Genomic DNA, 56,747 nt, shown 5'->3' with positions numbered 1-56,747 from the left:
GCTCTCGCTGATCGCCGCCGCCTACTTCGGCGAGATCTTCCGCTCGGGCATCCAGAGCGTGGAGGCGGGCCAGCTGGAGGCCGCCCGCGCGCTCGGCTTCCGGTACAGCGCCGCGATGCGGCTGATCATCGTCCCGCTCGGGATCAGGCGGGTCCTGCCCGCCTGGGTCAACCAGCTCATCGCGCTCATCAAGGACTCCAGCCTGATCTACTTCCTCGGGCTCACCGCCGGGCAGCGGGACCTGTTCCGGATCGGCCAGGACGCCGCCGCCACCACGGGCAACGAGTCCGCGCTCGTCCTCGCCGGGCTGTTCTACCTCCTGCTCACCGTGCCGCTGACGCACCTGGTCAACGTGATCGACCGCCGTCTGCGGAACGGCCGCCGGGTCACCGAACCGGCGCCGGCCGAGACACCTGCCGGGGCACCCGCCCGGGAAGCGCTGCGGGAGCCACTGTCGACCACCGCGCCCGAGGGAGCGACCCGTGCCTGACGAGCGACCCACCCCCGCGTTCTCCCCGGTCAGCCTGGCCACCCGCGACCTCCACCTGTCCCTCGGCGGCAACCCCGTCCTGCGCGGCGTCGACCTGGACGTCCCCCGGGGGAACACCCTCTGCGTGATCGGGCCGTCCGGCTCCGGCAAGTCGACGCTGCTGCGCGCCGTCAACCGCCTGGTCGAGCCCGACCGCGGCGACGTCCTGCTGGACGGCGAGAGCGTGCTGCGCCGCGACCCCGACCGGCTGCGCCGCCAAGTCGGCATGGTGTTCCAGCAGTTCAACCTCTTCCCGCACATGACCGTCCTGCGCAACCTGACCCTCCCCCTGCGCAAGCTCAAGGGCCTCTCCCGCGACGCCGCCACCGAGGCCGCCCTCCGCCAGCTCGACCTGGTCGGGCTGCGCCACAAGGCGGACGCCCGCCCGGGCCGGCTCTCCGGCGGGCAGCAGCAGCGGGTCGCCATCGCCCGCGCCCTGGTGATGGATCCCCAGGTCATGCTCTTCGACGAGGCCACCTCCGCGCTGGATCCGGAACTGGTCAAGGGCGTCCTGTCGTTGATGGCGGACCTCGGCCGCGCGGGCATGACGATGGTGGTCGTCACGCACGAGATGGGCTTCGCCCGCGAGGCCGCCGACGGCGTCGCCTTCATGGACGGCGGCGTCGTGGTCGAGTCCGGCCCGCCCGAGGCGGTCTTCGGCGCGCCGCAGAGCCCGCGGCTGAGGACGTTCCTCTCGGACGTACTGTGACGTAACATCGTTGGCCTGCACTGGAGTTGTGTCACCCCGCCGACGTTCACCGGAGGACACGCCATGCGCCGCGCCGCCACCGCCCTCACCGCCGCCGTGTCCGTGCTCCTGCTCGCGGCACCCGGGGTCGCCCCGTCGGCCCACGCCGACCCGGCGACCCCGGTCGTCCTCGTCCACGGGCGCAACGCGGACCCGGGCGTGTGGCGGGCCACGATCGCCGGCCTGGAGGCGAAGGGCTTCCCGGCCGACCGGATCTTCGCCTGGTCGTACGACACCTCTCAGTCCACGAACGAGGTCCTGGCCGGCCGGCTCTCCGCCTACGTCGACCAGGTGCTCCAGAAGACCGGCGCGGCCAGGGTCGACATCGTCGCGCACAGTCTGGGCAGCCTGCCGAGCCGCTGGTACGTCGAGTTCGGCGACGGCGCACGCACGGTCGCGCACTGGATCTCCCTGGCCGGTCCCAACCACGGCACCGGCCTCGCCTGGCTCTGCGCCGCGTGGGACCAGGGCTGCCGCGACATGACGCCCGGCTCGTACGTCGTCACCAACCTGAACCGGGACGACGAGACACCCGGCCGCGTCCACTACTGGACCTTCTGGTCCCCCTGCGACGAGCAGATCCTCCCCAACGCGAGCACCCCGCTGAACGGCGCCACCAACACCGAGACGTCGTGCCTCAAGCACAACGACTTCCTCACCGACCCCGCCGTGATCGACGCCGTCGCCGGGATCCTGGCTGCCGGGTAGGGCCCCCTCCGTCCCGGCCGGGCTCACGGCAGCCAGTGCACCGGGGAGACCTCGCGGATGTGGATGAGGACGTCGAAGGCCCCGGCCAGGGAGGCGACGGCCAGGTGTTCGGCGGCGTCGCGCTCCGGGGTGTAGACACCGCTGACGACGCGGGCCTTCGCCGGTCCGTCCCACTGCCCGCGCACGTCCTCGTCGCGCAGATCCAGCCAGCGCGCGGGCAGGCCCGTCTCACCGAGCCTCGCGTCGACGAAGTCCGCGGCCGGGCCCGGCACGACGGCTACGCCGAGGTCCCCGTGGTGGAAGCCGATCGCCACGGAGACGTACCGCCGGCCGTAGCGCTCGCGCAGCAGGCTGCCGACGCCGGCCTGCGAGCCGCGCTCGGCCGCCAGGCCCACCACGGCCTCGCCCGCCGAGGTGTGCGCGATGCCGTCCCAGTAGACGGTGCGCGCACCGGTCCGGCCCTGGGCCTCGGCGACGGCCTCGGCCCACACCTCGGCCTCGCCCGCGTAGTTGCCGCGCCCGGCGACGCTGCGCTCGTGGTACTCCACGATCAGCCGCATCCTCGCGGCCGCGTCGTCGGCGCCGGGGGTGGAATCGACCAACTCGAGTGCGTCACGGGCGTGTTCGACGAACGGCCGGCCGGGGTGGACGCCGCGCGCCCGCTGCACGTGCTCCTCGATCTCGTGGACGGTGCGGATGGGATCCAGGTGAGCCGCCACCTGCGCGAGCCGCTCCGGCGCCACCAACCGCACGTGCTCCAGGACGGCGTCGTAGTCGGCGGGCCCCGCCTGGAGCGGCTTCACGCCGAAGATCCGGACCGGATCGTCCGCGCGGTCCCGGTTGAACGCCCGGATCCACTCCAGGGCGGCGACCATCTCGGCGGTGCGCCACGGGCGCCAGGCCCCGGCCAGCGCGGACGCGGCCGAGCCCTCTCCCCCGCTCACGTACGCGTCGAGGGCTGCGGCGGCGCCCGCGTCGTCCTGGACGGCCAGCGCGCGGAAGCCGTGGTCCCGGACGAGCCGACGGAACAGCTGGTCCCGCACCCCGAAGGTCTCGCGGGAGAAGCGCGTGGACTCCCCGATGCCGACCACTGTTGCCCCGCCGGCCAGTCGGCCGGCGATCTCGTCGAGCACGGTGTCGGCCAGCGGGAGGGAGTCGGTGTGCTGAGGGTCGGTCAGGTCGTTGATGACTGCGGTGTTCTTCGGCATGTCGTGCAGTCTCGTACCTGAAGTCGACTTGAAGTCAAGCGACTCAATCGGCGGGAACGGACACAGCGCGCGAGTCGCCTCGGACGACCAGGACCCGGCGCCCGCGCGTGTGCCCGGCCCGGCTGTCCGCGTGCGCGGCGGCGGCCTCGGCGAGGGTGTACGCCTTGTCGACCGGGATGTGGAGCAGCCCCCGTGAGATGAGGTCGACGGCCTCGGCGAGCGCGTCGGGCACGCTCCCGGCCACGCCGGAGAACCGGACGCCGAGCCCGGGTGCGGTGAGGTCGGCGATGGAGACCACCTTCCGCGTGTCCCCGGTCAGTTCGACGAGTTCGCGGATCACGCCGGAGCCGGACAGGTCGAGGGCCGCGTCGACCCGGCCGAGCCGCCGCACCCGCTCGACCCAGCCCGGGCCGTACGTCGTGGCGGCGGCGCCCAGGCCGCGCAGGTAGTCCTGGTTCGCGGCGCCGGCCGTGCCGATGACCGCGATGCCGCGGTCGCGGGCGATCTGCAGCACCGCCGATCCGACTCCGCCGGACGCGCCGCAGACCAGCAGCGTCTGCCCGGGCCGCACGCCGACCTCACGGATGATGCGCAGCGCGGTCTCGACCACGGAGGGGTAGCCCGCCGCCTCCTCGAACGTCAGCCCTTCGGGCATCCGGGCCCAGGCGGACAGGACCGCGAACTCGGCGTAGGTGTCGACCCCTTCGCCGAACACGTGGTCGCCGACCTCGACGTCGTCGACGCCCTCGCCGACCTCGTCCACCACCCCGGCGGCGTCCAGCCCGACGCCGGACGGCAGGCGGGTCGGATGGGCCCCCAGGACCTGACCTTCGCGGATCCTCCAGTCGACGGGGTTCACGCCCGCCGCCCGCACGGCGATGCGTATCCGGCCGGGGCCCGTGTGGGGCTCCTCGGCGTCCACCAGGTGCAGGACCTCCGGGCCGCCGAACTCGGCGAAGCTCACCTTCTTCATGTTCTTCATGCGGCCGACCGTAACACTAACGGTTAGGCTTTTGGAACTGTTTCATTTTCATGCCTGATAGCATCACGACATGACCGAGCCAGCCGAGCCGACTGCCCAGACCGGGCAGACCGGGCGCCGGGAGCGCAAGAAGGCCGCGACCCGTCAGAAGATCGCCGACACCGCCCTGCGGCTCTTCCTGGACCGCGGCTACGACGCGGTCGGCATCCGCGAGGTCGCCGCCGAGGCCGACGTCGCCGTCACCACGGTCTTCTCCCACTTCGCCTCGAAAGAGGCCCTGGTGTTCGAGCAGGACGAGGACTTCGAGCAGCGCCTCACCAAGGCGGTCACCGACCGCTCTCCCGACGAGGCGCTCGTCCCCGCGCTGCGTCGCGAGATCCACGCCATGGTGCGGCACTGCACGGCGGACGGCGCCGCCCCGATCTGGCGCATGATCGACGAGTCACCCGCCCTGCGGGCGTACGAGGAGTCGATGAGGCTGCGTCATGCGGATTCGCTGGCAACGGCCATCGCCGCCCAGTCCCGGTCCCGGCCGCAGCCCGGGCCGGCGCCGACCGCGACGGCCTGCCGGGCGATCGCGAGGTTCGTGATCGGCGCCTTTTCGCTGGCCCGCGAGGCCGCCGACCCGGAGGCCGTGGTGGACGAGATCTTCCGGATGATCGAGGCCGCTTGGGCGGTCACCGCCACCGGAGAACTGCCGGGAGACCTCGCCTGACCGTGGATGGCCGTGGCTCCGGTCAGTCGAGCAACAGGGACGGGAAAGCCCGCAGCGTCCGCACGTCCTCCGTCGCGATCAGGGGCAGGCAGGAGAGCAGGCCGATCCCGGCGATCGTCCACAGCGTCAGGCGCGTGCCGAGGACGGACCCGAGGTAGCCGCCCGCCAGCGCCCCGACCGGGCGGGTGCCCCAGATGGCGAACCGGACGGAGGCGTTCATCCGGCCCTGCAGGCCGGTGGGCGTGATGGCCTGGCGCAGGCTCACCTGGCTGATGTTGTAGACGGTGATGCCGCACGCCATGATGCCGGTCGCGACACTCAGCGTGAGCACCGCGCGGGCCGGCGCCGCCGTCGCGAGCACGAGCACGGCGATCCCCGACATCGACTTCGCCGCGACCAGGACCGGACCGAGCCCGACGAGCCTGATGAGCCGGCTGCTGAGCGCCGCCCCCAGCAGCGCACCGCAGTTGCCCACGCTCAGGGCCAGCCCCAGCTCCCCCGGCGACAGCCCGAGGTCGCGCAGGGCGTACGCGGTCAGGACCGCCCCCAGCGCGCCGCCCAGCCCGACGAGGTTGCTGATGCCCGTCGCCAGCGCCAGGGACCGCAGGATCCGGTGACGGAAGACGAACCGCAGTCCCTCGGCGATCTGGCTGCGCATCGAGGCCCTGACCGCGGGCTGCGGCGCCTGCGTCCGGGGAATCCGGATGAGGCAGAGCAGCAGCGCGGACACCAGGTAACTCACGGAGTTGACGACCAGGACCAGCGGCGCGGTGACCACCTGCAGCAGCAGACCACCGATGCTGGGCCCCGCCAACTCCGCCGTCGAGCGGGAGAATTCGAGCCTGCTGTTGCCGTCCGGGGTCTGCTCCCGCGCCACGACCGTCGGCAGGAAGGCCTGGTCGGCGATGTCGAAGAACACCGTGCACAGCCCGATGGCGAACCCCACCGCACAGAGCAGCGGCACACTCAGCACCCCCGCGAGGTGTCCGACCGGCAGCACGACGATCGCCACGGCCCGGCCGACGTCCGCCACGACCATCACGCGCCGGCGGTCCCACCGGTCGAGCAGCGCGCCCGCCGGCAGGCCGACCAGGAGGAACGGCAGGGTCTCCATCGCCGAGACGAGCCCGAGCTGGCCGGTCGACGCGGAGAGCGTCGTCAGCGCGAGCACCGGAATGACGAAGAACGTGATCCGCGTCCCGAACTCGCTCACGGTGTGCGCCGACCACAGGACCTGGAAGTCGCGCTGCCGCCACACACTGACCAGCCGCGCGGCAGGGGCCGCCAGAGCCGGATCGGAGCCGACGCTCGCCATGTCCACGTTCCCTCGCTTCTGGTCGGTGACCGGCTCCCCCGCGCGGCAGGTCTCCGGAGAGTAACAACGGCACCACGGCGAGCTCCGACACCGGACCGAAGGGGTCGGTCGGGTACGGCCGTACGGGCGACGGCGGCAGGGGTGTGCCGCCCACCGCTCGGCGAGTACGTACGGCCGGACCACCATGATCCGCAACAAGGGGAGGGGCGGACGTGGAACCGACGACACGCAAGCGCTGGCTGGCCGTGGTGGGGCTGATCGGGCTCGGGGCGGGGGGCTACTACACGTGGTGGGACCAGTTCTCCCACCACGAGCTTCCGTACACGAGACGCGACGCCTCGGTCCTCGGCCGGATCAATGCCGGCGGCGGGCTCAACGCGTGGAACCCGACCGTCCTGGCGGACGACCGCACGATCACCGTGGAGGTCGGCTGGGGCGGTTGCGACTACAAGCCCGACCTGGTGGCACGGGAGACCGCGGACCAGGTCACCCTGCTGTTGAGCCGCCGGGACGCCTCGGGCCCGGACGTCGGCTGCGAGGACGGCGGATACGCGCAGGTCAAGACCGTGCTTCATCAACCGCTCGGGACACGGCCATTGACCGACGCCGTCACCGGCCGGCCCGTCCCGATCGCCCACCCCCAGTCGCAGCCCCCGAAGACCTGACGTCTGCGCGGCCCGACCGGACTTTCCCATCCTTGATCGATTCTTGGCCCGACGTTCACCCGCACCCGCGTACGATTCACGCGCGTCGGCGGTGCGGACACCCGTCCGAACCGTAGGGGGAACGGAACACCGGTGTCGTACCGGGGCCGGGCCGACGCGGATCGGGGGCGCGTGCGCGTCCGCCCGCCTCCCCTGCTCCTGCTCCTCGTGCAAGGGACCGGTCCTTCTTGACCATCCGCAACGCCCTCCCCCGCGCCCGTACGGCCGCAGTCGCCGCCGGTGCCGCCCTCACGCTGGCCGCCGCCGTGCCGGCCACCCCCGCGTCCGCCGTCGGCGGCAGCTTCGGCAACCCGACGACCAGCACCCTGGTCAACGTCAACTCCGGCAAGTGCCTGGAGATCGCCGACTGGCGCACCGACAACGGCGCCCCCGCCCGCCAGTGGGACTGCACCGGCGGCGCCAACCAGATCTGGGACTACGTGCCCGACAGCGGTGGCTTCGAGCTGGTGAACCGGAACTCCGGCAAGTGCCTGGAGATCGCCGACTGGCGCACCGACGACGGCGCCCCGGCCCGCCAGTGGGACTGCTCCTGGGGCGGCAACCAGCACTGGAACTACGTCGGCACCCTCGGCGACCGGGGCGAGCTCGGCATCGCCAACTTCAACTCCGCCAAGCTGCTGGAGATCGCCGACTGGCGCACCGACGACGGCGCCCCCGCCCGCCAGTGGCAGGGCAGCTACGCCGGCGTCGCCCAGGGCAACCAGGCCTGGCTCACCGCCATCAAGCGGTACTGACCCGCACGGGTTCCCGGGGACGGACGTCCCCGGGAACCCGCGGGCGGCACCCGGCACCTGTGCACCGATCCTTCCCTTGCGAACCAGACGCCGCGCCAGCGAGGATGGGCGCCCGGGGCAGCATCCGACGCTGCGTCAGATTGTGGGGACCGCCCGTGCGGCCAGGTAGTGATCCGGATCGGCCGAGCTTCGCGCTGCTCGGCGACCTCCGCGTGCGGCGCGCCGGTGCGGACGTGGCGCTGGGCGGCCCGCGGCAGCGGTCCGTGCTGGCCGCCCTGCTGCTGCGGCCGAACACGGTCGTCCCGGTGGAGGAGCTGGTCGCCGGGCTGTGGGGCGAACGGCCGTCCGGTGCGCCGGACGTCACCCTGCGGACCTACGTGTGGCGGTTGCGGAACCTGCTGGAGCCCGTCCGCGACTCGCCGAGGGTGTTGCTGTCCCAGGCGCGCGGGTACCGCCTGGCGGTCGAACCGGACCGCGTGGACCTGTGGCGGGTCGGGCGCCTCAAGGAGCAGGCCGGGAAGTGTTCCGCCGAGCGGCCCGCGGATGCCCGGGACATGCTGACCGAGGCGCTGGCCCAGTGGCGCGGCGAGCCGCTCGCCGGCCTGCCCGGGCCGCTCATGCGCCGCGAGCGCGAACGGCTGTCGCAGTTGCGCCTCGCCCTGCGCGAGGAGCGGCTCGCCCTCGACGTGGCGCTCGACGGCCCCTCCGGCTGCCTGCCGGAGCTGGAGGCGCTGGCCGCCGACCACCCGTTCCGCGAGCGCCTGCACGGGCTGCTCATCCTCGCGCTGCAGCGGCAGGGCCGGATGCCCGAGGCGCGCGCGGTCTACGACGCGCTCCGATTACGGCTCGTGGAACACCTGGGCCTCGAACCGGGGCCCGAGCTCTCGGCCCTGTGCCACGAACTCGATGCGGACTCCCCCGCCGGGTCGAGGACCGCTCCCGCACCCAGCCGGCCCGTTCAGCTGGACCAACTACCTCCGCCCCCAGCCCAGTTCACCGGGCGGCAGGAGCACATCGCCCGGATCGGACGGGCACTGACCGAACGGACCGGCCCCGGCCTGCGGCTGGTGACCGTCACCGGCATGGGCGGCGTCGGAAAGACGGCCCTCGCCGTACGGGCCGCCCACACCGTACGCCCCGGCTTCCCGGACGGCCGGCTGTACGCGGACCTGCGCGGCGCCGACCTGGTGCCCGCGAGCGCGTCGGACATCCTCGCGGACTTCCTCACCGCGCTGGGCGTCCGGGAGGCCGCCGTCCCGAAGGACCTCGCGGGCAGGTCGGCCCTCTTCCGGACCGCCACCGCCGGACGACGGCTGCTCATCCTCCTCGACAACGCGCGCGACGACGCGCAGATCCAACCGCTCCTGCCCGGATCGCCGGACTGCGCGGTCGTCGTCACCAGCCGCGCGGTGCTCAACAGCGTGCCGTCGGTGCTGCACATCGCGCTGGACGTGTTCAGCGAGCGCGAGGCGCTCGGGCTGCTCGACGCGGTGATCGGCAGGGCGCGCCGGTCCGCGCAGAGCGTCCAGGCCGCGCTGCTCGTCGAGGCCTGCGGCCGGCTCCCTCTGGCCGTACGGATCGCGGCGGCCCGGCTCGCCGCCGAGCCCGACCAGCCGATCGCCGACCTCGTGCGGCACCTGGCCGATCACGGGATCGGTGCGCTCCGCACGGGAGACGTCGAGATCGAGCAGGTCTTCGCGGTCGGCTACCGGCTGCTTCCGCCGCCCCTGGCAACGGCGTTCAGGATGCTCGCCTGGGTGGAACCCGACATCGGCCTGGCCGCCGCGGCCGCCGTCCTCGGCCTGACGGAGGACCAGGCGGAGCGCCTCGCGGAGGCACTGGTCGACCAGGCCCTGCTGGAGTCGATCGGCGCCGGGCGCTACCGGTACCACGACCTCGTGCGCGCCTTCGCCCGCCGGACCTCGCTGCGGACCGGCGAGCACGAACGGGCCGCCGCCCACGAGCGGCTGCTGGCGCTCCTGCTCGGCTGCGCCCGTACGGCCTTCGCGCTAGCGGTGCCCGGAGACCCGGTCGCCGACGTCTTCGGCTCGCCGCGCCCGCCGTCGGCCGCCGTCCGGGGCTTCACCGACCCTGCGGACGCCCGCCGATGGGCGCGGGCCGAGATCCCCGGTGCGGTGGCGCTCGCGGCCGCCGTCGCGACGGTGCCCGTGCTCCCGGTGGCCGCCCTGCGCGCGGCCATCGACCTGCTGATCGCCCTCACCCCGCTCGGCCTCGGCGCCCTGGGCGGCCGGGCCGAGGAGGCGGCCCGCCTGCTCGTCGACGCGGCGGTCGCGTGCAGCGACCACGACCGCGACCACGCCCGCACGGCGGAGGGCCGGTCGCGCTTCCTCCTCTGCACGATCCTGCTGGCCCGCGCCCGGCTCGACGAGGCCGACGCCCAGGCCCGACTGGCCGCCCGGGCCTGCCGGGAGGCGGGCGACCGGGCCATCCTCCGGCAGGCCCTCAACGATCAGGGCCTCATCGCCCAGGCCGAGGGCCGCCACGAGGAGGCGATCACGGCCTTCGACGAGGCGGCCGCCCTCGCCCGACAACTCGGGCACCGCTCCGGCGAGGTGGCGAGCAGCGCGAACGCGGCCCTCTCCCGGATCCGCAGCGGTGACGCCGCCGGGGCGGCATCGGCCTGCCGCGGCATCCTCGCGACACCGGGCGCGGCGGCCGACCCCGCGATGACCGCCTACGTGCACTACGTCCTCGGCCTCGCCTACCAGGAGTCGGCGCGGCTCGACGACGCCGCGGCACACCTGCGCTCCTGCATCGACGGCGCGAGCCTCACCGGCGACCTCGACCGCGAGTCGGCCGCCCGGAGCCGCCTGGCCGACGTCCTGCGCCTGCTCGGGCGGGCCGACGAGGCCGTCCACCAGGCGCAGCGGGCCCTGGACCTCGCGGACGAAGGTGGGCGACAGCGCGAACGCGCCCTCGCCCACCTGGTCCTGGCCCACGCGCTGACCGCCCGCGGCGACCACGGCGCGGCCCGGGGTCACGAGGCGAGCGCGCGCCTGCTGCTCGGCCGGCTTGGCCCTCGGGCGACGGCCGACGCGAAACCGCTCCTCACCGCACTGGCGACCGCCACCGGAACCCTTACGGCTGCGGGTCGGGAGAAGGAAGGAGCCCCGTCCCGTTCCAGATGATGTGGCCCGCCGCGCAGTGCACGCCGGCGGACCCGTCGCAGGCCGGGGCCGGCGAGGTCGGCCGTACGGGATCCCCCGTGCCCACGGCGAGGGCTCCCAGCACCGAGAGTGAAACGGCCGCGCCGGTGACAGCCGTGCGGACCATGGTCGTTCGAAACACCGATGACGCTCCTTGCTCAGGTATGACAGGGCGTCCGAACGCTCGCAGGGGCGGATATACAACGCGTCAACACCCTGACGATTCACCGCACCGCACCGCGCCGGCCACCGGTTTACGGAGCGGTGGGGGCCGCTCGGTCGGCGGTGAGGCGGGTGCAGGTCTCCTGGAGCTTCTTGAGGCGCGGGTCCGCCGGGTCGTCCAGGTGGGCGATCACGGCCAGGTGGGCGCGCTCAAGGTCGCCGTCGAGCAACTCGGAGGCCACCATCAGGAGGCGTTCCGGCCGGGTGCGGCGTTCGCTCAGCTGCCGGAGGACCGCGTCGAGGCCCTCGCGGGCCATGAGCTCCCGCAGGCCGTCCACCACGGGAGCCATCCACAGCGCGCGCAGGGCGTACTCGCCGCGTCCGGCGAAGGTGGGGGCGAGGGAGGCGAGCAGTTCGGCCGGGTACGCCTCGACCGCTTCGGTGAAGGCGGGGTGGTCCTTCGCGAACTCGTCCCAGTCGACGTCGAGTTCGGCGATCGCGTCCGGGAGCACCGGCCACCACGCCCAGTTCTCCTCCGAGCGCAGGAAGACGTCGCGCAGCAGCTCGTACGGGACCCGGGCCGTGCGGGCGAGCAGGACCGCGTCGTGGAGGTCCTTGCCCTGCGGGTGGTTGTCCGAGATCAGCCAGAGGATCTTCCAGGCCAGCGAGAGCTCCGGCGTGGCGGCGACCAGCGGGCCGTCGACGCCGGGGAGTTCGACCTGCCGCGGCTCGGCCGGCAGGTGCTCGGTGAAGACGAAGTCCAGCTGGACGGTGCCCTCGGGCACGCCCGGCGCCGTCCACGGCAGGACCAGGCGCCGGCCCGGCACGCGGCTGTACGTCCAGATCTCGTCGGCGACCGCCCGGTCCGCGTGCAGGCGCACGCCGCACGCGCCCGCCCCGGACGACGACGACTCGTCGGCGGAGGCGGCGAGTTCGTCGAGCATGCGGCCCGTCCGCTCGTCCTCCAGCTGCCACTCCACGGGCCGCACCACGAAGTCCAGATCGCCCGGCTCGCGCGCCTCCTCGCCGTACCAGGCGCGCAGCAGCACGCTGCCCCGCAGCACCAGGTGCTCGGCCCAGGCGGAGCGGGCGACGGCGGACAGCACCGTGTTCAGCGCCTCGCGCCGGGCCGCCAGCCAGCGCGCGGCCACCGCGGGGTCGGCGAAGGCGGGCTCGCTGGGGCGCAGCGCGCGGGCGTAGCCGGCCAGGGCGGGGTCGAAGACCGGCTGCTGGGTGACGGTCTCGTCGTCGATCGGCCGGAGGCTCCTGGGCAGGTCCTGCTCGGCGCGGACCTCCTCGGACGGCGGCTGCTTGGGCAGCACCACGTCCTCCCAGGGCCCGTACGGCAGGTCCTCCCACGTCGCGGTGCGGTCCTCGGTCATCGTGCTGCTCCTTCCGCGCGCCGCGGGGCGACCCGGCCCCCGGCGGCCCTTCCACCAGTGCTCCGGCCCTCGGTGCACTGCTCTTGAGTGATCCAGCCGCTGTCCAGCGCCTCGTCGCTGTCCACGGCGACGAACTCCCGCTCCACCGAGACGACCTCGCGCCCGTCGACCGCCAGCTCGCCCAGCAGCGCGTCCAGCCGCCGCCCGGCCGTGGCCAGCCCCACCAGGCGGCAGCGCTGCGTGACGAACTGCTCCCGCAGCCCGTCCGCGCGCACCCGGCGGGCGTTGCGCGACAGGTGCGCGCCGTGCCGCACGGCGAGCGCGGCCAGCCGGACGGTGTCCTCGCCGGGGACGAGCAGCAGCTTGACGTGGTGCTCGAAGTACCGCCCGGGCCCGTGCTGCGCGGCCTCGCCGTCCGTCGCGGGGACGCCGTCGGCCCAGGGCGTGGCCTCGACCTTGGCCCGCAGGACGGCGAAGCCCGCGTCGGTCAGGCGCCGCGCCGTGCGGGCCGCCGCGGCGGCGACCTCGTCGAGCGTGCCGGAGGCGCGGAGGTTGAGCATAGGCTGCGACACGGCGGCGCCGCGGGCGAGCAGGATGTGCGTGTACGTCAGGCCGTTGGCCGCGGCCCACTCGGCGAGCGCGTCGACGGCGCCCGGCTCCACGGTGAGGTGCACCTCGAACTCCCCGCTCAGCGCGGGTGGAGGCAGGGGTCGGGCCAGGCCCAGGTCAGGATGGGTGACGAGCATGGGAGCATCCTGGCAGGCCTCTCTGACAACCCGTCCCCGGGGCCCTCGCAGCGACGCGCGGAAGCAGTTCGAACCCCAACGGGCCCGCCCCGCAAGCCAACCGGGGACGGCGGCGGGACGGGCCGTCCGCGCGAAACCGGTTACCGATCGGTAGAGCCGCGCCGCCCGGCGGCACTATCGTGGGCGACGTCGCAATGGTGCGGCAGGGGAAGAAGGACGACGATGGTGCGGTTGGTGGACGGCCCGACGGTCGAACTGGACGTGTACGTCGCGGCGCCGTCCGCGAGGGTCTGGGCCCTGGTCAGCGACATCACCGTGCCGACCAGGTTCGGCGGGGAGCTGTACGAGGCCGAATGGCTCGACGGCGCCACCGGGCCGGCCGTCGGCGCGACCTTCGTCGGCCGCAACCGCAACGAGCTCCTGGGGCAGTGGGAGACCGTCTCGCGGATCGCCGACCACCGGCCGGAGCGGGCGTTCGGCTGGGACGTCCGCGGCTTCAAGGGCGGCTTCGACCGGCCGGTGGCCCGCTGGCGGCTCGACCTCGAACCCGAGGGCGACGGCACCCGGCTCCGGCACTCCGTCACCCTCGGCGCGGGCAGCTCGTACCTGAGCCGGGCCATCGCCGCCGAGCCCGGGCGCGAGGAGGAGATCATGGCGCTCAGGCTGGGCATGCTGCGGCAGGGCATGCGGACGACCCTGGACGGGATCAGACGCCTCGCGGAGGCGTGAGCACCCGCCGGTGAGCACCGGCCGGAGCGGAGGCCCCGGCGCCCGGGTCACAGGTACACCGGGTGCGGCCGCCCGGAGCCCGCGACGTTGTGGCGCTCCCCGTGGCTGGCGCGGGCGAAGGCGGAGACGAGACGGCCGTCGACCGCGCCCAGGGCCACGTCGTGGCGGGGAGCCGGCCCGTCCACGACACCGTGGAGGTGGGGGCTGGTCACGTACTCCTGGACGAGCCACCCCTCGGCGCCCGCGAGGCCGACGGCCGCCTCCCAGGCCGACCTCTCGGCGGTCTCCCGGCCGATCACCACACCGTGGCCGCGGGTGTCCAACGGCCGCTTGAGGACGTAGCGTTCGCGGTCCCGAACGACGGCGCGGAGGGTCGCGGCGTCGCAGTGCGCGAGGTTGCGCGACCACGGGACGGCGGGGTGGACCCGCCGGTAGTCGGCTGGATCGAAGAGGTGCGCGAAGCGCGGGTCCGAGAGCACCGCGAGGCACAGCTTGTTGTCGCCGATCAGGCGTCCGCGCAGCCCGTTCTGCACGAACAGGCCGCCCTCGCGCACGGCCTCCAGGTACGGCGCCGCGCCGTCGCCCATCCGCAGCAGGTCCTGGATGCCGACCTTGGCGAACGCGTGCCGCACCGGTTCCCCGTGCAGGGTGACGCCGTGGCGCCCGTCGGCCACGAGTTCGCGCGGGTCCGCGTGGAGGACGCGGACCCCGAGCGCCGTCAGGGCGGTGTCGTAGTCGCGGGTGTCGGCGCGGTAACTGCCGTCCGGGCAGAGCAGGGCGACGGTCTCGGGGCGGGTGCCGGTGTGCTGCTCGGCGACGCGCACCAGCCAACTCCCCGGCCAGGCGGGGTCGTCGGCGGGCAGCGGGGGCGGCAGGCTGATGCCGTGCCGGTCCAGCAGCGGCCGCCAGGCCGTGCGGCCCCGGCCGGCGCCGGGCAGGCCGCCGGGGCAGTTGGCGTTGGTCTCCAGCACCCGGAGCGTGCCGTCGGGTTGGGGCAGCAGGTCGATCCGCAGCAGGTGCACTCGCGTGTCGCGGGCGGCGGCCACGTGATCGTGCAGGGCCTGCGGAACCGTCACGACCTCGCGCAGTCCGCGGTCGTGCTCCCAGGCGGCCACGACCGTCTCGATCACCCGGTGGTACGAGGCGACGAACGCGTCCAGCTCGCGACGCAGGTGCGAACGCAGGCGCAGCGGCAGCCCCTGCGCCTGCGGCTGCGCCCGCACGATCTCGAAGACCTGGGACTCGGCCAGCTCGCGCCCCTCGGACTTCCGCGCGATCGCGACGACCTCGCGGGTGAACTCCTCGTCCAGCCCGGGCCACGTGTACCCGTCGGCGCCGGCCTCCTCCGGATCGGGCACGAAGGCAGGGGGCGGCATGACGGTGGTCGCGGTGGTCGACCTGGCGGCGGCCTGCTCGACGTCGGGGCGGCCGGGGCCGGGGATCGGGTGCATGGACGGAGGTCCTTCCGGACGGGGGTGGAGGCGTGCGGCGGCCCCTCCGGCACGATGTGGTGGGCACGCACGTGATCCCGGAGTATCCAGCCCCCCGCGAACGACTCGGCGCACCGCACCGCCCGGTTCGCCGGATCGGGTGAGGCGGCCGAACACGCGCGGGATTCGCGGCGGCCGGAACGACCCGTCGTCAGCGGCCTCCGCTCCACCCGTCGTCGGCGGGTTCCCGAGCGCTGACGCGCCGGCCCGTCAGCGCCCCCGCCGCCTGCGACGGCCGGCGACGACGCGTGCGGACAGCAGGACGAGCACCGCCGCCCACACGAGGCCGACGGCCGTGAGGTCGACGGCCGAAGGGGCCTGCAGGCTCGCGCGCAGGACGATGAACGACAGCGCCACCAACACCATCAGCGCCGTCATGGGCACCCGCCCGGCCACCCGGGCCACCCCCGGGAACCACGGCGACATCCGGGGCCTCATCGTGCTGAGCCGACGGTGCAGCCGCCCGTCCGTCGCCCGCAGCCCCGCCTCGATCTCCGCGAGCACCTGCCGCTCCTGCGCCGAGAGCGCACGCCCGTGCATCGCCGCCTCCTTCCCGCCCCCTGGACAACGGGTGGCAACGAGCCGTTTTCCCACTGCGGCGGTCTCCGACACGCCCGGAGGAGAAGCCGCGGCCGGCGCGCCGCCGCCGGGGCCCCGACTCCCGGCCCCGGCCCCGGCGGCGCCCGCAGTGATCAGCCGCCGTAGACCTGGTCGGCGGGCGGCGCGGCGATCGGGTACGCCGAACCGATCTCGCTGACCACGGTCGTCATGGCGGGCCGGACCCCGGCGGGGGCGGTGCCGGCCGGCCCGGGCTGTCCCGGCAGCACCGCGAGCTGCGCGGCGACGACGTACGGGTGGTCGGTGTCGGTGACCGCGAAGACGGCCCCGCTCTCCGCCTCGGCGAAGGTCAGACAGGCCTGGCCGTCGACGGTCACGGCGGGACCCGCGGTCACCGTGCCGACGTCGCTCAGGTCCGTCTTCGACCCGTCGCCGCCGGCATCGCACACGTCGGCGTCCAGCGGGCTCGTGGGCGCGTCCGACGTCTGCTTGACCCAGGTGCCGACCCGGTCCGCCGGCAGGTCCGGGGTCCAGTCCCGGGCGCCGGCGGCGTTGGACCTGACCCATTCGTCGGCCCCGATCAGGACGGCCTCCACCACCTCCGGCACGGCCGCCGCGCCGCCGTTCGGGGCGGGCGTCGCCGTCAGCGTGCCCGCGCAGCCGACGGGCGTGACGTGGACGTCCCAGACCCCCTCGGCGTACGAGACGGGGTTGCTGCCGATGGACGACAGCGCGTGTTCGACCGTCTTCTTCCGGTACGAGGTGACCTGGTCCGAGTTCGTCCCGGCCTCGGTGAGGATCTGCGCCGCGGTCAGCCCGCGCAGCGCGGCGGCCGTCGGGGTCGCGGCCGGGCCGCCGCGGGGCAGGACGAGGCCCTCGATGCCCGACCCGCCGGCCGGGCTCGGCGCGGCCGCGCCTCCGGCCGCCCCGGGGCCGCCGGCCGGTGCCGGGAGCGGCGTGCCGGAGCACGCCGCGAGCAGGGCCAGGACTGCGGCGCCGACCACGGCTCTGCCCAGCGCCCTGAGTGCGGTTTCCTTCATGGCGGCCATCCGTTCCCCTCAAGGTGGCGATTTTCCCGGCCGCTCCCTGCGCGTCGCCCGGAATTCCGACGGCCGCGTCCAGGAAGGCGAACCCGGAAACCTCATACGTCACGGAGCTCTTGCATGCCGGGCACAGGAATCGGTTGCGGTTCCGAACCGGCGCCGTCCGTCGGCATGAACCGACCTGCCCCAGGCCTCGGCCTGGCGGATGCGCCCTGCGGGTCGCTCACTCTGCCACTCCTCGAAAGGACGCCGGAACCCTGCGCCAAGTGTCAGGGTTCCGGCGGATGTGCGCGCCCCTCGGGAGTCATCGATATCGTTCTGATACTCGATCAGGAATTCCTCCTGACCACTTTTCTGAAGAAACGTTTCTTTGCTAGCGCCGAATGACTGCCCCCGGTCAATTTCCGAATACCTCATCCGCCGCCGGTAAAGCGCGCGATCGGGCGCAGGCGGGGATGGTCGGGGCCGAGGCACTCACGGAGGTACTCGTGGGCGCTGCCGGCCAGGCGGGCAGCCTCCTCACCGTCCCCCTTCGCCGCCAGCACCTGGGCCAGGCGCCAGCGGTTCTCTCCCAGGGCGGGGTGGGGGCGGCTCTCGCCGTGGACCCGGCGGTGCAGGACCGCCGCCTCGTCGAGTGCGGCCCCGGCCTCGTCGTGCCGCCCGAGGGCGGACAGCAGCATGCCGTACATGTCGAGCGAGGCGCCGAGGCGGTGGGGCTGCTTCTCCGCGCGTTCCCGGCGGTAGGCCAGGACCGCGTCGGCGACGGCCGCCATCTGCGCCAACTGCCGGACGCGGAGCTGCTGGTAGGTCTCCGGACTGGCCTCCCAGCGGGACTTCAGCTGGTCGAGGTACTCGCGCATGACGTCCACCAGCGTCTCACTGGCGGCCATGATCACGTCGAGCCCCTCGACGTCCTGACCGGTCCCGGCCTTGCGGATCGCCGCCGCCAGGACTTCGCAGGCCGAGAGGCTGGGGCGGCCCTGGAGGAGGGAGAGCCGGGCGCGGTCCTGACGGATCGCCACCTCCAGCACCTCCGCGCCGGCCGGCAGGTCCGAGCCGAAGCGGAGCAGCCCGGTCCAGGCGTGTTCGAGGTGGGTCTCGGCCACGTCCAGCTCACCGGCCTCCAACTCGGTGAGGCCGAGTTCGCGGTGCACCTCCGCCTCGACGAGGAGGTCGGACACGGCCGGGGTGCGGGCCGACCTGATCGTCTCGGCCGCCGCGGACAACTCGCTTCTGGACGCGTCCAGTCGGTACCGCTCCCGGTGGATGGCGGCGGCCAGTCGGCGGGCGCGGACGGTCCCGCCCCCGGGCAGCGCGAGCGCCTCCTCGACGCTTTCGAGGGCCTGGTCGAACCGGCCCGCACCGTAGAGGACGCCGGCCATCAGCACCACCGCGTACACCGACGTGCCCGGCGCTCCACGGACCAGCGTCCGGCGCTGACGCAGGTACGCCTCGGCGGCGTCGTAGTCGCCCTGGGCCGCACGGAACCTCGCCAGCCGGTAGAGGAGCTCGGCAGCGGGCTGCACCACGTCGCCCTCCAGTGCCGAGTGTTGGAGCACCGTGTGGGCGTGCGGGAGGAGAGCCGTGCAGGCGGCCCAGCCCTCGCGGGGCGTCGGGTCGGACGGGAAGCCTTCGAGTACGGCGCGGAGGGCGGTGGTCGCCCACTCCTTCCGCTCGTCGGACGTCATCCGCGCCCGGACGGCGCGCTGCAGGCCGACCGCCATGTGGAAGGACAGCGAACCGCGGCCGTCCGGAACGAGCCGCAGCAACCGCGCGGCGGACACCTGCTCCAACGCGTCGGGCGAGAGCGACGCTCCCCTCCGGTGGGAGGCGCGCAGGCCGTGGTTGACCAGTTCCACGGATATTCCGGCGAGGTCCAGGAAGGCGCAGACCGCGAGGGCGTCCAGTGCCTCGCCGCCGAGTCCGGCGAGCAGCGGACCGTAGTCGACCGGTGGTTCGGGTGCCGGCCGGGCCGGTTCCCGGCCGGCCCCGGCCCTCGGCGCCACCGCGGTGTCGGTGGCCCGGGAGAGCACGTCGGGCAGGGCGGCGAGGTCGTCCTCCGCCGCCTTCGTGGAGGCCGCGGAGCGCGGCTCGGACCGCCGTTGGTAGGCGGGGAACTGGAGGACGTGTCCGTCCAGCACGGCGCGTTCGGTGGTCACCACGCGGGAGGTGATCAGGACGCTGCCGTAGCCGTCGGGCGGCCAGCAGTCACCCAGCAGCGTGCGCGGTGACGTACCGGCCATCCAGCGCTCGTGGTCGGGGAAGTTCCTGCCGAGGTCGTCGATGACGATCAGCCAGCCCGGGTGCTCGGTCAGCCACCGGTTCCGCTCGGTCGTGACGTCGCTTCCCGGCGGCGCGCCGTGCACGGCGGCCAGGCTGTCGAGGGACCGCGCGACCGTGTCGCGACTGCGGCCGTCCACCCACCACACCATCGTGTAGTCGGCGAGGTGGAGGTGCGCGTAGGCGAGCGCCACGGAGGTCTTGCCGGTGTGCTTCGGGCCTTGCAGCACGCAGAGCGAACGGCCGGCCGGCCGGACCGTACGGCGGGCTCCCCCCGCGGAGCCGCCGGGATGCAGGATGCGCTCGACCTGGACGAGCCGGCTCTCCCAGCCCGTCACGTCGGGCAGGTCGGGTGGAAGGTTGTTCCAGGCCGGCCGGGTCGCGTCGGGAGGGGGCACGGCGGTCTCCCCGCCCGCCGGCCTGCGCCGCTGCCACCAGCGCCGTTCCGGGCGGGGTTCGTCCGCACCGTTCAGGTCGGGGAACCACGCGGCGAATTCCATCGCCGCCCCGGGGATCACCATGGGCGACGCGTCCGGTTCCCGCTTCCGGGCCCGCTTCTTCGGCGTCGCTTCCGCCTGGGGCTCCACCGCCGCCCGTGCCACCGCCGCCGCCCGCGCCACCGCCGGCAGGCTCACCGCCAGCCGTTCCGCCAGTGCCCGGTCGGCGCCGCCGAGGCCGCGGAGCACCTCCACCGCCACCTCGGCGAACGGGACGCTCTCCGCCGGCAGTCCGGCTCCGGTGCCCGAGCCGGCGTCGGCGAGCGCCGCCAGGGCGCGGAAGTCGAGCGTGCCGCCGAACGCACCCGCCACCGACTGGGAGACCCCGGCCAGCACGCGCAGGACCTGGGCGGACTCGCTGCGCGTCAGCGTGCCGAGCAGCCGCTCCCGCACGCCCGGGCGGAAGTCGTACAGCACCGTCTCCGGGTCCTCGCCGGGCCGTACCGGGGAGCGCCGTTCGAGCAGGCCGGACAGGTAGATCTCGGCGAGGTGCATGGCGGAGGAGTCGCGGAGCATCGCCGCCTGCACGTGCCGCATGACCGGCAGGCTGAGGGGCGCCGCGGCCAGGAGGCCGGCGAGTTCGTACGCCGTCGGGGAGGCCTCCCGCCGGAAGCGGGCGAGCAGGTGGGCGGGCGGTTCGTCGGCGGGCGGCGACGGGTCGGAGCCGGTCACGTGCCCGTCCAGCGGCACGGCCAGGGCCGGCGTCCAGTCCGACGCCCGTCCGGACAGCATGCGCGCCCAGGGGGCGAGCCAGTCCGCCCGCAGTTCCAGGACGCCGGCCCAGGCCGTCCCGGGGGCGCCCCACCCGTCGTCCTCGGGCGCGTGGACGACCGTCGGCCGCTCCCCCGGCCGGAGGCGGGCGCGGGCCGGGACGGGCCGTAGGGCCGTGCGGTGCCAGTGGCGGCGCGGCAGCACCTGGAGGACGGTGACCGGGGCGTGCCGGCTCCACCCGCGCATGGCCGCGGGCAGCGCGCCGCTGTGCCAGAGCGGGCCGACGCCGTCCGTGAGCAGCAGGATCACGCGGCGTCCGCGCGGGTCGGCGGTCAGGCCGAACTCCCGTCCCTGCGCGGTCGCGCCGCGCGGTGCGAGGGCGGGCGCCCCGTCGCGGTTGTGGACGGACCACACGCGTACGCGGTGGAACGCGCCGTGGCGGCGCAGCAGTGCGCCGAGGTCGTCGCCGAGGGCGGACCACACGGCCATGGTCGGGCCGCCGTCGATGACGAGGTCGACGTCGAGCCAGCGTTCGGGGGCGCCGCGCCAGACCGGGAGGAGCAGCCCGGCCTGGCCGGAGGCGGAGACGGTGGCTTCCTCGTCGAGGACGAGTTCGCGGGTGGAGCGGACGGTGCGGCGCAGCGGGCGCAGGGCGCGGGAGAGGGCGAGGGTGCCGGTGAGTGCGGGTCGGGCGGGGCTGCGCACGGTCGCGGCGGGTGCGGCGCTCGCGGCGGGCGGGCCGGGCGCGGGCGGCAGGTGGAGGGGGATCACCGGCTCGGGCTCGGCGGGTCGGGGAGTGGGCGGACCCTGCGGAACGGGTTGCGGCGTCGTACCGCTCTCGGCCGCCGCCCGGTCCACCGCGGCCCGCAGCGCCGCGCTCCACGCCGCGGTGGCCTGCTCGTCCGCGGCCGGGTCGACGGCGGGCAGCGGCGGGAGCGCCAGCCCCGGGATCGGGCGGTCCTGCGGCGCGTCCGGCGGGGCGTCCGGGCGCAGCCCGCAGGCCCGCGCGAGCCAGAGCACGTCGGCCAGGTCGCGCGGGTCGGTGCTGCCCGCCGGCTCGGCGCCGTCGGCGGTCAGGAGGCGGCCGAGCTGGCGCAGGAGCTCCGGGGGGACGCGGGTGGCGGGCACCGGGGTGGCGGGCACGGTGGGGTCAGCGCTCCTCTAGCGAGCGCAGGAGGTCGCGGTCGACCAGGCGCCGTCCGGCTTCGTCGTCCCACAGGCCGCGGGAGGCCATCAGGAGGGCGTTGAGCAGCTGGTCGTTGGCGAGGTCGGCGCCCTCCTCGTGCTGCTTGGCGAGGAAGCGGGCGATCAGCTGCTCGCGCACCGCGGCGGGGACGGCGGTCGGGCCGGCGAGGTGGGCGGCGACCATGCGGGCCAGCTTGTCGGGGCCCGGGCGGGGGATCTCCAGGCGCAGGCAGCGGCGGAGGAAGGCGGGCGGGAACTCGCGTTCCTCGTTGCTGGTGAGGACGACCAGCGGGAACTCCGTGCAGCGGACCCGGCCGCGGTGCAGCGGGGCCCAGCCCTCGTCGTCGGCGGTCATGACGCGGGCCTCCTCGTCGTCGAGGCGGCTGAGTTCGGGGATGACGAACTCGCCCTCCTCGAAGACGGTGAGCAGGTCGTTCGGCAGGTCGAGGTCGGCCTTGTCGATCTCGTCGACGAGCAGGACGCGCGGCCGGTCCCAGGGCAGCAGCGCGGTGCCGAGCGGGCCGAGCCGCAGGTAGGGGCCGATGCCGGGGGCGGGCCGGGAGCGGCCGTCGGCGTCGGCGGGGCGCAGTCCGGTGTCCTGGAGGCGGCCGATCGCGTCGTAGTGGTACTGGCCCTCCTGGAGGGTGGAGCGGCTGGTGATGGGCCAGTGCAGCACGGGGCCGAGGCGCAGCTCGTGCGCGACGCTGTGGGCGAGCGTGGACTTGCCGACTCCGGGCGGGCCGGTGACGAGCAGCGGGCGGCGCAGGTGCAGGGCCATGTTGACGAGGTGGATCTCCTTCTCGTCGGCCTGGTAGGCGGCGGCCTGGTGGGCGCGGCCGAGTTTGCGGGCGGCCACGGCCTCGGCCATCTCGGGCGGCGCGGGCAGGTCGGCGACGTCGTCCTCGCGGCGGAAGGAGCGCCAGGGCGGGGCGTCGGGGAGGTCGCGGATGCCGTCGTGCGGGGAGCCGGTGGACCTGTAGATCCACCAGTCCGGGCCGCCGGTGTCGTCCGGGGCGGTGGTCATGCGTGTGGTCCTTCCGGCGACGGAGCGGTCGAGGAGACGGGGGCGGAGACCGGGGTGGGGACGGGAACGGGGGCGCGGAACGGGGCCGGGGCGAGCCAGGCGGCGTGCCCGGGCTCGTCCCAGAGCAGGGTGAGGTGGTGGCCGAGGTCGCTCCCGTCGTCCTCCCTGGCCGCCCGGCGGCGGCGCTGGACGTGGGTGGCCAGGGCGGGCAGCTGGGTGGCGGACAGCTCGGCCAACAGCATGTTGATCTCGGCCGGGCTGCCGGTGTCGTCGCGCCGCCAGATCATGACCGGGATGCCCTCGCGCACGGCGTCCTTGACGGCCTGGTGTCCGACCCCGCGCCGCTTCGGGTGGTAGGCGTACGGGAAGGACAGCGCGAGGATCGCGGTCTGCGGCCGGCTGTCCAGCCAGCGCCGGACGTCGCCCTTGGTGTCGCCGAGGTGCAGGGCGCGCCCGGTGAGCTCGGCGTCGATCGGGGCGGTGCCGTCCGGGTGGACGATCCAGCCGGGCAGGTCGGCGACGGTGCCGGGGCCGCTGCTCTCCACCGTGGCCTCCAGGGCCCGCCACTTGTTCTTCCACGCGGTGTGCCAGAACGCGGACCTGATCCGGTCCAGCGAGCGCACCACGACCGGGAAGTGCATGCCGACGCGGTAGCCGTCCTCGTCCATCGGCCAGAGTTCGGCGGGGTGGCCGAGCAGGGACCAGGGCAGCAGGAACTCCACCCGTAGGCCGTCGGCGTTCGCCGCCGCGGCGGCCAGGTCGCCCCAGGTGGTCAGGTGCCGGCTGCCGTGCTGCTCCAGCGCGGAGCGGGGCAGGGGTTCGTCGCCCGCCCGTTTGGAGATCAGGCGCCAGGGCTGCTCGTCGGTGCTGTAGAGGGCGGCCTCGAACTCGTAGACGGGCTCGGTGTCGGAGCCGACCGGCGAGACGTCGTCCAAGGTGATCTGCAGGACCAGCGGGTGGTGCTGGGCGGGGCCCGCCGCCTCCCGGTTCTGCCGCGTCGGGGCGGCCAAGTCGCCTTCGGTCAGGCCGAGTTCATGGGCGTGGCGCTTGACGAGGTCGGTCAGCAGGACGGCCTCCGGCCCGGGGCACGCCGCGGCGAGGCGGACGAGGAAGCGCAGCAGCAGCGGGGGGCCGTCGTCCAGCCGGGCCTGGTTGAGGCGGCTCACCGCCTCCGGCAGGCCGTCCTGCGGCCGGACCGGGTGGGTCTCGCCGGGCTCGCACGCCGACTCCACGAGGTGCAGGACCCGGGCCGGCCTCGGCCGGGGGTTCAGCGAGCGCAGCGTCCACAGGAGGACGAGCTGCGCCTGCGGGTCCAGCAGTCTGGGCTTGACGACGGCGTCGACGGCGGCGTCCAGCCATCCGACGGCGGCGGTGCCGGGGCGCAAGGTCCGCAGGGACTCGGCGAGTTCGCTGAGCGCGTGGAACGGTTCGTGCCACTGGCGGCAGGCGCGGACCAGTTGCAGGAGGTGGTCCCGCGCCTGCGGGCCGTCCGGTACGACGAACGGCGCGGACGGCCCGAGCCGGTCCCGCAGGTCGGCCAGGAGCAGGTGGCGGCTCTCCGGCTGGTCGAGGTCGGGCACCTCGCACAGGAACGCGTGGAGCACGGCGTCCGTCTTGGCCGACCACGGCGTCCGGCCGCCCGGCCCGCCCGGCGCCGGAGGGGCTCCCGGCGGGCTGTGGTGGCCGCCCAGTTTGGCGAGCCGGTGGAGCATTTCCCTCACGGACCGCCCTCCGGGTCGCTCGTCAGGGTACGCAGCTCGTCGACGGCGGCGTCGCCGAGGCGCAGGAGCTCCAGCGCGTCCGTCACGGCGGCCAGCGCCGCGGCCGGGTCGCGGTGCCGCAGGCAGGCCTGCACCAGCTCCAGCAGGTGGTCGGTGGTGTGCGGGCGGTGGGCGACGTGCAGCGGGCCGGCGGCCAGGCCCTCCTCCGCCGTCCGCACGACGAGGAGGCGGAAGTCCGGGTCGTCCATGCCGCGGACGCGGAGCAGGACGGGCAGCAGGGCGCGCGCAGTGGGCAGCGGACGTTCCGCCACCCGTCCCGCGAGCCGCGCGTGCAGCGGATCGTCCGCGGGCAGCACGTCGGCCAGCGCCGACAGCGGCGTGAACCAGCCGCCGCGCACGCCGTCGAAGTCCCGGCTGCCCTTGAGCACGCCGCAGACGGCGCCGGAGTCCAGCCGGATCACCATGCCGCCGCTGAACCCGTCCCGGACCTCGTCCCCCGTCAGCCGCACGTACCCGGCCGCCGGTCCGGCGACGGTGAGCAGCAGCGAGTCCCCGTGGACCCCGGGCGTCGGGGTGTACGGGGTGAAGCCGGCCACGAGGACGGCCGTGCCCGGGGGCGGGATGTCGGTGTCGAGGACGAGCGGTGACGGCGACTCGAAGGGCGCGGCGAGCGTGAGCAGGGCGAGGTCCGGAAAGGCGTGGAAGCGCCCCTCCCCCGGATCGGCCGGGAACCGCCGAGCCGGGCGGACCACCGGCGCCCGCCCGAACCACCCGTCCGCGGCCGGCTCGTCCACGGCCCGGCGCGCCACGTGCGCGGCCGTCAGCACCAGCCCTGGCGCCACCAGGAACCCGCTGCCCAGGAACGCCGCCCTGTCCCTCACCCCGACCGCGGCACCGCGCGCGGCCGGCCCGGTCACCGCTCGTCGCCGCCCTGCGGCACGAACCCGGCCCCGCGGCCGGCCCGCGCCGCCGCGACCCGGGCGGTGTCCCAGCTCATCCGGACGGTGAACGACGCCTCGCCGCCGGCCTCGGCCAGCACCCCGATCACGGCGCCGGACTTGACCGCGAGCTTGAGCCCGAACTCGACCTCCAGCGTGTCCGGAACGGCCGCCCCGGTCCCGCCGATGCTGTCCGCGGCCCACCGCCCGACGCTCTTCACCACCTCGCGCACCGCGTCCAGCCGCTGCGGCAGCTCGGCGAGCGCCTTGGCGGCGGTGTCCCGCACCCCGGCGTCCCCGCCGGCCTCGGCCCGGTCCAGCACCGTCACCTCGGCGTGGACGTACGCGCCCTCGCCGAGATCCACCGTGATGACGTCCCCCATCGACAGACTCCCCTCCGTCCGGTTCAACGACAGAACTATAGGACGATCAGCCGATGGTGACTGCTGATCAGCAGACCTCGGGAGCCACCCGGACGTCCGCCGGGCCGAGCGGGGACGGTGAACCCGCCTTAGTCGCGGGCGGTCACAGCGCCGGGCGGGCCAGTGCGTCCGGTGCCGTGCGGCCGGCCGCCGGCGACGGAGCGGTCAGCGGTCCGCCGGGCAGGGCGAGTGCGGCCAGGACGCCGAGCAGGCAGACCGCCGCGGCCACGACGCCGGCCACGTGGAAGCCGGTCATGAACGAGTGCCGGACGGCGTCGAGCAGGCTCCGCTGCGACGCCGCGGGCGCCTGGGCGGCGATCCGGAGTGCGGCGCCGACCGACTGCCGGGCGGCGGCAGCCGTCGCCGGTGGCAGGGCGCCGAAGGACGTGGTCGCGAGGTGGTGCGCGTAGAGCGAGGTGAAGACGCTGCCCAGGACGGCGACGCCCAGGGTGCCGCCGGCCTCGCGGGTGGCGTCGTTGACGGCCGAGCCGACTCCGGCCTTGGCCGGGGGCAGGACGCTGAGGATCGACTCGGTGGCCGGTGCCGTGGTCAGGCCGAGCCCGAAGCCCATGAGCACCATCTGCCCGACGACGCTCGTGTACGAGCTGAACGTCGGCGAGGCGGCGATCCACCCGAACGACGACGCCAGCAGCAGGAGCCCGGCCGTCACGACGGCGCGGGTGCCGGCGCGGGTGGCGAGGGCGACGCCGCCGACCGAGCCCAGGGCGAGGGTCGCGGCGACGGGCAGGATCCGCACGCCGGTCGACAGGGTGCCGTACCCGCGGACGAACTGGAAGTACTGCGTGACCAGGAAGATGAATCCGAAGAGCGCGAAGAACGCGACGGTGACGCAGCCGCTGGCGGCGGCGAACGCGGGCGTGCGGAACAGGGTCACGTCGATCATGGGCCTGGGGCGGGCGCGCTCGACCACGACGAAGGCCGCGGCCAGGGCGGCCGCGACGGCGAACCCGGCGATCGTCGCGGGGGCCGTCCAGCCGCGCACCGGCGCCTCGATGACCGTGTAGACCAGGGTGCCGATCGCGCCGGAGGACAGCACGAGACCGGCGGGGTCGAGCCGGGCCTCCGCCGGGGCGCTGGACTCGGGCACCCAGACCCACGCGGCCGCGAGGGCGACCAGGGCGACGGGGACGAGGGCCAGGAACACGGACGGCCAGGCGAAGTGCGCGAGCAGCAGCCCGCCGCAGACCGGGCCGACGGCCACGCCGAGGCCGGTGACCGCGCCCCACAGGCCGACGGCCTTCGCGCGCTCGCGCCGGTCCGGGAAGGTGTTGGTGATCACCGACAGCGTGGTCGGGAAGATGACCGCGGCGCTCGCGCCCATCAGCACGCGCAGGGCGATCAGCACGCCGGGGCCGCCGGCCATCGCGCCCAGCGCGCTCGCGAGCCCGAAGGAGGCGAGGCCGAGGAGCAGGGCGGGCCTGCGCCCGAAGCGGTCGCCGAGGGAGCCGGCGGTCAGGACGAGCGCGGCGAAGGCCAGGTTGTAGCCGTCCACGATCCACTGCAGGTCGCGCGTGGTGGCGTGCAGCTGGCGGCTGAGGTCCGGCAGGGCGACGTTGACGATCGTCGTGTCGAGGTTGATCGCGAAGGCGGCCAGGCAGACGGCGAAGAGGACGGCGCCGCGACGGCGGGGAACCGTGAGGGACATGGGGTGCCTCCGTACTGCCGGAGCAGCATGTTGACAGTGGGCACATTTGCGACGATTCCACTCAAAGTGGACAATGTCAACATGGAATCCGTGGAGACCGCCACAGGCACCGCCGAGCCCGCGCCCCGCCGGGGCTACCACCACGGCGGACTGCGGGAGGCCCTGATCGAGGCCGGGGTCGCGCTGGCCCGCACCGGAGGGCCGGACGCCGTGGTGCTGAGGGCGGCGAGCCGGGCCGCCGGCGTGTCCCACAACGCCGCCTACCGACACTTCGCCGACCACGAGGACCTCATCGCGGCCGTCGGCGAGCGCTGCATGCACCATCTCGGCCGGCTCATGCTGGAGCGCGCGGCCCGGGCGACCGCACCGGACCCGGCCACCCGGGCCGCCGACCGGCTGGAGGCCATCGGCCGCGCCTACGTCGACTTCGCCCTGACCGAACCCGGCTGGTTCCGCACCGCGTTCTCCGGAGCCTCACCGGGCGGCAAGCGGCTCTGCGTGACCGAGCCGGAACCGCCGACCGCCGAATCCACCGAAGTCGCCGAAGCCGCAGACCGAGACGTCCGAGCCGACCCGGGGACGGATCCCTACCTGATCCTGGGCGCAGCACTCGACGACCTGGTCGAGGCCGGGGCGATGCCCGCCGGGCACCGCCCCGGTGCCCAGTACGCCGCGTGGTCCGCGGTCCACGGCCTCAGCGCACTCCTGGTCGACGGACCGCTGCGCACGCTGCCGCCCGCGGAGGTCGAGTCCGCCACGGACGCCGTCCTGGCGGTCGTCGGACGCGGCCTGGTGACGCCACCGCCCCCGGCGGGCTGACGGCCGGACAGGTTCGGCCTCACCCGGCCGCGTTGGTCCCGTCGGCCTCCGGCAGCCGGCTCAGCGCGTCGCGCAGCGCGGCCCTCGTCGTGATGCCCAGTTTGGGGAAGACGCGGTAGAGGTGCGAACTGACGGTGCGCGGGGACAGCCGGGTCCGCTCGCCGATCTCCTTGTTCGTGAGCCCGCTCGCGGCGAGGTCGGCGATCCGGCGCTCCTGCCAGGTCAGGGCCGCGGGTTCCGGGGTCGCCGGGCCCGAGGGCAGGCCGGCTTCGCGCAGCTCGGCGCGGGCCCGGTTCTCCCACGCCGTCGCGCCGAGCCGGTCGAACTCCTCGGCGGCCAGCAGCAGCGGGGCCTGCCGGGCCGCCCGGGGCGCCTTCAGCTGCCGCAGCCTGATGCCGTGCGCCAGGCGGATCCGCGCCAGTTCGAAGGGGAAGTCCTGAGCCTCGGGGTACGCCTCGACGCGCGCGTACGTCCGCGCGGCCTCCGTCAGGTCGTCCGCGGTCATCGCGAGCGCGCCGTAGGCGGACAGGGCCAGCCGCGGGGACGCCTCCGGCAGGCCCGCGTCGCACGCCGCGAGCGCGTGCCGGCGCGCCTGCTCGCGGCGGCCGCTGTACAGCGCGGCCTCGGCCAGTTCGAGCAGCGCCCGCGGGGCGATCTGGTGGGCGTGGCGGTCGAAGCTGCCCGGCGGCGTCATGCCGATGGCGTACAGGTAGGCCGCCTCGAAGTCGCCTTCGGTGAGCGCCGCTCCGGTGGCGATCGCCTCGGTGATCTGGGTGAGCAGGCCGACGCCGCGCGGCCGCGCCCAGGCGTCCACGGCGGACTGCAGCTCGCGCGCCTCGTCGAGCCGCCCCTGCCGGGCGGCGAGCTGCCCGAGGCAGGCGCGGGCGTGGTAGGCGAGCAGGACGTGACCGTGCGCGGTGGCCAGGTCCAGCGCCCGCTGCGCCAGCCGGCGCGCCTCGTCCCACTCGCCGGAGTACATCCGGTCCAGCATCAGCATCCGCAGCAGGACCATGACGCTCGACACGGCGCCGGCCTCCTGCTCGCGCTCGACCGCGCCCCGCAGCTGGGTGCGGTACTGGTTCAGGACGTCGACGTGGGACGCGCAGACCCCCAGCCGCGCCAGGTCCCAGGGGGCCAGGTTCGCCGGATCGGCGAACGCCTGCTCCAGGCGCGCCCGCAGGCCGACCCCACTGCGGGCCACGGCGCTCGCGTCGTGGTACATCGCCGTCAGGGGGTGGACCAGGTCGCCGAGGGCGTCGAGGATGCGGTCCGTCCGCTGCCACAGGGCGGGGTCGCCCGCGTAGTGGGCCATCGTCACCAGGGCGTCCGCCGCGCGGGCCAGGGTCTCGTCACGGGTCAGCGTCTCGTTGCGGGTCAGGGTCTCGTTTCGGCTCAGGGTCTCGTTTCGGCTCAGGGTCTCGTTTCGGCTCAGGGTCTCGTCACCGGTCCGCGCCGCCCCGTCCGCCCGGCGCTCGACCGCCGCCGCGAGCCGCTGGAAGGCGGGCCGGACCGCCCCGGACTGGACGAAGTCGGCGTGGGCGGAGGTGAGCACGGCGGCCAGCGGCTCGGCCGCGCCGGGTTCCGGCTCCGAGCGGTGGAGCAGCCGCTGGGCCTCGTCCAGCAGCGCCGCCTGACCGGCGGTGTAGGCGGCGTCGCCGAGCCGCCGGGAGCGCTGCGCGGGGTCCTCGCTCAGCTCGGCCGCGCGGGTCAGCCAGCTGACGGCGGCCGCCGCGCCGCCGCGCCGGGTCGCGGAGCCGGCCGCCGCTTCCAGCGCCGCCGCCACGGACTCGTCGGGGTCGACGGCCGCCGCGGCCAGGTGGCCGGCGTACCGCTCGACGTCCGCCCGGTGCACCCGGGCCAGTTCGGCGTGCGCGGCGCGGCACTGCTCGGGCGTCGCCAGCTGGACGACGGCGGAACGCACCAGCGGGTGGCGGAAGACGAAGTCGCCGCCGGCCGCGTCGACGTCGAGCAGACCGGAGGCGGCGGCCTCCTCGACGCCGCGCATCCGGTACCGCGTGCCGTGGTCGCCGCCGCGCTGCCGGCCGGCGGTGCCGTCGAGGGCGCCCCGCAGCAGTTCGGCACGGGTGCCGGGCTCCAGGCGCTCGATCCGTGCGGCGTAGAGGAGTTGGAGGCGCCGGGGCAGCGGGAGACCGGCGCCGCCCGGCAGACCGCCGCCGGGGTGCGGCGCGGCCGGGCCGGGCGGGAGCTCGTACAGCGCCAGCGGGTTGCCCTGGGCGTGGTCGAGGACGGTGCGGCGGGCGCGCGCGTCGAGCCGTGGACGGTGCAGCTCCAGGAGGCGCTCGGCGGCCTCGTCGGACAGCGGCGCCACCGGCAGTTCCGGGAGGCGGGCGTCGTCGAAGCGGGAACGCTCGTCGGCCCGCAGGGCGATCAGCATCTTCACCGGGCCGGCCGCCAGCCGGCGGGCGACGAAGCCGCACACCTCGGCGCTGGCGTCGTCCAGCCAGTGCCCGTCGTCGATCAGCAGCATCAGTGGCCGTTCGGCGCTGGCCGGGGACAGCAGGTCGAGCACGGCGATGCCGAGGGCCATGACGGACGGCGGCTCGCCCGTGCCGTGCCCGAACACGACGTCGAGGAGCGCCCGTTGCCGCGCGCCGAGGCGGGCGGTGCGGTCCAGCACGGGGTAGAGGCACTGGTGCAGCCCGGCGAACGGCAGCTCGGACTCCGCCTCGACCCCCGTGACCCGGATCAGTGCGTGCCCTTCCCGGCCGGCCAGCCCGGCCGCGTGGCCGACCAGGGCGCTCTTGCCCACGCCCGCCTCGCCCCGCAGCACCAGGGCCCGGCCCTCGGGCGCGGTCACGAACGAGGCCAGCACGGCCAGTTCGCGCTCCCGGCCGATCAGGGGCACGCCCGAGGGGTCGGGGGCGCCGGGCCAGGGCCGGATGCCGTCGATGCGGAGCCTGCCATCTGCGGCCACGTCCCGTCCTTTACCACTGATCGGCGCTTGAAGTGCCTCCGGCTGTCACACCGATGCAGCAATTTACACGTCCATTGCCATCCGATCATCGTGCTACTGCCTGGGCCCGGGCGCGCCGCGCCGCGACGTGACGGGCGCCGCGCCTGGGACCGTGCCGGTGCTACTTGGGTGCCGCCGTCATGGAGGCGACCGCCTCCGCCGTGGTGGCCCGGTAGAGGCCCATGCGGGGGTTCAGGACGCGGACGCCGTCGGGGAGCGGGAAGTTCTGGGTGTTCGCGAGGGGCATGTTGGTGCCCTCCTCGTCGGCCAGGACGTTGAGTTCGTTGATGCCGGGGGCGGTGCCGGTGGTGGCGCCGCTCGGGTCGAGGTCGATCACGGCGTAGGCGTTCTTGCCGGCCGGGACCGGGAAGCGCGAAGTGCCGCTGGCGAGCACCGGCTTGATGTTCTTGCTCTGGTCGCGCGCGGCGGAGTTGCCCAGGTCGACCCCCGGGGACGAGCTCAGGGTGCAGGCGCTCGCGCCGGTGTTGCGGACGTCGATGACCCACTGGTTGGGCGCCCCGGCGCGTGCCGTCACGTGGATCGAGAGGTGCTGGATGTCGCACGGGTCGGTGGCGGCGCCGGTGCCCCCGGTGGGAGGCGTGTGCGTGGCGGGGCGCGACGCGGCGCCCGTCGGGGGCGTGACGGCTCCCTTGGTGGGCGCCGCGGTGACCGTCGGGCCGGCGACCGGGTCGGCGTTGTCGGGCCCGCAGGCGGTCAGGGCGAGTCCGGCCCCGACGACGAGGACGGCGGGGACGAGCAGCGGGCGGCGGTTGCGGACGGACATGGTGGCTCCCCGATGGCGGTTCGTGCTGACTGCGTGGACACCTCACAGGACGGTCGTCCGACGGCATTCGGTGGCACGCGTGGCGTCACAATCATCAGGACATGACAGGGACGCGACCGTGACATTCCGTCAGGTGTGGCGCGGTTGACACGACGAGCCGTCCGGAGTCGGCCGGTCGGATATTCCCTGCGACATCCACGGCCCTCCCGGGATACTGCTCGCCATGGATGAGGTCGAGGTAGTCGTCGCCCATTCCGAGCGCGCGACCCTGCGCGTCGGCGACGTGTTCCTGAAGGTGGACGCCGACCGGGCGCGCATGGACGTCGAGGTCGAGGCGATGGCCCTGGCGCCGGTGCCGACGCCGGAGGTGCTGTGGCACGAGCCGCCCGTGCTCGCGATCGCGGCGCTGCCGGGGCGGGCGCTCGGCCGGCTCGGCGAACCGTCGACCGCGTCACCGGCGGCGTGGGCGGCCGCCGGCGCCGCCGCACGGAGGTTGCACGACGCACCGTTGCCGCCGTGGTCCGCCCGGGGAGTGGACGAGTTGGCGGCGGACCTCGACCGCGAGTGCGCGTGGCTCGTGGCGAACGCCGTCCTGCCCGCCGACCTCGTCACCCGCAACCGGCGGGTCGCCGAGGCCGCGCTGCGGCCGTGGACCCCGGTGTTCACGCACGGCGACCTGCAGACCGGTCACGTGTTCGTCGACGGCGACGAGGTCACCGGCATCATCGACTGGTCCGAAGCCGCCCGGGGCGACGCCCTGTTCGACCTCGCCGTCCTGACGCTCGGCCACGAGGAGCACCTCGGCGACGTCCTCGCCGGCTACGGCGCCGACGTGGACGCCGACGTGATCCGCGCGTGGTGGTCGTTGCGGAGCCTGCTGGCGAGTCGCTGGCTGGTCGAGCACGGCTTCGACCCGTCCGCGCCGGGCTGCGAGTTCGACGTGCTCAAAGCCCGGATGTAGGAAGCCCGCGCGGGCAAAACGCTGCACAGACGCTGCGAGTAGCCCTGGTCATCCGCCCGGCCGCACCGTTGCCGTGTGACCCTCTGCACGCAGCAGCGACCCGATGTGCAGCCCCTCCCCTGGATCAACGACGTGGCGCCCGAGGAGTTGCGCCGGCTCGTCGTGGCCGTGGCGGGCGGGAGCGAGGAGGCCTTCGCCCGCCTGTACGACGCCGTCGCCGGACCGGTCTACGGCACCGCCCTCCGGACGCTGCGCAATCCGGCGCACGCCGAGGAGGTGGCGCAGGAGGTGCTGCTGGAGGTGTGGCGCGGCGCCGCCGGGTACCGGCCGGAGCGGGGCACGGTGATGGCGTGGGTGCTCACGATCGCCCGCCGCCGCGCCGTGGACCGGGTCAGGTCGGTGCAGGCCGCGTCGGACCGGGAGGCACGCGTCGCGTCGCTCGAACCGCCCGTCGGCGAATCGGTCGTCGACCTGGTGGAACACGGGCTGGATGTGGAGCGGGTACGGGCGGCGCTCGCGGGGCTGAGCCGGGTGCAGCGCGAGTCGCTGGTGCTGGCGTACTACGGCGGGTACTCGCAGCGTGAGATCGCGCAGATGCTCCGCGTGCCGCTGGGCACGGTCAAGACGCGCATGCGGGACGGGCTGATCCGGCTGCGGGCGTCGTTCGCCACCGGTCCTGCGGTCGGCCTCGGATGAGTGCCGGCCCGAAGGCCGTCGGCCGGGACCGCCGGCCGGACGACAATGGGTGCACCTCCGGTGACTCTCCGGGGGCCTCGGACACCCCGTTCCCGGAGGACCTGATGGCCGAACCGCCCGTGCCCGACGCCGGGATGCCCACCGGGAGCGTGGCCCGGCGCCTGGGCGTGTCGCCGACGACGGTCCGCTCGTGGGAGCGCCGCTACGGCATCGGCCCGTCGGACCGGGAGCCCGGGCACCACCGCCGCTGGAGCGCGCGCGACATCGCGGTGCTGGAGGCCATGTGCCGGCTGACGGCCCGTGGTGTCCCGCCGGGCGAGGCCGCGCGGGTGGTCCTCGCGACGGCGAGTGCGGAGCCGCTCCAGCCCGAGGAGACGGCGGCCGCACGCCCCGGCGGAAGCCGGGCGCTGCGCGTGGGGACGGTACGCCCCGAGTGCCGCGGCCTGGCCCGGGCGGCCGTGCGGCTGGACGCCCCGGCGGTGGCCCGGATCCTGCGCGACGCCGTCCACGCGCTGGGGGTCGTGGACGCGTGGACGGAGGTGATGATGCCCGCGCTGCGCGCCGCCGGCCGCAAGTGGGCCGCCGAGGGCGAGCAGTACGTCGAGGTCGAGCACCTGTTGTCCTGGCACGTGGCCTCGGTGCTGCGGCATGCCGCCGTCCAGCCCGCGGCGGTCCGGGCGGTGCCGCCGGTCGTGCTGGCCGCGATGCCCGCCGAGCGGCACACGCTGCCGCTGGACGCCACCGCGGCCGGGCTGACCGCGCGCGCCCTGCCGTTCCGGATGCTCGGGTCGACGGTCCCGCCGCGGGCGCTGCTCGACGCGGTGCAGCGGATCGGCCCGGGTGCGGTGATGCTCTGGTCGCAGGACCGGCGGACGGCCGACCGGCAGCTGGTGCGGCGGGTGACCGACAGTGCGTGGGGGCCGCGCGGCTCCCGCGGCCGGGCGGTGGTGCTGGTCGCCGGTCCCGGCTGGGACCGCTCCCGGCTGCCGGCCCGCACCGCGAGCCCCCGCACCCTGGCGGGCGCGCTCGACCTGCTGGAGGAAGCGGTCGTCCCGTAGGCCCGGCCGCGGCACACCGGCGGCGCCACAGCCCGATCCGTCGGCCGATGCCCCGACCAATCCGCCGAATGGACGGCTCCGAAGGTTCGGTGCAGACAGCACCCGGGCCGCACCCGCGGCCCCGACGAACCGAGGGGCCTTCGTGACGACAGTCGACACCGTCTCCACCTCCGGAGCCGTCCCGCGGCCCCGGAGCGGACCGCCCGTGCGCCACGCGGCGGTGGTGGGCGCCGGCGTGGCCGGGCTCACCGCCGCGTACGAGCTGTCCGGGGCGGGCGTGCGGGTCGAGCTGTTCGAGGCGGACGAGCGGCTCGGCGGGCACGCGCACACGCAGGAGGCCGTCGGGCCGGCCGGGCGCGCGGCGGCCCTGGACACCGGGTTCCTGGTGCACAACGAGCGCACCTACCCGCACCTCGTGCGGCTGTTCGCCGAGCTCGGTGTGCGCACCCAGGTCAGCGGCATGAGCCTCTCCGTGCACTGCGACGGGTGCGGCCTGGAGTACGCCGGTGCGCGCGGCCCGGCCGGTCTGCTGGCCCGGCCCGGGGCCGCGCTGCGCGGCCGGTACCTGCGGATGCTGGCCGAGGTGCCGCGCTTCCACCGGCGGGCCCGCCGCCTGCTCGCGAGGCCCGGGGACGACGGCCCCAGCCTGCGCGAGTTCCTCGCCGCCGAGGGCTTCTCGCCGTACTTCGTGAGCCACTTCATGACGCCCGTGGTCTCGGCGGTGTGGTCGTGCGCGCCGGATCTCGCGGGCGACTACCCGGCGCGCTACCTGTTCAGGTTCCTCGACAACCACGGCCTCCTCAGCGTGAACGGCTCGCCGACCTGGCGCACGGTCGTCGGCGGCTCCCGGACGTACGTCGAGCGGATCGCCGGGAAGCTCGCCGAGCGGCAGGGCACGGTGCACCGGTCGGCCCCCGTCCGGGCGGTGCGCCGCCACCCGGGCGGCGTCACGGTCGTCACCGCGGACGGACGGCGCACCCGGGCGGACGCCGTGGTGATCGCCACCCACGCCGACCAGGCGCTGCGGCTGCTCACCGACCCGACCGACGCCGAGCTGGAGGTCCTCAGCGCCTTCCGGTACTCGCGCAACCCGACGGTCCTGCACCGCGATTCCTCCCTCCTGCCGGAGGCCGGCTGGGCCCGGGCCTCGTGGAACTACCGGATGCCCGCGTGCGACGGCCCCGCCGACCGGGTGCGGGTGAGCTACCACCTCAACCGGCTGCTGCGGCTGGACACCGGCGACGACTACCTGGTCACGCTCAACGAGGACGAGCACGACACCGTCCCCGAGGACCTGGTGGTCTCCCGCACGGTCTACGAGCACCCGATCTACACCGCCGGGACCGTCGCCGCCCAGCGCCGCCTCCCCGAACTCGCCACCGCCAGGACCGCGTTCGCCGGCGCGTACCACGGCTGGGGGTTCCACGAGGACGGCTGCCGCTCGGGTGTCCGCGCGGCCCTGTCCCTGCTCGGGGCGGAGGCGCCGTGACCGCCGAAGTCCGCCGCCTGCCCGGCCCCTGGGGCGCCGTGCTGTACGAGACGCACACCGCCCACGTGCGCACGGCCCCGCTGCGGCACGCCTTCCGGCACCGCGGCTACCTGTGGCTGGTGGATCTCGACCGGCTCCCCCGGCTCCCCTGGCCGCTGGGAGCACTGGCCTCCTTCCGGCCCCGAGACCACCACCTCGACCCCGGCTACGGGAACGCGACGATCCGGCAGGACCTCCAGGACCACCTCGCCGCCCGGGGTGTGCACCTGGGTCGCGGCCAGGTCCTGATGCTCACTCAGGCCAGGTCGCTCGGCCACGTGTTCAACCCCCTCACCGTGTACTGGTGCCGCGACGAGGCCGGGCGCCCGCTCTGCACCGTCGCCGAGGTGCACAACACCTACGGCGGCCGCCACCGCTACCTGCTGCGCCCGGACGCCGAGGGCCGGGCCGGGACGCCGAAGGAGTTCCACGTCTCGCCGTTCTTCCCGGTCGACGGCGGCTACCGGATGTCCCTGCCGGAGCCGGGCGAGCACCTCCGCCTCGCCGTCCACCTGGAGCGCCCCGGCGGGCGCGTCTTCACCGCCACCGTGCGCGGCACCGCACACCCGGCGAGCCCCGCCGCCCTGCTGCGGGCCGCCCTGCGGCACCCGTTCGCCACGCAGGCCGTGAGCCTGCACATCCGCTACCAGGGCGTCCGGCTGTGGCTGCGCGGCCTGCCCGTTCACCCCCGACCCGTCCACCCCCGGCCCGTCCCCGACACCGCCCAGCCCTCCGCCGGGCACCCCGTACGCGAGGAAGAGGTGCCCTCCGCATGACCACCACCCCGGCCGCCCCGCGGTCGGCGCCACCCGCCCCGCCGACCCCGGCCGTCGACCCCGCCCGCTGGCCCGACGTCGCCCGCGTACCGCACGCCCCGCTGCGCGCCGCCGTCGCCGGCCGGCTGCTGCGCCGGGTCGCCGCCCACCGCGGCCTGCGCGTCGAACTCCCCGGCGGGAGCGTCCTGCGCCCCGCCGCACCCGGCGCCCCCGTCCTGCGGCTGCACCACCCGCGGGCGTTCCTCCACCGCGTCGGCGAGAGCGGCCTGATCGGCTTCGGCGAGGCCTACCAGGCCGGCGACTGGGACAGCCCCGACCTGACCGCCCTGCTCACCGCGCTCGCCGCCGCCCCGCAGACCCTCGTCCCGGCCGGCACCCGCTGGCTGCGCCGGCTGTACGTCCAGCGCCCGCCGGCCGCCGAGTCGTCCACGGTCGACGGCGCCCGGCGCAACATCCCGCGCCACTACGACCTGTCGAACGACCTGTTCGCACTCTTCCTCGACCCGACCATGACCTACTCGGCGGCGCTCTTCCCGACCGGCCCCGGCCGGGCGCCGCTCGCGACCTGGGACGGCCTGCCCGCCGCCCAGCACCGCAAGATCGACCGGCTGCTCGACCTCGCCGGCGTCGGCCCCGGCACCCGGCTGCTGGAGATCGGCACCGGCTGGGGCGAACTGGCGCTGCGGGCGGCCGCGCGCGGCGCCCGGGTGGTCAGCCTCACGCTGTCCGAGGAACAGCTCGCCCTCGCCCGCCGCCGGATCGCCGAGGCCGGGTACGAGGGACGGGCCGAGGTGCGGCTCTGCGACTACCGCGCCGCCGAGGGCGCGTACGACGCCGTGGTCAGCGCGGAGATGATCGAGGCCGTCGGACGGCCGTTCTGGCCGGGCTACTTCCGCACGCTCGACCGGGTCCTCGCGCCCGGCGGACGCGTCGCCCTGCAGGCGATCACCATGCCGCACGACCGGATGACCGCGAGCAGCCGCACCTACACGTGGATCCTCAAGTACGTCTTCCCGGGCGGCCTGATCCCGTCCCTGCGGGCGGTCTCCGAGACCGCCGCCCGGCACACCGCCCTGCGCGTGCGCGCGGCCGACGCGTACGGGCCGCACTACGCCGAGACGCTGCGGCTGTGGCGCGAGCGGTTCACCGCGCACGCCGGCCAGGTCGCGGCGCTCGGCTTCGACGACGTGTTCCGGCGCACCTGGGAGCTGTACCTCGCGCACTCCGAGGCCGGGTTCCGCGCCGGCTACCTGGACGTCCACCAGATCCTCCTCACCCGCGGGGCGCCCTCGTGAGCCGGGCCGTCCCGGACGGCGGCGCGTTCGCGCTCAACCTCGCCGTCACCGCCGCCGCCGTCCTCGCGATCATGCTCGCGACGTTCGTCGTCGGGGTGCGCACCGGTCGGCACCGGGCGGTCGACGTCGCGTGGGGCCTGGCCTTCGCCGAACTCGCGCTCGTCGGCTACCTCCTGTCGGACGGTGAGGGCGACCCCGGCCGGCGGGTGCTCGTCACCGTGCTCGTCGCGGTGTGGGGCGTCCGGCTCTCCGCCCACCTGTGGTGGCGCGCCCGGGGCCTGCCGGAGGACCGGCGCTACGCCCGCATGCTCGCCCGCGTGCCCGAGGGCCCGGCCCGCGTCCGGTACGCGCTGCGCAAGGTGTACCTGCTCCAGGCCGCGATCGTCTGGTTCGTCTCGCTGCCCGTCCAGGCGGCGCAGTACGTGCCGTCCCCGCCCGGCGCGCTCGCCTGGGCCGGGGTCGGGCTGTGGAGCGTCGGCCTGGCCTTCGAGGCGGTCGGCGACCGGCAGCTCACCCGCTTCAAGGCCGACCCCGCCAACCGGGGCCGGATCATGGACCGCGGCCTGTGGCGCTACACCCGCCACCCCAACTACTTCGGCGACGCCTGCGTCTGGTGGGGCGTCTTCCTGCTCGTCGCCGACACGCCCGTCGGATGGGCGTTCGTCCTCAGCCCCCTCCTGATGACCTGGTTGCTGGCGTTCGGCAGCGGGAAGCCGATGCTGGAGCGCCGGCTCGCCGCCGAACGCCCCGGCTGGGCCGAGTACGCGGCCCGCACCAGCGGGTTCGTGCCGCTGCCGCCGCGCCGGGACCCGAGCACCCCGACCGCACCACCTGCGAGGCCCCACCCGTGACCGTCTCCATCGCCCTGTTCACCCAGGACCTGCGCCTGCACGACAACCCCGTCCTGCACGCCGCCCGCGCCGCGGGCGACGAGGTCGTGCCGCTGTTCGTCCTCGACCCGGCCGTCGAGGCCGCCGGCTTCGCCGCCCCCAACCGGCTGGCGTTCCTCGCCGACTGCCTCGCCGACCTGGACACCTCGCTGCGGCGCACCGGCTCCCGGCTCGTGCTGCGCCGCGGTGACACCGCCGAGCAGGCGGCGCGCGTGGCGACCGAGGCCGCCGCGGGCACCGTCCACCTCGCCGCCGGGGTCAGCGCCTACGCCCGGCGGCGCGAGGCCGCGCTGCGCAAGGCCTTCGGCGACCGCCTGCACGTCCACGACGCCTCGCTGACGGTCGTCGGAGCGGGCCGGCTCACCCCGGCGAACCGCGACCACTACGCGGTCTTCACCCCGTACCACCGCGTCTGGCAGGAGGCCCCCTGGCGGACCGTCCTGGGCGCGCCCCGGAAGCTCGACACGCCGGACGGCATCGGCGGCGAGGACCTGCCCACCGCCCGCCCGGCCTCGCCCGCCCTGCCGCGCGGAGGCGAAACGGCCGCCCGCGAGGTCCGGCGCCGCTGGGACATCGACGCGTACGCCGACATCCACGACGACCTCGCCGCCGACGCCACGTCCCGTCTCTCCCCCTACCTGCACTTCGGCTGCCTGTCCCCCACCGAACTCGCCGTCCGCGCCCAGCAGCACGGCGGCGACGGAGCCCAGGCCTTCGTCCGGCAGCTAGCCTGGCGCGACTTCCACCACCAGGTGCTCGCCGCCCGCCCCCACGCCGCCCGGCGGGACTACCGCACCAAGGACGACCACTGGCACCACGACGACGGCGAGGCCGAGGCGTGGCGCCGGGGCCGCACCGGCTACCCGATCATCGACGCGGCGATGCGCCAGCTCGCCCACGAGGGCTGGATGCACAACCGCGGCCGGCTGCTGACGGCGAGCTTCCTCGCGAAGAGCCTCTACCTGGACTGGCGCATCGGCGCCGCCCACTTCCTCTCCCTGCTCGTCGACGGCGACGTGGCCAACAACCAGCTCAACTGGCAGTGGGTCGCGGGCACCGGCACCGACACCCGCCCCAACCGGGTCCTCAACCCGCTGCGCCAGGCCGACCGCTACGACCCGGACGGGACGTACGTCCGCCGGTGGGTGCCCGAACTCGCCCACCTCCCGGGGGCCGCCATCCACCGCCCCTGGCTCCTCGCCCCCGACTACCCGGCGCCGATCATCGACCCCGACACGCTCACCGCGCGGCTGCGGCACGCCCGGGGCCTGGACTGACAGGGTGGCCCGGCGGGCTCCGCCGATCCGTCCGGGCCACCGGCTCCGAAGACCGCGCGACGCCTTCCGAGGACCCCGACATGAACAACCCGGCATAAACAACCCGACATGAGCGACCCGACATGAGCAACCCGCCCCCCACCCCGCCGCGCTGCCTGGTGACCGGCGCGACCGGCTACATCGGCGGCCGCCTCGTCCCCGAGCTGCTCGCCCGCGGCCACGCCGTCCGCTGCCTGGTGCGCGACCCCGGACGGCTGCGGGACCAGCCCTGGCGGGCGCGGGTCGAGACCGCCGTCGGCGACGTCACCCGGCCCGCCACCCTCACCGGCGCCTTCGACGGCGTGGACGTCGCCTACTACCTCGTCCACTCCCTCGGCACCGGCCCCTCGTTCGAGGCCACCGACCGGGAGGCCGCCCACGCCTTCGGGGCCGCCGCAGCGGCCGCGGGGGTCTCCCGGATCGTCTACCTCGGCGGGCTCGTCCCCGACGGCGTCGACGAGAGCGGGCTCTCCCCGCACCTGCGCTCCCGCGCCGAGGTCGGCGGCATCCTGCGCGCCAGCGGCGTGCCGACGGCCGAACTGCGCGCCGCCGTCATCATCGGCTCCGGCAGCGCCTCCTTCGAGATCCTCCGCCACCTCACCGAGCGCCTGCCCGCGATGGTCACCCCGCGCTGGGTCGCCACCCGCATCCAGCCGATCGCCGTCCGCGACGTCCTGCGCTACCTGGCCGGCGCCGCGCTCCTGCCGCCGTCGGTCAACCGGACCTTCGACATCGGCGGCCCCGACGTCCTCACCTACCGCGAGATGATGCGGCGCTACGCCCGGATCGCGGGCCTGCGCCGACGCGTCATCTTCCCCGTCCCCGTACTCACTCCCGGGCTCTCCAGCCACTGGGTCGGCCTCGTCACCCCGGTGCCGGGCTCCATCGCCCGGCCGCTCGTCGAATCCCTGCGCCACGAGGTCGTGTGCGGCGAGCACGACCTCGCCCGGTGGGTGCCCGACCCGCCGGAGGGCCTCACCGGCTTCGACCGGGCCGTGGCGCTCGCCCTGCGCCGCATCAAGGACGCCGACGTCGCCACCCGCTGGTCCTCCGCCTCCCTGCCCGGCGCCCCGAGCGACCCGCTGCCCACCGACCCCGACTGGGCCGGCGGCAGCCTCTACCAGGACCTCAGGGAACGCACGGTCGCCGCCGCACCGGCCGACGTCTGGCGCGTGGTCGAAGGCATCGGCGGCGACAACGGCTGGTACTCCCTCCCCCTCGCCTGGGCCCTGCGCGGCCTCCTCGACCGCCTGGCCGGCGGCGTCGGCCTGCGCCGGGGCCGCCGCGATCCGGCCCGCCTGCGGGTCGGGGACTCGCTCGACTTCTGGCGGGTCGAGGAGATCGAACCGGGCCGCCTGCTCCGGCTGCGCGCCGAGATGCGGCTCCCCGGCCTGGCCTGGCTGGAGCTCTCCGTCACCCCGGACGGGGACCACGGCACCCGCTACCGGCAGCGCGCGCTGTTCCACCCGCACGGCCTGGCCGGACACGCCTACTGGTGGTCGGTCGCGCCGTTCCACTCGGCGGTCTTCGGCCGCATGGCCCGCAACGTCACCGAACGCGCCCGCCGGGCGGGCTGAGCGTCAACAGCCACCGCCAGCGGGGCAGCTCGGTACCGCAACAGGCGAGCACGAGGACGGAGACGAGCACCGCCGCCCACACCGGGAACAGCAGCCAGGCGGCGACGACGGCCCCCGCGAGCTCGGCGAGCACCATCAGGACCGTGACCCACCCGGGCACCGCCACGACCGTCCCCGGCTTGTCCCCGGGCGTCTGCAGCACGGCCGGCACGCCGATCAGCACGACGTCCACCCCGATCGCCAGCAACACCGAGTGCGGCCACAGCGCGATCGGCAGCCCGACCCACCCGACCAGCTCCAGCCCCGCCCTCAACCCGGTGGCGTACCAGGGCTCTTCGTACGTCCGCGCCATCGTCGCCTCTCCCCCGTCCACGAGTGCCGGGGCAGCGTAGCGCGCGACGGACCCCGGGCCCACCCGTCCCGCCGGTCCGGACGGCGCCGCTGGCGTTGACGTCGGCGTCAAGGTCTAGCGTTCTCTCCATGCGGATCGGCGAACTGGCGGCACAGGCGGGGACGACCACCCGCACCCTTCGGTACTACGAGTCGCGCGGGCTGCTGCCCGCCCGGCGCAACGGCAACGGGTACCGGGCGTACGACGAGGCTGACCTGCGGCTCCTGCGGCAGATCCGGACGCTGCAGGACTTCGGCTTCGACCTGGAGCAGACCCGCCCGTTCGTCGAGTGCCTCCAGGCCGGGCACCCGGAGGGCGACTCCTGCCCCGCGTCGCTGGACGTCTACCGCGGCCGGCTCGCCGAGCTGGACGAGTGCCTGGCGCGGCTGCACGAGGTGCGCGACCGGGTCGCCGCCCAGCTGGCCCGCGCCGAGCTCCGGGTCGAGGCCGAGCATCCGGGCGGGCCCGAACCGCACTGCGAGCTTTCCACCAACCATGCCCAGACGAAGGAGAGTTGAGATGACGGGAACGGAAATTCCGGCCGTGACGGACGCGAGCTTCGCCGCCGAGGTGCTCGCGGCCGACGTGCCCGTCCTGGTGAAGTTCACCTCCGACTGGTGCCCGCCGTGCCGGATGGTCGCGCCGGTGCTCGCGGAGATCGCCCGGGAGAAGGCCGGGGAACTCAAGGTCGTCCAGTTGGACGTCGACACCAACCCCGAGTCCCAGGCCGCGTACTCGATCCTCTCCATGCCGACGATGGTGCTCTTCCGCAACGGCGAGCCCGTGCGCAGCATCGTCGGCGCGCGGGCGAAGGCCCGGCTGCTGCGGGACCTGGCCGACGTCATCTGACGGCCGGACCTCGGGCGCACCCGCCGGCCAGGGCCCGCCGGGTACCGAGGGCCAGCAGGACCACCCCGGCCGACGCCGCCAGGGCGAGGGCCCGTTCCGCGTAGCCGGCGCCGGCGTGACCGTGCAGCCCGATGAAGGCGATCACGCCGATGAACATCACCGGGCTGAAGGCCAGGGCGCCCCCGGACCAGCCCTGCCACGCCGGGTTCGCGCGGAAGTGGGCGGCCAGGACGGACGGGGTGATCACCATGACCGGGAAGCCGACGAACGAGATCGCCAAGTGCCCCGTCGCCTGCCACGAGCCGGACCCGAGGCCCTGCACGCACCCGGGGTCGGCGGCCCGGCAGTCGAGGCGGAAGAGGACGTCCCACACGTTGTCCAGCCCCAGCGGCGACGCGGCGACGAGCCAGGCCCCCGCCGGTCGCCGCCCGCCGGGGGCGGCCAGGGCCGGGCCCAGCGCGAAGAGGGCGAACGCGATGGTCAGGACGCCCGCGACGCCCTGCGCCGCGAGCACGAGCCCCGCGTGATCGGCCGTCCGCGCGCCCAGGTCGCTGATGCCGTGCGCAGAGCTGCGATAGCCCTGGCCTTCCGTCAGACCGCCGACCAACCACACGGCGGTGAAGAGGACTTGGGCGACGACCGCGCCCCGGACAAGTGCCATCCGCATGCTCTGCTCCCCCCGATGCCCACCCCCCGTTGATACAGTTGTATCAGATGGAGGGCGTCACGGAAGAGCCACCGCCCTCCGACCCGGCACGCCTTACCGCAGCACGCCTTACCGCGGCACCGCTTACCGCAGCACCTCCGCGAGCACCTCACCCAGCGGCGGTCCGTCCATCGCCGCGCGCAACTCCTCGACGGCAGAGCGCCGTTCCGCCGCCCCGAGCGCCAGGTACTGTTCGATCCGCTCGTTCAGGCAGCGGCGGAACCGGTCGTAGTGGCCGTCGTCGCGGCGGATCCGCCCGGCCAGCTCGACCAGCGCCGCCGTCCCCGTGAAGTCGTCCTCCGGGACCGGGCGGTCGGGCAGCAGGTCGGCCAGGCCGACGGCGGTCTTGGCGAACAGCGTCCGCTCCAGCCGGCGGACGGTGAACAGGTGCGCGTAGTGCTGCTCGGGCAGCGCGAGCGGGAGGCGGCCGAGCGCCAGCGCCTCGTGGAGGGCGGTCAGGCCGGGGGTGAGCAGGTAGTCCGGGGTGGAGGCGACGTGCCGGAGCAGCTCGCGCTGCGGCACCAGCCGGCAGTCCGCCCGCCGTCCGTCCACCGTCACCGTGCGCGCCCGCCGGCCGCCGAACGGCCCGCCGCAGACCAGGACGCGGCGGAACCGGGGCCAGTCGCGCAGAAGGTCGGGCAGCCAGCGCTCGATCAGCAGCAGGTAGTCGTTGTGCTCGTCGAAGTCGAGCAGGAAGTTACGGAACCCGCCGAGGTTGATCAACAGGTCGTACTCCGACGCGGCCGGCTCCGCGCTCGCGGCCGCCCGCAGCCCGTCGTGATCCACCAGCGCGCCGGTCGTCCGGGGCACCCGCCCCACCCCCAGCCCGGCGAACTCCGCGATCCGCTGCCGCACCCCGGGGAAGTTCTGCACCAGCCCGTGAGTGGCCAGCAGGTGGGCGGCCACCACCCGCTCGTGCGGGGACAGTTCACCGAGGTGCCGGTCCGCCACCGCGAACCCGGACCGCGGAAGCGTCTCGCAGAGCCGCAGGATCTCCGCGAGCGGCCGTTCCAGGCGCCAGAACGCGAACAGGCTGTCCAGCAGGACCACCGGCCGGTCCGCCAGCACGCCGTGCAGCACGAGGTCGGCGTCCATCACGGACACCACGCGGTCGCAGCCGGCCAGCAGCCGGCTCAGGTCCGCGTCGCGCGGGGCCGGCGAGCGGATCTCGTCGAAAGCCTCCGGATTGCAGTGCGCGAACTCGGCGGCCACGCCGTCCCCGACGAAGATTCGCTCGTGGCCGCTCAACGCGCGCGAGACCGCGACGAGTTCGGCCGCCGGCCCGAACCCGCAGTTCTGCGCCCCCATCACGAGTCTCACGACACCCCCTCCAGACCCGCCGGCACCGCCGCGGACCCGGCCGGGAGTGCGTCCAGCACGGCGCCCAACTGCCGGGCGAACTCCTCGGGATGCTTGGCGTACCCGGCGTGGCCGCCCGGGAAGAGCGCCAGGTCGCGGCCGAGGAGGGCCGCGAGAGCGGCGACCGGACGGTGGATCAGGTAACCGCACGACTCCAGGCCGCCGGCCGGCGTGATCCGGTCGGCGAGCCCGCCGAGCGCGGCGACGTCCAGGGGGAACGCGGTCGTCGGGCGCATGACGTGGGCCAGGAAGAACTCGTTGTTGTCCCGCACCTCGGGCAGCGCGGGCGCCGGCCGTCCGCCGAAGGCGCCCGCGAGGCTCAGCATCGCCGCCGCGGCCCCGTCCCGCCGGTAGGTCTCGTGCACCTCCTCGAAGAACGCGACCTGCGCCTCGCCGTCCGGCAACAGCCGCATCGCCGGGGGCTCGTGGGCGACCACCGCGGCCACGCGGTCGGGGTGCGTCCGCAGCAGTTCGAGGGCCACGAGCGCGCCGGCGCAGCTCCCCAGGGCGAGCACCGGTTCGTCGCCCACGGCGTGCCGGTCGAGCAGCCGCAGCGCGTCCTGCGCCTGGACGTCGACCCGCTGGTCGACCGGCGGCCCGTGGAGGGGGCTGCGGGAGATTCCGCGCGGGTCGTAGCTCAGCACCCGGTAGCGGGTGGCGAGTCGTTCGGCCAGTGGTTCGAACACCGCCGCGTCCGAGGCGCCGCCGGGCACCAGCAGGAGCAGTGGTCCGGTGCCTCTGAGCTCGTGGTGCAGGCGTGCCCCGGGGACGTCCAGGGTGCCGGTCTCCAGCGCTGCCATCACGTGCTCCAGGCGCGTTCCGGTGTCGGGCGGTCCCCGGCAGGATACCCACCGGACGCGAACGTTCCGGTGATCCGACGCGCTGGCGGAAACGGGCCGGAACGCGAGTGCGCCCCGGCACGGAAATCGCCTCAGGATCCTCCCGGACAGCACACAGCACACGAATTGATCGAAGCACCTTGCGTCACACTGATCGAGCACAGACTCTCCGGTAAGGCCACGTCATAATCGGAGTATGGACTTTGGGTTGTCGGTCGCGTAGCGTGGCCGCCGTCGATCTCATCGACTTCTCATGTCTCCGGGGGTTTCACTTGGCATCGGAGTATTCAATCGCCATCATCGGCATGGGTTCTCGCGGGTGCAGCATCCTTGAACGGATCGTCACCCTGGCGCCCAGGATCGGAAAGCACGGCGCACCACCCGGCCGGTTACGCGTGGAGATCATCGACCCTTTATCCGAGGGCGAGGGACTCCATTCGGTCTCGCAGCCCGACTACTTACTGCTGAATACCTTGTGCGGCGAGATATCGATGTTCCCCGACCGGGACGCGGTCGGGGCGTACGCGGGCGAGGCCGGCCCGAGCCTGTACGAGTGGGTGACCGAACGCGGTCTGATGATCGCCGGGGACGGGCACACGGTGGGCCGCACCGGCCGTCCGGTCCGGCCGAACGACTTCCTGCCCAGGCGGCTGCTGGGCGAGTACCTGCAGTGGTTCCTCGCCCGCCTGCGCGAGCGGGCCCCGTCCTGGCTGAGCGTGACCGTGCACCGCTCCCGGGCGACCTCGCTGGCCTCGGATCCCGGCTCCGGCGTCCGGATCGGCCTCGCCGACGGTTCCACGGTCGGCACCGATTACGCCTTCCTGACCGTCGGCCACGTCCCCAACCGGGAGAATTCCCCGCCGATCGCATCCGAATTCCCGTCGGCCGCCGCCCGGCACATCGGCGACCCGTACCCGATCCCCGACAAGCTCGCCGTGATCCCGCCGGAGGATTCGGTGGCGGTCGCCGGATTCGGCCTGTCGGCCATGGACGTCATCGCCGCATTGACGGTCGGCCGCGGCGGCCGATTCGTCCCGGACGGCCGACGGCTGCGCTACCGGCCCGGCGGGGCCGAACCGGAATTGCTCCTCTATTCCCGTTCCGGAGTCCCGTTCCGGGCCCGCCCGCACCGCATGCGAATGAGCAGCCGCTTTCAGCCGCTCGTCCTCACCCGGGCGACGGTGGCCGAGTTCCGCGAGGCCGGGCCCCTCGACTTCGACGACTGCCTGTTCCCGCTGCTGCTGACCGAGATGCGGATCGCCTACCACCGGTGCCGCGCCCTGGTCGAGGGCGGCGCCGACGCCGAGGCGGCGCTCGCCGCCGAGCTCACCGCGGCGGCCGACACCGACAAGCTCCCCGCGACGCTCGACCTGCTCGACCAACTGCACGGCCCCTTCGACCCGTTGAAGGCCTGGGACGACTCGGCCGCCATGGAGCTGCACGACAGCGCCGGCTATCAGCACTGGCTGACGGAAACGATTCGCCACGATCTCGTCGAGGCCGACCGCGGACTGGACCACAGCCCCCTGAAGGCAGCCCTGGAGGCCGTCCGCGAGGTCCGCGACACCCTGCGCGACGCCGTCAACTTCGGCGGCCTGACGAACGCCTCCCTCGACCGGTTCCTGCGCACCACCGTGCCGCTGTTCAACCGTGCGGTGGTGGGCCCCCAGAAGGAGCGGCACGCCGAACTCCTCGCCCTCATCGAGGCGCGGGTCGTGCGCACGCCGTTCGGCGCGGCCCCGTCGGTGCACTGGAACGACGACGACGGCCGGTGGACGATCGCCTCGACCCGCCTGGCGACCCCGCACCGCGAGGACGTCGACTGGCTCTGCGCGGGCAACTCGCCCTGGCCCGCCGTGGACTCCTCCGCCAGCCCGCTGATCCGCTCCCTCCACGAGGACGGCCGGATCCGCCGCCTGCTCCCGGAGAGCACCGCCGTGCGGGGCGCCGACGTCGACGCCTCGCTGCACCCGGTCGACGCCGCCGGAGTGAGCGACCCGCGGCTCTGGCTGATCGGGCCCCTGTGCGAGGGCGCCACCTTCTACAACCACCTCGTTCCGACCCCCGGATACTCGCGCGCCTTCGTCGACGCCCACCGCTGCGTCGCGGAGCTCTTCGCCCTGGACAACGAGAGGAACGCCCAGTGACCACCGACACCGCCGCCGGCCGCCCCGGCGCCGCCAACGCGCAGGACGAACTCGCCAAGGGCCAGTGGAACGACGCCTACCGGCTGGAGGACGGCCACACCAACCTCTGGGGCGACCCGCCGGTGCCCTACGTCGTGAACGCGGCCAAGCTGTTCGCCGACCACGACGCCTTCGTCGTCCTGGACCTCCCGTGCGGCGACGGCCGCAACCTGCCGCCGCTCGCCCAGGCGGCCACCGTCGTCCTCGGCGGCGACACCTCCCGCAACGCGATGGGGATCGCCCGTCGGGTGGTGGCCAAGGCCAACGCCGACAACGTCGTCTTCAAGGTGACCGACGCCTTCGCCACCGGGCTGCCCGACGACTCCGTCGACGGGATCTTCTGCTGGGACCTCCTCGGTCACCTCACCGAGCCCGTCAAAGCACTCCAGGAGCTGTACCGGATCTGCCGCCCCGGCGGGCACGTCGTCGCGAACATGTGGACGATGAACGACTGTCAGGTCGGCGACCCCGGCATGAAGGAGGTCCGGCCGAAGGAGTACCTGGACCACGCCGACTTCTACTGCCGCTTCTTCGACCGCCCCGATCTCGACGCCTACCTCGCCGACGCCGGGCTCGCCGACGAGGTCGCCGCGGTGGAGCTGCTGCGCTGGATGGAGCCCCCGCACGCCGGCTACCGGCCCTACTTCCACGAGCACGAGAGCCTGGCCTTCACCATCCGGAAGAAAGGTCGGTGACCCGTGGCGGCTCCCCTGACCGGAAGGATCACCGCGAACCCGCACAGCCTGCTCCACGAGGAAGTCCTGGCCCCCCAGTTCGAGTTCGAGCTGGAGCACCTCCTGCCCTGGTACCTGGCGATCGAGAAGGTGCTCGCCCTGGAGTACCTGCGGATGGGCCTGATCGACGCCGGGCAGGCCGAGCTGATCGGCAAGGCGCTGCACGGCATCACGGCGACGACGGTCTCCGCCGATCCCGAGCGCAACATGTCGGACATCGCGTTCGCGCTGGAGCGGCACGTCGACCGGCGACTGCCCGCGCCCGTCCCGGCCTGGCACGTCGACCGCAGCCGCAACGACCTCCAGGCCTGCGCCCAGGTGATGTTCGCCCGGCACCAGCTGGCGCTCACCGCCGACGCGCTGCTCGCCCTCGGCCGCTCCGCCCACCGCCTGGCCGGGGAGACCACCGAGCTGCTCATGCCCGGGTACACCCACGCCCAGGCCGCGCAGGTCATCACCCCCGGCTACTACCTCGCCGCCGTCGGCGAGGAGGTGCTACTGGCGGCCCGCCGGCTCCTCACGGCCCACGACGAGATCGACCTGTGTCCGCTGGGCGCGGGCGCGATGGCCGGTCAGGAGCTCGCGTGGGACCGCGACCGCGCCGCCCGGCTGCTCGGCTTCGCCGGCCCGCGCCCGCACGCCCTCGTGGCGGTCGCCTCCCGGGACTGGGCGCTGCGGATCACCGGCGAACTGTCGCTGTTCGGCGTGGTGCTGAGCCGCTTCACCACCGACCTGATCTCCTGGGGCAGCAGCGAGTACGGCTTCATCGACCTGCCGGACGCCTACGCCGGGATCTCCTCGGCGATGCCGCAGAAGAAGAACTTCCCGCTCCTGGAACGGATCCGCGGCAAGACGGCCCACCTCGCCGCCTTCCACGTGGACACCCTGACGGGCCAGCGGAACACCCCGTACTCCAACTCGGTCGAGGTCTCCAAGGAGGCCGGCGCCAACGTCCTGACGGCGTTCCGCACCGCCCGCAGCGCGTTCACCCTCGCCACCGCCGTCCTGGACAACCTGGAGTTCCGCGCCGACCGCATGCGCGAGGCCTGCGAGCGCGAGTACCTCGGCGGGTTCACCCTCGCCAACCTGCTCACCCTCGACGAGGGCGTCCCGTGGCGGACGGCGCAGGTGGTGGCCGGCGGCTACGTCCTGGCCGCCGCCGAGCAGGGCGCGTCCCCCCGGGACGTCCGGCCCGACCTCCTGCGGCAGGTCGCGAAGGACCACGGCTTCGAGATAACCGAGCCGCAGCGCCTGCTCGCGACCGCCTTCGACACCGACGCGAGCATCCGGCGCAAGGTCTCCGCCGGGTCGACCCGGCCGGACGAGGTCCGCACGATGCTCGCCGACCAGTCCGACCGCTACGACGGGATCCAGGCCGCCTGGGACGCCCGGCGCCGCCGGATCCGCGAGGCCGGGGCAGAGTCGGACCGCCTGCTGGGCCTCACGTCCGGCTGAGCCGCCGGCGGGACACGGCAACGCCCGGCGCCGCACGGCGACGGACGATCACGGACATCCACCGACGGCCACCGACGCTCAATGACGGCCGATGACGCTCAATGACGGTCAACGAGGAAACCATCATGTTCATACGGAAGGAAGCGGGCATCGGGGTCGCCAACGGCACCTTCGGGGAACTGCTGCAGGGGATGCTGCTGGAACGCCAGCGCCGCTTCCTGGTGACCCTGCCCATCGACGCCTGGTCGACCGCGGTCTTCCGGGCCACCACGACCACCGACGAGATCACGGTCAGGCCCACCTGGAAGCACAAGTCCCGGCACCTCGCCACCCGGATCCTGCGCGCCCACGGGTACATCGGCGGCGGCACCCTGGAGCTCGACTCCGCGATACCCGAGGGCAAGGGACTGGCCAGCTCCTCGGCCGACCTCGTCGCCACCGCCCGCGCCGTGGCCGACAGCCTGGGGATCACCCTCGCCGAACCGGAGATCGAGTACTTCCTGCGCGGGATCGAGCCGTCCGACGGCGTCATGTACGCGGGCGTCGTCAGCTACTACCACCGCGAGGTGCGCCTGCGCGAGCGGCTCGGCTTCCTGCCCCCGCTCACCGTCGTGGCCCACGACCCCGGCGGCACGGTCGACACCGTCGGCTTCAACCGGACGGTCACCGCGCCGACCCTGCGCGAACGCCGCGAGTACCGCGACCTGCTCGACACCCTGAGCACTGCCGTGAGCTCCGCCGACCTCGCCACGATCGGCGAGGTCGCCACCCGCAGCGCCGAACTGCACACCCGCCGGCTTCCCCGCCCGGACTTCGAGGAACTGCACCGGATCTGCCGCGACCACGACGGCCTCGGCCTGGTCGTCGCCCACAGCGGCACCGTCCTCGGCATCCTCCTCGGCGAACACGGCGCCGACCCGCCGCGGCTCGAACAGGTCCTCGCCCGCTGCGCCCGCCTCCCGGGCACGGTCGAGGTCCACCGCACGCTCGGCAAGGCCGATTACGACACCCCGCACCCCTCTGTCCACCACGCCGGCTCCATCGGAGGAGACTGTGCTCTTTGACAGTGTTGTCGACGCGATAGGCCACACCCCACTCGTCCGGCTGCGCCTCGACGCGCCCGCCGGCGTGGAGGTCTTCGCCAAACTGGAGTGCCAGAACCTCTACGGGATGAAGGACCGGGTCGCCCGCACCATCATCCTGACCGCCAAACGGACCGGCGCCCTGCCCGACGGCGCCGCGATCGTCGAGAGCTCCTCGGGGACGATGGCCCTCGGCGTGGCCCTCGTCGGCCGCGCGCTCGGCCACCCCGTCCACATCGTCACCGACCCGCGCATCGACGACATCACCCTCGCCAAACTGCGCTCCCTCGGGTGCGAGGTCCACATCGTCGAGGCCATGACCGGGACGGGCTGGCAGGGCGCCCGCCTGGAGCTCCTGGCCCGGCTGCGCACCGAACTCCCCGGCGCGTTCTGGCCGGACCAGTACGGCAACCCCGACAACCCGGCCGGCTACCGCGCCCTGGCCGCCGAACTGCTCGACGACCTCGGCGGGTTCGACGTGCTGGTCGGCTCGGTCGGCAGCGGCGGCTCGCTCTGCGGCACGGCGCGGCAGTTGCGGACCACCCTGCCCGAGCTGCGGGTCGTCGGGGTGGACTCCGTCGGCAGCGTCCTGTTCGGCCAGCCCGACCGGCCCGGACGCAAGCAGAGCGGCCTCGGCAACAGCCTCCTGCCGGGCAACCTCGACCGGCGGCTGATCGACGAAGTGCACTGGCTCAACGACCTCGAAGCCTTCACCGCGACCCGCGACCTCGCCCGCGACCAGCAGATCTTCGCGGGCAACACCTCCGGGTCCGTCTACCAGTTGCTGCGCCACCTGGCGGCCCGCGCCGCCCCGGGGACGAAGATCGTCGGCATCCTCCCCGACCGCGGCGACCGCTACACCCGCACCATCTACGACGACGACTACTGGACCGAACATCAGGTGGACCGACAAGTGCCCGCCACCGAACCCCTCACGATCACCCCGGGCCAGGTCGCCGAGCACTGGTCCCGCACCGAGGAGATCGAACGCTCCACGAACCGCCAGCGCCTGCTCTTCGTCGAGTCGAACACCACCGGCACCGGCATGCTCGCCCTCCGGCTCACCCGGGACCTCGGTCTCACCCCGGTCCTGCTCACCAACTCCCCCGAGCGCTACCCGGACGTGGCCGGCACCGGCTGCGAGGTGGTCACCTGCGACACCAACTCCGCCGCCGCACTGCGCGAGACCGTCCGCGCCGCCTGGCGCCGGGAGGAGATCGCCGGGGTCGCCACCACGAGCGACTTCTACCTCCCCGCGGTGGCCGGACTCACCACGCTCCTGGGCCTGCCAGGGAACTCCGTGGAGAGCATGACCGCGTGCCGCGACAAGGCGGTCACCCGGGCCCGCCTGGCGCAGGCCGGCGTCCGGCAGCCGCGGTTCGCGGTCCTGGCCGACCCGGCGGACGTACCGGAGGCGGTGGCCCGGATCGGCCTGCCCTGCGTGGTCAAACCCGCCGACGACAGCGGCTCCAACAACGTGCTGCTCTGTTCGACAGCCGAACAGGCGGTCGCGCAGAGCCGGGTGATCCTCGCCGAGACGGTCAACGTCCGTGGGCAGGCCACCGCCGGCACGGTGCTCGTCGAGGAGTACCTGGACGGGCCGGAGTTCAGCGTCGAGACGTTCAGCCGGGCGGGCGAGGTGCACTGCGTCGGGATCACGCAGAAGCACCTGGCGGGCCCGCCGCACTTCGTCGAGCACGGCCACGTCTTCCCGGCCGCCGTGCCGCCGCACGTCGCGGACGACCTGACCGGGGCCGCCCGGCGGGCCGTCCGGGCGGTCGGACTGACCAGCGGCGCCGCCCACACCGAGGTCCGGCTCACCCCGGAGGGCGCGGCCGTCGTCGAGGTCAACGGCCGCCTCGCGGGCGGGATGATCCCCGAGCTCGTCCGGCTCTCCACCGGGATCAGCCTGCTCGAGGAGCAGGTCCGCGCCGCCCTCGGCCGCCCGCCCCGGCTGGACCGCGTCCCGGCCCGGGCCGCCGCCATCCGCTTCCTGCTCGCCGAGCGCGAGGGCACCTTCTCGCACGTCTCCGGGACCGAGGCGGCGCGGGCCCTCGAAGGCGTCCGCCATGTCACCGTCACGGCTCGCCCGGAACAGCGGGTGGAGCCCGCGAAGAACGCATACCATCGGCTCGGCTACGTCATCGCCGAGGGCGAAACCCCCGACGCGGCCGCCGAGTTGTGCGCCAAGGCGCACGACGAACTGACGATCGTGCTGCGAGAGCGGAATCCATGACCAAAGCGCAATCCACCGCGAGCCCGGTACCCACCGCCGACAGCTGGCCGCGGCAGAGAGCCGCCGTGCTGCGGGACGCGGTGGGCGTCGGGCTCGCGGTCGGCGCCCTGGGCCTGTCCTTCGGCGCCCTGGCCGTCGTCGCCGGCTTCTCGGTCCTGCAGAGCTGCGTGCTGTCCCTCCTGATGTTCTCCGGCGCCTCACAGTTCGCCGTGATCGGCGTCCTCGGCGCCGGCGGCGCGGCCCTCACCGGCGCGGCGACCGCGACCCTGCTGGGCGTGCGCAACAGCCTCTACGGGCTGAACCTGTCCGCCCTCCTCCAGGTCGGCGGCCTGCGGCGGGTGGCCACCTCGCAGCTGGTGCTCGACGAGAGCTCGGCGATGTCCATGGGACGCGGGACCCGGCGCGAGGCGCGGCTGGCCTTCTACGCCACCGGCGCGGCCGTCTTCGTCTGCTGGAACATCGCCACGCTCGCCGGCGCCCTCGGCGCGAAGGTCCTGCCCGATCCGGAGGCGCTCGGCCTGGACGTCGCGTCGCCCGCGGCGTTCGTCGCCCTGCTGATGCCCCGGCTGCGCGAACGGCGGTTCTGGGCGGTGGCCGTGGCGGCCGCCGCCGTCGCGCTCGCCGGGGTGCCGCTCCTGCCCGTCGGGGTGCCGGTGCTGCTCGCCGGCCTGGTCGCCGGCGTCGCCGGCCTCGCGCTGCGCAAGGAGAGCCGCTGATGTGGACCGCGATCCTGCTCGGCAGCCTCGGCGTCTACCTGCTGAAGCTGGCCGGCCTGTGCGTGCCGGAGTCGGTGCTCAAGCGGCGGCGGGTCCAGGAGATCTCGGCGCTGCTGCCCGTCGCCCTGCTGGCGGCGCTGGTCGCCGTGCAGACCTTCAGCCGCGGCCACGACCTCGTCCTGGACGCCCGCGCGGCCGGCTTCGGCGTCGCGGTGGTGGCCGCGGTCCTGCGGGCGCCCTTCCTCCTCGTGGTGGCGCTCGGCGCCGCGACCGCCGCGCTGCTCCGGCTGGTGAGTTGACGTAGCGTCACGTGTTCGACGACGGACCGCGTATGCTCGGAGCGACTGGCGACGCGCGGCCGTACGGGCGAGTTCGGGCAGGTCCGCGCGCGGGGATCGCCACGCGTACCGCAGAACTACCGCAGTGTCACCGGAAAGGAGAAGGAGCCGCGGGCCCGGTCGGGCTGCCGCGGCTCCAACTGCCCATGGGAATCGACCACCACGGCCGCACGCACCGGCTGGACTGGGAAGACGTCACGCTGAGGGAATGGGACTGCACGGTCCTGTGGTCGGATCCGGCCGATCCCGAGGCCGGGATCGTCCTGGACCGCTCGGCCTTCTACCCCGGCGGCGGCGGCCAGCCGCCGGACCACGGCGTGCTGATCTGGCAGGGCGTGCAGACCTCGATCATCGGCACCCGCAAGGGCGACGACCTCTACCTGCTGCCGGCCCCGGGCGACCCCGTCCCGCCCGCGGGCACCACCGTCACCGGCGCCCTCGACGACCAGCGGCGCAGTTCCCTGATGCGCACCCACTCCGGGCTGCACGTCCTGTGCGGCACCGTCTTCCGGGACTTCGGCGCCCTGGTGACGGGCAACAACATGGAGCCGGGCGAGGCCAGGATGGACTTCAACCTGCCCGAGGTCCCGCCGGGCTTCAAGCAGGCCCTGGAGGACGCCGTCAACGCGGAGATCTCGGCCGACCGCAAGATCGTGGTCCGCACCCTGCCCAAGGCGGAGGCCGAGGCCATCCCGGACCTCGTGCGCACCCAGTTCAAGGCGCCGCCGGACGTGCCCGAGGTCCGCGTGGTCGACATCGTCGGCCTCGACGCCCAGGCCGACGGCGGCACCCACGTCGCCTCCACCGGCCAGATCGGCCGCATCACCGTCACCAAGGTGGAGAACAAGGGCCGCCAGAACCGGCGCGTCCGCATCCGCCTGGAGCCCTGAGACCGGGCGGTTCGGGCGCCCGCGCCGACGGCACTCGCAAGAAAGTTCCCCTTCGCCGAAACCTTCGCGCCTTGTCATGACTGAAACACCGTCAGGGCGGGCATAACGATGACAGCCACCGACGGCCTCGGCTGAAGCTCCCCCACGAGCCCAACCGAGGCCTGGCCGGCGACCGGGCCTGGACGTGACTCCCCCCACGGAGTGGCGACCAGGCCCGCATGGTGTTCAACCAGCGACACGCAGCGTACATGCCATATCAACGTAACGCTACTGTGCCGCCGGATCGAGTGCCGCCGGGCCCGCCGGGAGGCCCCCTTCGCGACGCCTTCGGTGCCCCTGACCTGCGCGGACCCTCTGCGGCGCAGCGGCTGTTAGAGGTGCCCGTGCGGACGCGGCCGGGCTGAGGCACTGCGGCCCCAGGGCGGGCCGGCGTCACCAGCGGTCGTGCACCTGGGGCCGGATCCGGCGGTCGTACAGCTCCCGCACGGCGTCCAGGGTGGCCTCCGGCAGTGGCGCCAGGTCAGCGGCGGCTGCGTTGGCCCGCGCCTGCGCCACGTTACGGGCGCCCGGGATCACCGTCGTCACCCCCGGCTGCTGGGTGATCCAGCGGAGCGCCGTCTGCGCCGCCGTGGCACCCTCGGGCGCGAGTGCGGCGAATTCGGCCGCCGCCTCGACGCCGGTCGCGAAGTCCACTCCGGAGAAGGTCTCGCCCTGGTCGAAGGCCTCGCCGTGCCGGTTGTAGGTGCGGTGGTCGTCGGCGGCGAACACGGTCTGCCGGGTGTAGCGGCCGGAGAGCAGCCCGGAGGCCAGCGGCACCCGGGCCAGGATCCCCACCCCGGCGGCCTCGGCGGCCGGCAGCACCCGCTCCAGCGGCTTGAGCCGGAAGGCGTTCAGGATGATCTGCACG

At 74.6% G+C, this 56,747-nt stretch carries 49 protein-coding genes (2 of these 49 cut by a window edge); 28 read left to right on the top strand and 21 right to left on the bottom strand.

Annotation, left to right across the window (positions count from 1 at the left end; genetic code table 11):
• The 3 genes from ACFVSN_RS18910 to ACFVSN_RS18900 all read left to right on the top strand — a co-directional run.
• Positions 1-490, top strand: the 3' portion of a protein-coding gene (locus tag ACFVSN_RS18910; protein ID WP_387956208.1) for an amino acid ABC transporter permease. 320 nt of this gene lie to the left of the window's left edge; the window shows 490 of its 810 coding nt (coding positions 321-810); the start codon falls outside the window, past its left edge; the stop codon is at positions 488-490.
• The gene (locus ACFVSN_RS18905; protein ID WP_387956207.1) at positions 483-1,238 is read left to right on the top strand and encodes an amino acid ABC transporter ATP-binding protein; all 756 of its coding nucleotides are present in this window, start codon (positions 483-485) and stop codon (positions 1,236-1,238) included. The genes ACFVSN_RS18910 and ACFVSN_RS18905 overlap by 8 nt, the downstream gene beginning before the upstream one ends.
• Before the next feature lie 63 nt (positions 1,239-1,301).
• Positions 1,302-1,985, top strand: coding sequence for an esterase/lipase family protein (locus ACFVSN_RS18900; protein ID WP_387956206.1), 684 nt, complete (start codon positions 1,302-1,304; stop codon positions 1,983-1,985).
• A gap of 23 nt (positions 1,986-2,008) precedes the next feature.
• Here ACFVSN_RS18900 and ACFVSN_RS18895 read toward each other — a convergent pair whose 3' ends face one another.
• Together ACFVSN_RS18895 and ACFVSN_RS18890 are read right to left on the bottom strand one after the other, a co-directional pair.
• A complete protein-coding gene (locus ACFVSN_RS18895; protein ID WP_387956205.1) occupies positions 2,009-3,193 on the bottom strand; it encodes an erythromycin esterase family protein in 1,185 nt (394 codons plus the stop codon).
• 43 nt (positions 3,194-3,236) lie between these two features.
• Positions 3,237-4,166 (bottom strand): NADP-dependent oxidoreductase, encoded by a 930-nt coding sequence (locus tag ACFVSN_RS18890; protein WP_387956232.1) that lies wholly within the window; start codon positions 4,164-4,166, stop codon positions 3,237-3,239.
• A gap of 79 nt (positions 4,167-4,245) precedes the next feature.
• On the opposite strand from ACFVSN_RS18890, the gene ACFVSN_RS18885 reads away from it, so the two are divergent.
• Complete coding sequence (locus ACFVSN_RS18885; RefSeq protein ID WP_387956204.1) at positions 4,246-4,890, top strand: TetR/AcrR family transcriptional regulator; 645 nt, start codon at positions 4,246-4,248, stop codon at positions 4,888-4,890.
• A gap of 22 nt (positions 4,891-4,912) precedes the next feature.
• Here ACFVSN_RS18885 and ACFVSN_RS18880 read toward each other — a convergent pair whose 3' ends face one another.
• Positions 4,913-6,205 (bottom strand): MFS transporter, encoded by a 1,293-nt coding sequence (locus ACFVSN_RS18880; protein ID WP_387956203.1) that lies wholly within the window; start codon positions 6,203-6,205, stop codon positions 4,913-4,915.
• A gap of 212 nt (positions 6,206-6,417) precedes the next feature.
• On the opposite strand from ACFVSN_RS18880, the gene ACFVSN_RS18875 reads away from it, so the two are divergent.
• The 3 genes from ACFVSN_RS18875 to ACFVSN_RS18865 all read left to right on the top strand — a co-directional run bounded on the left by ACFVSN_RS18875 (position 6,418) and on the right by ACFVSN_RS18865 (position 10,813).
• A complete protein-coding gene (locus ACFVSN_RS18875; protein WP_387956202.1) occupies positions 6,418-6,870 on the top strand; it encodes a hypothetical protein in 453 nt (150 codons plus the stop codon).
• Between the two features lie 227 nt (positions 6,871-7,097).
• On the top strand, positions 7,098-7,664 hold the full coding sequence (locus ACFVSN_RS18870) for an RICIN domain-containing protein (RefSeq protein ID WP_380445752.1): 567 nt from the start codon (positions 7,098-7,100) through the stop codon (positions 7,662-7,664).
• Between the two features lie 155 nt (positions 7,665-7,819).
• Positions 7,820-10,813, top strand: coding sequence for a BTAD domain-containing putative transcriptional regulator (locus ACFVSN_RS18865; protein ID WP_387956201.1), 2,994 nt, complete (start codon positions 7,820-7,822; stop codon positions 10,811-10,813).
• Positions 10,814-11,085: 272 nt separating this feature from the next.
• Here ACFVSN_RS18865 and ACFVSN_RS18860 read toward each other — a convergent pair whose 3' ends face one another.
• Together ACFVSN_RS18860 and ACFVSN_RS18855 are read right to left on the bottom strand one after the other, a co-directional pair.
• Positions 11,086-12,375 carry a nucleotidyl transferase AbiEii/AbiGii toxin family protein gene (locus ACFVSN_RS18860; RefSeq protein WP_387956200.1) on the bottom strand — a complete coding sequence of 430 codons (1,290 nt, stop codon included), beginning with the start codon at positions 12,373-12,375 and terminating at the stop codon, positions 11,086-11,088.
• A complete protein-coding gene (locus ACFVSN_RS18855) occupies positions 12,372-13,121 on the bottom strand; it encodes a hypothetical protein (RefSeq protein WP_380448950.1) in 750 nt (249 codons plus the stop codon). Before ACFVSN_RS18855 ends, ACFVSN_RS18860 begins: the two co-directional genes overlap by 4 nt.
• A gap of 222 nt (positions 13,122-13,343) precedes the next feature.
• On the opposite strand from ACFVSN_RS18855, the gene ACFVSN_RS18850 reads away from it, so the two are divergent.
• Positions 13,344-13,850, top strand: coding sequence for an SRPBCC family protein (locus tag ACFVSN_RS18850; protein ID WP_387956199.1), 507 nt, complete (start codon positions 13,344-13,346; stop codon positions 13,848-13,850).
• A 47-nt stretch (positions 13,851-13,897) separates the two neighbouring features.
• Here the strand turns inward: ACFVSN_RS18850 and ACFVSN_RS18845 are convergent, their stop codons facing one another.
• From ACFVSN_RS18845 to ACFVSN_RS18805, 9 genes are all read right to left on the bottom strand, one after another.
• On the bottom strand, positions 13,898-15,301 hold the full coding sequence (locus tag ACFVSN_RS18845) for a hypothetical protein (protein WP_387956198.1): 1,404 nt from the start codon (positions 15,299-15,301) through the stop codon (positions 13,898-13,900).
• A gap of 249 nt (positions 15,302-15,550) precedes the next feature.
• Positions 15,551-15,880 (bottom strand): DUF3040 domain-containing protein, encoded by a 330-nt coding sequence (locus ACFVSN_RS18840; RefSeq protein WP_387956197.1) that lies wholly within the window; start codon positions 15,878-15,880, stop codon positions 15,551-15,553.
• A 152-nt stretch (positions 15,881-16,032) separates the two neighbouring features.
• Positions 16,033-16,938, bottom strand: coding sequence for a hypothetical protein (locus ACFVSN_RS18835; RefSeq protein WP_387956196.1), 906 nt, complete (start codon positions 16,936-16,938; stop codon positions 16,033-16,035).
• 416 nt (positions 16,939-17,354) lie between these two features.
• Positions 17,355-21,572 (bottom strand): SAV_2336 N-terminal domain-related protein, encoded by a 4,218-nt coding sequence (locus ACFVSN_RS18830; protein ID WP_387956195.1) that lies wholly within the window; start codon positions 21,570-21,572, stop codon positions 17,355-17,357.
• A gap of 7 nt (positions 21,573-21,579) precedes the next feature.
• Positions 21,580-22,638 (bottom strand): AAA family ATPase, encoded by a 1,059-nt coding sequence (locus ACFVSN_RS18825; protein ID WP_380491990.1) that lies wholly within the window; start codon positions 22,636-22,638, stop codon positions 21,580-21,582.
• Complete coding sequence (locus ACFVSN_RS18820) at positions 22,635-24,350, bottom strand: hypothetical protein (protein ID WP_387956231.1); 1,716 nt, start codon at positions 24,348-24,350, stop codon at positions 22,635-22,637. The genes ACFVSN_RS18825 and ACFVSN_RS18820 overlap by 4 nt, the downstream gene beginning before the upstream one ends.
• Positions 24,351-24,355: 5 nt before the next feature.
• Positions 24,356-25,240 carry a trypsin-like peptidase domain-containing protein gene (locus ACFVSN_RS18815; protein WP_387956194.1) on the bottom strand — a complete coding sequence of 295 codons (885 nt, stop codon included), beginning with the start codon at positions 25,238-25,240 and terminating at the stop codon, positions 24,356-24,358.
• A gap of 32 nt (positions 25,241-25,272) precedes the next feature.
• Positions 25,273-25,707 (bottom strand): CU044_2847 family protein, encoded by a 435-nt coding sequence (locus ACFVSN_RS18810; protein ID WP_380442850.1) that lies wholly within the window; start codon positions 25,705-25,707, stop codon positions 25,273-25,275.
• Between the two features lie 115 nt (positions 25,708-25,822).
• Positions 25,823-27,385 (bottom strand): MFS transporter, encoded by a 1,563-nt coding sequence (locus tag ACFVSN_RS18805; protein ID WP_387956193.1) that lies wholly within the window; start codon positions 27,383-27,385, stop codon positions 25,823-25,825.
• A gap of 90 nt (positions 27,386-27,475) precedes the next feature.
• Here ACFVSN_RS18805 and ACFVSN_RS18800 point away from each other — a divergent pair, with 90 nt between their 5' ends.
• Positions 27,476-28,204, top strand: a complete 729-nt coding sequence (locus tag ACFVSN_RS18800) for a TetR/AcrR family transcriptional regulator (protein WP_387956192.1) — start codon at positions 27,476-27,478, stop codon at positions 28,202-28,204.
• A 19-nt stretch (positions 28,205-28,223) separates the two neighbouring features.
• Here the strand turns inward: ACFVSN_RS18800 and ACFVSN_RS18795 are convergent, their stop codons facing one another.
• Positions 28,224-31,139, bottom strand: coding sequence for an AAA family ATPase (locus ACFVSN_RS18795; protein ID WP_387956191.1), 2,916 nt, complete (start codon positions 31,137-31,139; stop codon positions 28,224-28,226).
• Positions 31,140-31,299: 160 nt separating this feature from the next.
• Positions 31,300-31,962: a DUF4232 domain-containing protein gene (locus ACFVSN_RS18790; protein ID WP_387956190.1), complete on the bottom strand. Its 663-nt coding sequence runs from the start codon at positions 31,960-31,962 to the stop codon at positions 31,300-31,302.
• Positions 31,963-32,185: 223 nt separating this feature from the next.
• Here ACFVSN_RS18790 and ACFVSN_RS18785 point away from each other — a divergent pair, with 223 nt between their 5' ends.
• The 9 genes from ACFVSN_RS18785 (at position 32,186) to ACFVSN_RS18745 (ending at position 42,059) form a co-directional block, all read left to right on the top strand.
• Positions 32,186-32,923, top strand: coding sequence for a phosphotransferase family protein (locus ACFVSN_RS18785; protein ID WP_387956189.1), 738 nt, complete (start codon positions 32,186-32,188; stop codon positions 32,921-32,923).
• 105 nt (positions 32,924-33,028) lie between these two features.
• Positions 33,029-33,619: a sigma-70 family RNA polymerase sigma factor gene (locus tag ACFVSN_RS18780; protein ID WP_387956230.1), complete on the top strand. Its 591-nt coding sequence runs from the start codon at positions 33,029-33,031 to the stop codon at positions 33,617-33,619.
• Between the two features lie 104 nt (positions 33,620-33,723).
• A complete protein-coding gene (locus ACFVSN_RS18775) occupies positions 33,724-34,677 on the top strand; it encodes a MerR family transcriptional regulator (protein WP_387956188.1) in 954 nt (317 codons plus the stop codon).
• 205 nt (positions 34,678-34,882) lie between these two features.
• A complete protein-coding gene (locus ACFVSN_RS18770) occupies positions 34,883-36,166 on the top strand; it encodes an NAD(P)/FAD-dependent oxidoreductase (protein ID WP_387956229.1) in 1,284 nt (427 codons plus the stop codon).
• Positions 36,167-36,183: 17 nt separating this feature from the next.
• Positions 36,184-36,981 (top strand): DUF1365 domain-containing protein, encoded by a 798-nt coding sequence (locus ACFVSN_RS18765; RefSeq protein WP_387956228.1) that lies wholly within the window; start codon positions 36,184-36,186, stop codon positions 36,979-36,981.
• A complete protein-coding gene (locus ACFVSN_RS18760; protein ID WP_387956187.1) occupies positions 36,978-38,276 on the top strand; it encodes a class I SAM-dependent methyltransferase in 1,299 nt (432 codons plus the stop codon). Before ACFVSN_RS18765 ends, ACFVSN_RS18760 begins: the two co-directional genes overlap by 4 nt.
• Before the next feature lie 71 nt (positions 38,277-38,347).
• Positions 38,348-39,127, top strand: coding sequence for a DUF1295 domain-containing protein (locus tag ACFVSN_RS18755; RefSeq protein WP_387956227.1), 780 nt, complete (start codon positions 38,348-38,350; stop codon positions 39,125-39,127).
• Positions 39,124-40,443: a cryptochrome/photolyase family protein gene (locus ACFVSN_RS18750; protein ID WP_387956186.1), complete on the top strand. Its 1,320-nt coding sequence runs from the start codon at positions 39,124-39,126 to the stop codon at positions 40,441-40,443. The genes ACFVSN_RS18755 and ACFVSN_RS18750 overlap by 4 nt, the downstream gene beginning before the upstream one ends.
• A gap of 122 nt (positions 40,444-40,565) precedes the next feature.
• Positions 40,566-42,059 carry an SDR family oxidoreductase gene (locus ACFVSN_RS18745; protein WP_387956185.1) on the top strand — a complete coding sequence of 498 codons (1,494 nt, stop codon included), beginning with the start codon at positions 40,566-40,568 and terminating at the stop codon, positions 42,057-42,059.
• Here the strand turns inward: ACFVSN_RS18745 and ACFVSN_RS18740 are convergent.
• Positions 42,031-42,411, bottom strand: a complete 381-nt coding sequence (locus ACFVSN_RS18740) for a hypothetical protein (RefSeq protein ID WP_387956184.1) — start codon at positions 42,409-42,411, stop codon at positions 42,031-42,033. The genes ACFVSN_RS18745 and ACFVSN_RS18740 overlap by 29 nt on opposite strands.
• Before the next feature lie 128 nt (positions 42,412-42,539).
• Between ACFVSN_RS18740 and ACFVSN_RS18735 the strand changes: the two genes are divergently transcribed.
• Both ACFVSN_RS18735 and trxA read left to right on the top strand, forming a co-directional pair.
• Positions 42,540-42,968, top strand: a complete 429-nt coding sequence (locus ACFVSN_RS18735; RefSeq protein ID WP_380442876.1) for a MerR family transcriptional regulator — start codon at positions 42,540-42,542, stop codon at positions 42,966-42,968.
• A 1-nt stretch (position 42,969) separates the two neighbouring features.
• On the top strand, positions 42,970-43,299 hold the full coding sequence (trxA, locus tag ACFVSN_RS18730; RefSeq protein WP_387956183.1) for a thioredoxin: 330 nt from the start codon (positions 42,970-42,972) through the stop codon (positions 43,297-43,299).
• Here trxA and ACFVSN_RS18725 read toward each other — a convergent pair.
• The 3 genes from ACFVSN_RS18725 to ACFVSN_RS18715 form a co-directional block, all read right to left on the bottom strand.
• Positions 43,292-43,966: a DUF998 domain-containing protein gene (locus tag ACFVSN_RS18725; RefSeq protein WP_387956182.1), complete on the bottom strand. Its 675-nt coding sequence runs from the start codon at positions 43,964-43,966 to the stop codon at positions 43,292-43,294. The two genes, trxA and ACFVSN_RS18725, sit on opposite strands and share 8 nt — an antisense overlap.
• A gap of 123 nt (positions 43,967-44,089) precedes the next feature.
• Entirely contained in the window at positions 44,090-45,325 is a 1,236-nt protein-coding gene (locus ACFVSN_RS18720; protein ID WP_387956181.1) for a hypothetical protein, read from the bottom strand.
• Positions 45,322-46,164 carry an alpha/beta fold hydrolase gene (locus ACFVSN_RS18715; protein ID WP_387956180.1) on the bottom strand — a complete coding sequence of 281 codons (843 nt, stop codon included), beginning with the start codon at positions 46,162-46,164 and terminating at the stop codon, positions 45,322-45,324. The genes ACFVSN_RS18720 and ACFVSN_RS18715 overlap by 4 nt, the downstream gene beginning before the upstream one ends.
• A 344-nt stretch (positions 46,165-46,508) precedes the next feature.
• On the opposite strand from ACFVSN_RS18715, the gene ACFVSN_RS18710 reads away from it, so the two are divergent.
• The 8 genes from ACFVSN_RS18710 (at position 46,509) to ACFVSN_RS18675 (ending at position 55,840) form a co-directional block, all read left to right on the top strand.
• Entirely contained in the window at positions 46,509-48,350 is a 1,842-nt protein-coding gene (locus tag ACFVSN_RS18710; protein WP_387956226.1) for an FAD/NAD(P)-binding protein, read from the top strand.
• Positions 48,347-49,084, top strand: coding sequence for a class I SAM-dependent methyltransferase (locus tag ACFVSN_RS18705; RefSeq protein WP_380442886.1), 738 nt, complete (start codon positions 48,347-48,349; stop codon positions 49,082-49,084). The genes ACFVSN_RS18710 and ACFVSN_RS18705 overlap by 4 nt, the downstream gene beginning before the upstream one ends.
• Positions 49,085-49,087: 3 nt before the next feature.
• Complete coding sequence (locus ACFVSN_RS18700) at positions 49,088-50,578, top strand: argininosuccinate lyase (RefSeq protein ID WP_387956179.1); 1,491 nt, start codon at positions 49,088-49,090, stop codon at positions 50,576-50,578.
• Positions 50,579-50,703: 125 nt separating this feature from the next.
• Positions 50,704-51,642, top strand: a complete 939-nt coding sequence (locus ACFVSN_RS18695; protein ID WP_387956178.1) for a kinase — start codon at positions 50,704-50,706, stop codon at positions 51,640-51,642.
• Entirely contained in the window at positions 51,632-53,896 is a 2,265-nt protein-coding gene (locus ACFVSN_RS18690) for a pyridoxal-phosphate dependent enzyme (protein WP_387956177.1), read from the top strand. Before ACFVSN_RS18695 ends, ACFVSN_RS18690 begins: the two co-directional genes overlap by 11 nt.
• Complete coding sequence (locus ACFVSN_RS18685; protein WP_380442894.1) at positions 53,893-54,612, top strand: AzlC family ABC transporter permease; 720 nt, start codon at positions 53,893-53,895, stop codon at positions 54,610-54,612. Before ACFVSN_RS18690 ends, ACFVSN_RS18685 begins: the two co-directional genes overlap by 4 nt.
• Positions 54,612-54,911, top strand: coding sequence for an AzlD domain-containing protein (locus tag ACFVSN_RS18680; protein WP_329925222.1), 300 nt, complete (start codon positions 54,612-54,614; stop codon positions 54,909-54,911). The genes ACFVSN_RS18685 and ACFVSN_RS18680 overlap by 1 nt, the downstream gene beginning before the upstream one ends.
• Before the next feature lie 185 nt (positions 54,912-55,096).
• On the top strand, positions 55,097-55,840 hold the full coding sequence (locus ACFVSN_RS18675; protein ID WP_380442898.1) for an alanyl-tRNA editing protein: 744 nt from the start codon (positions 55,097-55,099) through the stop codon (positions 55,838-55,840).
• Between the two features lie 432 nt (positions 55,841-56,272).
• On the opposite strand, the gene ACFVSN_RS18670 is transcribed toward ACFVSN_RS18675, so the two are convergent.
• On the bottom strand, positions 56,273-56,747 hold the 3' end of the coding sequence (locus ACFVSN_RS18670; protein WP_387956176.1) for an aldo/keto reductase. 509 nt of this gene lie beyond the right edge of the window; the window shows 475 of its 984 coding nt (coding positions 510-984); the start codon falls outside the window, past its right edge; its stop codon occupies positions 56,273-56,275.

Origin of the sequence: Kitasatospora sp. NPDC057904 (genome assembly GCF_042887925.1) — a bacterium.
GTDB lineage: Bacteria > Actinomycetota > Actinomycetes > Streptomycetales > Streptomycetaceae > Kitasatospora.
This window is presented reverse-complemented; position numbering and strand designations above follow the sequence as displayed.

Excerpts from the sequence above, each read along its gene's own strand:
- ACFVSN_RS18900 (WP_387956206.1), top strand. The coding sequence starts at position 1,302 with ATGCGCCGCGCCGCCACCGCCCTCACCGCCGCCGTGTCCGTGCTCCTG.
- ACFVSN_RS18895 (WP_387956205.1), bottom strand. The coding sequence starts at position 3,193 with ATGCCGAAGAACACCGCAGTCATCAACGACCTGACCGACCCTCAGCAC.
- ACFVSN_RS18890 (WP_387956232.1), bottom strand. The coding sequence starts at position 4,166 with ATGAAGAAGGTGAGCTTCGCCGAGTTCGGCGGCCCGGAGGTCCTGCAC.
- ACFVSN_RS18885 (WP_387956204.1), top strand. The coding sequence starts at position 4,246 with ATGACCGAGCCAGCCGAGCCGACTGCCCAGACCGGGCAGACCGGGCGC.
- ACFVSN_RS18880 (WP_387956203.1), bottom strand. The coding sequence starts at position 6,205 with ATGGCGAGCGTCGGCTCCGATCCGGCTCTGGCGGCCCCTGCCGCGCGG.
- ACFVSN_RS18860 (WP_387956200.1), bottom strand. The coding sequence starts at position 12,375 with ATGACCGAGGACCGCACCGCGACGTGGGAGGACCTGCCGTACGGGCCC.
- ACFVSN_RS18855 (WP_380448950.1), bottom strand. The coding sequence starts at position 13,121 with ATGCTCGTCACCCATCCTGACCTGGGCCTGGCCCGACCCCTGCCTCCA.
- ACFVSN_RS18850 (WP_387956199.1), top strand. The coding sequence starts at position 13,344 with ATGGTGCGGTTGGTGGACGGCCCGACGGTCGAACTGGACGTGTACGTC.
- ACFVSN_RS18845 (WP_387956198.1), bottom strand. The coding sequence starts at position 15,301 with ATGCACCCGATCCCCGGCCCCGGCCGCCCCGACGTCGAGCAGGCCGCC.
- ACFVSN_RS18840 (WP_387956197.1), bottom strand. The coding sequence starts at position 15,880 with ATGCACGGGCGTGCGCTCTCGGCGCAGGAGCGGCAGGTGCTCGCGGAG.
- ACFVSN_RS18835 (WP_387956196.1), bottom strand. The coding sequence starts at position 16,938 with ATGAAGGAAACCGCACTCAGGGCGCTGGGCAGAGCCGTGGTCGGCGCC.
- ACFVSN_RS18825 (WP_380491990.1), bottom strand. The coding sequence starts at position 22,638 with ATGACCACCGCCCCGGACGACACCGGCGGCCCGGACTGGTGGATCTAC.
- ACFVSN_RS18820 (WP_387956231.1), bottom strand. The coding sequence starts at position 24,350 with ATGCTCCACCGGCTCGCCAAACTGGGCGGCCACCACAGCCCGCCGGGA.
- ACFVSN_RS18805 (WP_387956193.1), bottom strand. The coding sequence starts at position 27,385 with ATGTCCCTCACGGTTCCCCGCCGTCGCGGCGCCGTCCTCTTCGCCGTC.
- ACFVSN_RS18790 (WP_387956190.1), bottom strand. The coding sequence starts at position 31,962 with ATGTCCGTCCGCAACCGCCGCCCGCTGCTCGTCCCCGCCGTCCTCGTC.
- ACFVSN_RS18785 (WP_387956189.1), top strand. The coding sequence starts at position 32,186 with ATGGATGAGGTCGAGGTAGTCGTCGCCCATTCCGAGCGCGCGACCCTG.
- ACFVSN_RS18775 (WP_387956188.1), top strand. The coding sequence starts at position 33,724 with ATGGCCGAACCGCCCGTGCCCGACGCCGGGATGCCCACCGGGAGCGTG.
- ACFVSN_RS18760 (WP_387956187.1), top strand. The coding sequence starts at position 36,978 with ATGACCACCACCCCGGCCGCCCCGCGGTCGGCGCCACCCGCCCCGCCG.
- ACFVSN_RS18755 (WP_387956227.1), top strand. The coding sequence starts at position 38,348 with ATGCTCGCGACGTTCGTCGTCGGGGTGCGCACCGGTCGGCACCGGGCG.
- ACFVSN_RS18745 (WP_387956185.1), top strand. The coding sequence starts at position 40,566 with ATGAGCAACCCGCCCCCCACCCCGCCGCGCTGCCTGGTGACCGGCGCG.
- ACFVSN_RS18740 (WP_387956184.1), bottom strand. The coding sequence starts at position 42,411 with ATGGCGCGGACGTACGAAGAGCCCTGGTACGCCACCGGGTTGAGGGCG.
- ACFVSN_RS18735 (WP_380442876.1), top strand. The coding sequence starts at position 42,540 with ATGCGGATCGGCGAACTGGCGGCACAGGCGGGGACGACCACCCGCACC.
- trxA (WP_387956183.1), top strand. The coding sequence starts at position 42,970 with ATGACGGGAACGGAAATTCCGGCCGTGACGGACGCGAGCTTCGCCGCC.
- ACFVSN_RS18725 (WP_387956182.1), bottom strand. The coding sequence starts at position 43,966 with ATGCGGATGGCACTTGTCCGGGGCGCGGTCGTCGCCCAAGTCCTCTTC.
- ACFVSN_RS18715 (WP_387956180.1), bottom strand. The coding sequence starts at position 46,164 with ATGGCAGCGCTGGAGACCGGCACCCTGGACGTCCCCGGGGCACGCCTG.
- ACFVSN_RS18710 (WP_387956226.1), top strand. The coding sequence starts at position 46,509 with ATGGGTTCTCGCGGGTGCAGCATCCTTGAACGGATCGTCACCCTGGCG.
- ACFVSN_RS18695 (WP_387956178.1), top strand. The coding sequence starts at position 50,704 with ATGTTCATACGGAAGGAAGCGGGCATCGGGGTCGCCAACGGCACCTTC.
- ACFVSN_RS18685 (WP_380442894.1), top strand. The coding sequence starts at position 53,893 with ATGACCAAAGCGCAATCCACCGCGAGCCCGGTACCCACCGCCGACAGC.
- ACFVSN_RS18680 (WP_329925222.1), top strand. The coding sequence starts at position 54,612 with ATGTGGACCGCGATCCTGCTCGGCAGCCTCGGCGTCTACCTGCTGAAG.
- ACFVSN_RS18675 (WP_380442898.1), top strand. The coding sequence starts at position 55,097 with ATGGGAATCGACCACCACGGCCGCACGCACCGGCTGGACTGGGAAGAC.